The sequence below is a fragment of the Pseudomonas allii genome, assembly GCF_055380095.1.
In genome coordinates this window covers 2,061,598-2,118,081 of sequence record NZ_AP039450.1, presented here as the reverse complement: position 1 = coordinate 2,118,081, position 56,484 = coordinate 2,061,598, and the positions used below count along the sequence as shown (strand labels likewise).

The 56,484-nt window shown below is 60.5% G+C and carries 50 protein-coding genes, 4 tRNA genes and 2 rRNA genes (2 of these 56 cut by a window edge); 35 read left to right on the top strand and 21 right to left on the bottom strand.

From position 1 onward, the window contains the following. The 4 genes from ACZ445_RS09730 to ACZ445_RS09715 all read right to left on the bottom strand — a co-directional run. Positions 1 to 2,767, bottom strand: a 23S ribosomal RNA gene (locus ACZ445_RS09730); it reaches 125 nt to the left of the window's first position. A 249-nt stretch (positions 2,768 to 3,016) separates the two neighbouring features. Then, positions 3,017 to 3,092, bottom strand: a tRNA-Ala gene (locus ACZ445_RS09725). Positions 3,093 to 3,122: 30 nt separating this feature from the next. Next, a tRNA-Ile gene (locus ACZ445_RS09720) sits at positions 3,123 to 3,199 on the bottom strand. Positions 3,200 to 3,282: 83 nt separating this feature from the next. After that, a 16S ribosomal RNA gene (locus tag ACZ445_RS09715) occupies positions 3,283 to 4,819 on the bottom strand. The 16S and 23S rRNA genes sit together here with 2 tRNA genes alongside, the layout of an rRNA operon. 698 nt (positions 4,820 to 5,517) lie before the next feature. On the opposite strand from ACZ445_RS09715, the gene rhtA reads away from it, so the two are divergent. The 4 genes from rhtA (at position 5,518) to ACZ445_RS09695 (ending at position 8,307) form a co-directional block, all read left to right on the top strand. Next, on the top strand, positions 5,518 to 6,405 hold the full coding sequence (rhtA, locus tag ACZ445_RS09710) for a threonine/homoserine exporter RhtA (protein ID WP_058426919.1): 888 nt from the start codon (positions 5,518 to 5,520) through the stop codon (positions 6,403 to 6,405). A 164-nt stretch (positions 6,406 to 6,569) separates the two neighbouring features. Beyond that, positions 6,570 to 6,851 (top strand): hypothetical protein, encoded by a 282-nt coding sequence (locus ACZ445_RS09705; protein WP_058426920.1) that lies wholly within the window; start codon positions 6,570 to 6,572, stop codon positions 6,849 to 6,851. A gap of 97 nt (positions 6,852 to 6,948) precedes the next feature. Then, entirely contained in the window at positions 6,949 to 7,680 is a 732-nt protein-coding gene (locus tag ACZ445_RS09700; RefSeq protein ID WP_058426921.1) for an SDR family oxidoreductase, read from the top strand. Between the two features lie 36 nt (positions 7,681 to 7,716). Then, a complete protein-coding gene (locus ACZ445_RS09695) occupies positions 7,717 to 8,307 on the top strand; it encodes a DsbA family protein (RefSeq protein ID WP_464705083.1) in 591 nt (196 codons plus the stop codon). 155 nt (positions 8,308 to 8,462) lie between these two features. On the opposite strand, the gene ACZ445_RS09690 is transcribed toward ACZ445_RS09695, so the two are convergent. From ACZ445_RS09690 to ACZ445_RS09680, 3 genes are all read right to left on the bottom strand, one after another. After that, positions 8,463 to 10,271 carry an aminopeptidase P family protein gene (locus ACZ445_RS09690; RefSeq protein WP_464708235.1) on the bottom strand — a complete coding sequence of 603 codons (1,809 nt, stop codon included), beginning with the start codon at positions 10,269 to 10,271 and terminating at the stop codon, positions 8,463 to 8,465. 49 nt (positions 10,272 to 10,320) lie between these two features. Continuing rightward, positions 10,321 to 11,481, bottom strand: a complete 1,161-nt coding sequence (locus ACZ445_RS09685; RefSeq protein WP_058426924.1) for a cysteine desulfurase family protein — start codon at positions 11,479 to 11,481, stop codon at positions 10,321 to 10,323. A 233-nt stretch (positions 11,482 to 11,714) separates the two neighbouring features. Continuing rightward, positions 11,715 to 11,984 (bottom strand): hypothetical protein, encoded by a 270-nt coding sequence (locus ACZ445_RS09680; protein WP_058426925.1) that lies wholly within the window; start codon positions 11,982 to 11,984, stop codon positions 11,715 to 11,717. Between the two features lie 401 nt (positions 11,985 to 12,385). On the opposite strand from ACZ445_RS09680, the gene msuE reads away from it, so the two are divergent. The 4 genes from msuE to ACZ445_RS09660 all read left to right on the top strand — a co-directional run bounded on the left by msuE (position 12,386) and on the right by ACZ445_RS09660 (position 16,528). Beyond that, complete coding sequence (gene msuE, locus ACZ445_RS09675; RefSeq protein ID WP_058426944.1) at positions 12,386 to 12,949, top strand: FMN reductase; 564 nt, start codon at positions 12,386 to 12,388, stop codon at positions 12,947 to 12,949. A 9-nt stretch (positions 12,950 to 12,958) separates the two neighbouring features. Next, complete coding sequence (gene ssuD, locus ACZ445_RS09670) at positions 12,959 to 14,098, top strand: FMNH2-dependent alkanesulfonate monooxygenase (protein WP_058426926.1); 1,140 nt, start codon at positions 12,959 to 12,961, stop codon at positions 14,096 to 14,098. Positions 14,099 to 14,225: 127 nt separating this feature from the next. Then, positions 14,226 to 15,413, top strand: coding sequence for an acyl-CoA dehydrogenase family protein (locus tag ACZ445_RS09665; RefSeq protein ID WP_464708234.1), 1,188 nt, complete (start codon positions 14,226 to 14,228; stop codon positions 15,411 to 15,413). 11 nt (positions 15,414 to 15,424) lie between these two features. Further along, positions 15,425 to 16,528, top strand: coding sequence for a sigma-54 interaction domain-containing protein (locus tag ACZ445_RS09660; RefSeq protein WP_058426928.1), 1,104 nt, complete (start codon positions 15,425 to 15,427; stop codon positions 16,526 to 16,528). Here ACZ445_RS09660 and ACZ445_RS09655 read toward each other — a convergent pair. After that, positions 16,517 to 16,882 (bottom strand): antibiotic biosynthesis monooxygenase, encoded by a 366-nt coding sequence (locus ACZ445_RS09655; protein ID WP_058426929.1) that lies wholly within the window; start codon positions 16,880 to 16,882, stop codon positions 16,517 to 16,519. The two genes, ACZ445_RS09660 and ACZ445_RS09655, sit on opposite strands and share 12 nt — an antisense overlap. 99 nt (positions 16,883 to 16,981) lie before the next feature. On the opposite strand from ACZ445_RS09655, the gene soxR reads away from it, so the two are divergent. The 5 genes from soxR (at position 16,982) to ACZ445_RS09630 (ending at position 21,392) form a co-directional block, all read left to right on the top strand. Further along, a complete protein-coding gene (gene soxR / locus ACZ445_RS09650; RefSeq protein WP_058426930.1) occupies positions 16,982 to 17,431 on the top strand; it encodes a redox-sensitive transcriptional activator SoxR in 450 nt (149 codons plus the stop codon). A 99-nt stretch (positions 17,432 to 17,530) separates the two neighbouring features. Next, positions 17,531 to 17,992 carry a VOC family protein gene (locus tag ACZ445_RS09645; protein WP_058426931.1) on the top strand — a complete coding sequence of 154 codons (462 nt, stop codon included), beginning with the start codon at positions 17,531 to 17,533 and terminating at the stop codon, positions 17,990 to 17,992. A gap of 126 nt (positions 17,993 to 18,118) precedes the next feature. Continuing rightward, on the top strand, positions 18,119 to 18,994 hold the full coding sequence (locus tag ACZ445_RS09640) for an alpha/beta fold hydrolase (RefSeq protein WP_464708233.1): 876 nt from the start codon (positions 18,119 to 18,121) through the stop codon (positions 18,992 to 18,994). Positions 18,995 to 19,094: 100 nt separating this feature from the next. Next, a complete protein-coding gene (locus ACZ445_RS09635; protein WP_058426933.1) occupies positions 19,095 to 20,399 on the top strand; it encodes a dicarboxylate/amino acid:cation symporter in 1,305 nt (434 codons plus the stop codon). Between the two features lie 78 nt (positions 20,400 to 20,477). Next, positions 20,478 to 21,392, top strand: a complete 915-nt coding sequence (locus tag ACZ445_RS09630; RefSeq protein WP_205347691.1) for a LysR substrate-binding domain-containing protein — start codon at positions 20,478 to 20,480, stop codon at positions 21,390 to 21,392. Positions 21,393 to 21,533: 141 nt separating this feature from the next. Here the strand turns inward: ACZ445_RS09630 and leuD are convergent, their stop codons facing one another. Both leuD and leuC read right to left on the bottom strand, forming a co-directional pair. Further along, a complete protein-coding gene (gene leuD / locus ACZ445_RS09625; protein WP_058426935.1) occupies positions 21,534 to 22,148 on the bottom strand; it encodes a 3-isopropylmalate dehydratase small subunit in 615 nt (204 codons plus the stop codon). Further along, a complete protein-coding gene (leuC, locus tag ACZ445_RS09620; protein WP_058426936.1) occupies positions 22,145 to 23,563 on the bottom strand; it encodes a 3-isopropylmalate dehydratase large subunit in 1,419 nt (472 codons plus the stop codon). The genes leuD and leuC overlap by 4 nt, the downstream gene beginning before the upstream one ends. Positions 23,564 to 23,851: 288 nt before the next feature. On the opposite strand from leuC, the gene ACZ445_RS09615 reads away from it, so the two are divergent. The 8 genes from ACZ445_RS09615 to ACZ445_RS09580 are packed head-to-tail and all read left to right on the top strand — an operon-like array spanning position 23,852 to position 30,011. Then, complete coding sequence (locus tag ACZ445_RS09615; protein WP_058426937.1) at positions 23,852 to 25,054, top strand: PepSY-associated TM helix domain-containing protein; 1,203 nt, start codon at positions 23,852 to 23,854, stop codon at positions 25,052 to 25,054. Then, entirely contained in the window at positions 25,051 to 25,587 is a 537-nt protein-coding gene (locus tag ACZ445_RS09610) for a hypothetical protein (protein ID WP_058426938.1), read from the top strand. The genes ACZ445_RS09615 and ACZ445_RS09610 overlap by 4 nt, the downstream gene beginning before the upstream one ends. Beyond that, positions 25,584 to 25,913 carry a hypothetical protein gene (locus ACZ445_RS09605; RefSeq protein ID WP_058426939.1) on the top strand — a complete coding sequence of 110 codons (330 nt, stop codon included), beginning with the start codon at positions 25,584 to 25,586 and terminating at the stop codon, positions 25,911 to 25,913. The genes ACZ445_RS09610 and ACZ445_RS09605 overlap by 4 nt, the downstream gene beginning before the upstream one ends. Then, on the top strand, positions 25,910 to 26,470 hold the full coding sequence (locus ACZ445_RS09600) for a DUF6162 family protein (protein ID WP_058426940.1): 561 nt from the start codon (positions 25,910 to 25,912) through the stop codon (positions 26,468 to 26,470). Before ACZ445_RS09605 ends, ACZ445_RS09600 begins: the two co-directional genes overlap by 4 nt. Positions 26,471 to 26,489: 19 nt before the next feature. Further along, positions 26,490 to 27,410, top strand: coding sequence for a metal ABC transporter substrate-binding protein (locus tag ACZ445_RS09595; RefSeq protein WP_058426941.1), 921 nt, complete (start codon positions 26,490 to 26,492; stop codon positions 27,408 to 27,410). Then, positions 27,407 to 28,153 carry a metal ABC transporter ATP-binding protein gene (locus ACZ445_RS09590; RefSeq protein WP_058426942.1) on the top strand — a complete coding sequence of 249 codons (747 nt, stop codon included), beginning with the start codon at positions 27,407 to 27,409 and terminating at the stop codon, positions 28,151 to 28,153. Before ACZ445_RS09595 ends, ACZ445_RS09590 begins: the two co-directional genes overlap by 4 nt. Continuing rightward, positions 28,150 to 29,049 (top strand): metal ABC transporter permease, encoded by a 900-nt coding sequence (locus ACZ445_RS09585; protein ID WP_010211603.1) that lies wholly within the window; start codon positions 28,150 to 28,152, stop codon positions 29,047 to 29,049. The genes ACZ445_RS09590 and ACZ445_RS09585 overlap by 4 nt, the downstream gene beginning before the upstream one ends. Continuing rightward, entirely contained in the window at positions 29,049 to 30,011 is a 963-nt protein-coding gene (locus ACZ445_RS09580) for a metal ABC transporter substrate-binding protein (protein ID WP_058426943.1), read from the top strand. The genes ACZ445_RS09585 and ACZ445_RS09580 overlap by 1 nt, the downstream gene beginning before the upstream one ends. 192 nt (positions 30,012 to 30,203) lie before the next feature. Here ACZ445_RS09580 and ACZ445_RS09575 read toward each other — a convergent pair whose 3' ends face one another. Next, positions 30,204 to 30,917, bottom strand: coding sequence for a UTRA domain-containing protein (locus tag ACZ445_RS09575; RefSeq protein WP_058427295.1), 714 nt, complete (start codon positions 30,915 to 30,917; stop codon positions 30,204 to 30,206). A gap of 347 nt (positions 30,918 to 31,264) precedes the next feature. On the opposite strand from ACZ445_RS09575, the gene ACZ445_RS09570 reads away from it, so the two are divergent. The 6 genes from ACZ445_RS09570 to ACZ445_RS09545 all read left to right on the top strand — a co-directional run bounded on the left by ACZ445_RS09570 (position 31,265) and on the right by ACZ445_RS09545 (position 36,624). Beyond that, positions 31,265 to 32,341, top strand: coding sequence for an ABC transporter substrate-binding protein (locus ACZ445_RS09570; protein ID WP_058427296.1), 1,077 nt, complete (start codon positions 31,265 to 31,267; stop codon positions 32,339 to 32,341). A gap of 185 nt (positions 32,342 to 32,526) precedes the next feature. Next, positions 32,527 to 33,333 carry an alkaline phosphatase family protein gene (locus ACZ445_RS09565; protein WP_058427297.1) on the top strand — a complete coding sequence of 269 codons (807 nt, stop codon included), beginning with the start codon at positions 32,527 to 32,529 and terminating at the stop codon, positions 33,331 to 33,333. Next, entirely contained in the window at positions 33,330 to 34,166 is an 837-nt protein-coding gene (locus ACZ445_RS09560) for an ABC transporter permease (RefSeq protein ID WP_058427298.1), read from the top strand. The genes ACZ445_RS09565 and ACZ445_RS09560 overlap by 4 nt, the downstream gene beginning before the upstream one ends. Beyond that, on the top strand, positions 34,153 to 34,953 hold the full coding sequence (locus tag ACZ445_RS09555) for an ABC transporter permease (RefSeq protein WP_058427299.1): 801 nt from the start codon (positions 34,153 to 34,155) through the stop codon (positions 34,951 to 34,953). Before ACZ445_RS09560 ends, ACZ445_RS09555 begins: the two co-directional genes overlap by 14 nt. Further along, a complete protein-coding gene (locus tag ACZ445_RS09550) occupies positions 34,950 to 35,939 on the top strand; it encodes an ABC transporter ATP-binding protein (RefSeq protein WP_058427300.1) in 990 nt (329 codons plus the stop codon). Before ACZ445_RS09555 ends, ACZ445_RS09550 begins: the two co-directional genes overlap by 4 nt. A gap of 31 nt (positions 35,940 to 35,970) precedes the next feature. Further along, positions 35,971 to 36,624: an HAD family hydrolase gene (locus ACZ445_RS09545; protein WP_058427301.1), complete on the top strand. Its 654-nt coding sequence runs from the start codon at positions 35,971 to 35,973 to the stop codon at positions 36,622 to 36,624. 126 nt (positions 36,625 to 36,750) lie between these two features. On the opposite strand, the gene ACZ445_RS09540 is transcribed toward ACZ445_RS09545, so the two are convergent. Further along, positions 36,751 to 37,713 (bottom strand): zinc-binding dehydrogenase, encoded by a 963-nt coding sequence (locus ACZ445_RS09540; RefSeq protein ID WP_058427302.1) that lies wholly within the window; start codon positions 37,711 to 37,713, stop codon positions 36,751 to 36,753. Positions 37,714 to 37,851: 138 nt separating this feature from the next. Between ACZ445_RS09540 and ACZ445_RS09535 the strand changes: the two genes are divergently transcribed. Together ACZ445_RS09535 and ACZ445_RS09530 are read left to right on the top strand one after the other, a co-directional pair. Next, the gene (locus tag ACZ445_RS09535) at positions 37,852 to 39,933 is read left to right on the top strand and encodes a carboxy terminal-processing peptidase (RefSeq protein ID WP_310862808.1); all 2,082 of its coding nucleotides are present in this window, start codon (positions 37,852 to 37,854) and stop codon (positions 39,931 to 39,933) included. 118 nt (positions 39,934 to 40,051) lie between these two features. Next, positions 40,052 to 41,821 (top strand): bifunctional diguanylate cyclase/phosphodiesterase, encoded by a 1,770-nt coding sequence (locus ACZ445_RS09530; protein WP_310862807.1) that lies wholly within the window; start codon positions 40,052 to 40,054, stop codon positions 41,819 to 41,821. Here the strand turns inward: ACZ445_RS09530 and ACZ445_RS09525 are convergent. The 4 genes from ACZ445_RS09525 to ACZ445_RS09510 all read right to left on the bottom strand — a co-directional run bounded on the left by ACZ445_RS09525 (position 41,818) and on the right by ACZ445_RS09510 (position 44,157). After that, positions 41,818 to 42,189, bottom strand: coding sequence for a hypothetical protein (locus ACZ445_RS09525; RefSeq protein WP_005786715.1), 372 nt, complete (start codon positions 42,187 to 42,189; stop codon positions 41,818 to 41,820). The two genes, ACZ445_RS09530 and ACZ445_RS09525, sit on opposite strands and share 4 nt — an antisense overlap. Beyond that, positions 42,186 to 42,527 carry a helix-turn-helix domain-containing protein gene (locus tag ACZ445_RS09520; RefSeq protein WP_058427304.1) on the bottom strand — a complete coding sequence of 114 codons (342 nt, stop codon included), beginning with the start codon at positions 42,525 to 42,527 and terminating at the stop codon, positions 42,186 to 42,188. The genes ACZ445_RS09525 and ACZ445_RS09520 overlap by 4 nt, the downstream gene beginning before the upstream one ends. Positions 42,528 to 42,619: 92 nt before the next feature. After that, a complete protein-coding gene (locus tag ACZ445_RS09515) occupies positions 42,620 to 43,078 on the bottom strand; it encodes a YkvA family protein (protein WP_058427305.1) in 459 nt (152 codons plus the stop codon). Between the two features lie 347 nt (positions 43,079 to 43,425). After that, the gene (locus ACZ445_RS09510; protein WP_028615781.1) at positions 43,426 to 44,157 is read right to left on the bottom strand and encodes an FKBP-type peptidyl-prolyl cis-trans isomerase; all 732 of its coding nucleotides are present in this window, start codon (positions 44,155 to 44,157) and stop codon (positions 43,426 to 43,428) included. 258 nt (positions 44,158 to 44,415) lie between these two features. Between ACZ445_RS09510 and ACZ445_RS09505 the strand changes: the two genes are divergently transcribed. The 3 genes from ACZ445_RS09505 (at position 44,416) to ACZ445_RS09495 (ending at position 47,620) form a co-directional block, all read left to right on the top strand. Continuing rightward, complete coding sequence (locus ACZ445_RS09505; protein ID WP_310862806.1) at positions 44,416 to 46,224, top strand: di-heme-cytochrome C peroxidase; 1,809 nt, start codon at positions 44,416 to 44,418, stop codon at positions 46,222 to 46,224. Continuing rightward, entirely contained in the window at positions 46,221 to 47,387 is a 1,167-nt protein-coding gene (locus tag ACZ445_RS09500) for a catalase family protein (RefSeq protein WP_058427308.1), read from the top strand. The genes ACZ445_RS09505 and ACZ445_RS09500 overlap by 4 nt, the downstream gene beginning before the upstream one ends. Positions 47,388 to 47,497: 110 nt before the next feature. Continuing rightward, positions 47,498 to 47,620 carry a hypothetical protein gene (locus tag ACZ445_RS09495; RefSeq protein WP_256572963.1) on the top strand — a complete coding sequence of 41 codons (123 nt, stop codon included), beginning with the start codon at positions 47,498 to 47,500 and terminating at the stop codon, positions 47,618 to 47,620. A gap of 12 nt (positions 47,621 to 47,632) precedes the next feature. On the opposite strand, the gene ACZ445_RS09490 is transcribed toward ACZ445_RS09495, so the two are convergent. The 5 genes from ACZ445_RS09490 to ACZ445_RS09470 form a co-directional block, all read right to left on the bottom strand. Further along, positions 47,633 to 48,559 carry a LysR substrate-binding domain-containing protein gene (locus ACZ445_RS09490; protein WP_058427309.1) on the bottom strand — a complete coding sequence of 309 codons (927 nt, stop codon included), beginning with the start codon at positions 48,557 to 48,559 and terminating at the stop codon, positions 47,633 to 47,635. A gap of 331 nt (positions 48,560 to 48,890) precedes the next feature. Continuing rightward, on the bottom strand, positions 48,891 to 50,897 hold the full coding sequence (locus tag ACZ445_RS09485) for a CocE/NonD family hydrolase (protein ID WP_310862805.1): 2,007 nt from the start codon (positions 50,895 to 50,897) through the stop codon (positions 48,891 to 48,893). Positions 50,898 to 50,924: 27 nt separating this feature from the next. Then, on the bottom strand, positions 50,925 to 52,508 hold the full coding sequence (locus ACZ445_RS09480) for a BCCT family transporter (RefSeq protein WP_179030349.1): 1,584 nt from the start codon (positions 52,506 to 52,508) through the stop codon (positions 50,925 to 50,927). A 304-nt stretch (positions 52,509 to 52,812) separates the two neighbouring features. Next, a tRNA-Asp gene (locus ACZ445_RS09475) sits at positions 52,813 to 52,889 on the bottom strand. Between the two features lie 19 nt (positions 52,890 to 52,908). Further along, a tRNA-Val gene (locus ACZ445_RS09470) sits at positions 52,909 to 52,984 on the bottom strand. A 201-nt stretch (positions 52,985 to 53,185) separates the two neighbouring features. On the opposite strand from ACZ445_RS09470, the gene ACZ445_RS09465 reads away from it, so the two are divergent. The 3 genes from ACZ445_RS09465 to ACZ445_RS09455 form a co-directional block, all read left to right on the top strand. Beyond that, positions 53,186 to 53,704 carry a sigma-70 family RNA polymerase sigma factor gene (locus ACZ445_RS09465; RefSeq protein ID WP_179030350.1) on the top strand — a complete coding sequence of 173 codons (519 nt, stop codon included), beginning with the start codon at positions 53,186 to 53,188 and terminating at the stop codon, positions 53,702 to 53,704. A 6-nt stretch (positions 53,705 to 53,710) separates the two neighbouring features. After that, positions 53,711 to 54,694 (top strand): FecR family protein, encoded by a 984-nt coding sequence (locus ACZ445_RS09460; protein WP_179030351.1) that lies wholly within the window; start codon positions 53,711 to 53,713, stop codon positions 54,692 to 54,694. A 78-nt stretch (positions 54,695 to 54,772) separates the two neighbouring features. Further along, positions 54,773 to 56,484, top strand: partial view of a TonB-dependent siderophore receptor gene (locus tag ACZ445_RS09455; protein WP_179030352.1) — the 5' portion only. It continues 721 nt past the right edge of the window; only the first 1,712 of its 2,433 coding nucleotides appear in the window; its start codon is at positions 54,773 to 54,775; its stop codon lies beyond the right edge, outside the window.

Here is a 56,484-nt window from a genome sequence, read left to right as displayed (position 1 = left end):
ATCTTGAGGCTAGTTTCCCGCTTAGATGCTTTCAGCGGTTATCTATTCCGAACATAGCTACCCGGCAATGCCACTGGCGTGACAACCGGAACACCAGAGGTTCGTCCACTCCGGTCCTCTCGTACTAGGAGCAGCCCCTCTCAAATCTCAAACGTCCACGGCAGATAGGGACCGAACTGTCTCACGACGTTCTAAACCCAGCTCGCGTACCACTTTAAATGGCGAACAGCCATACCCTTGGGACCGGCTTCAGCCCCAGGATGTGATGAGCCGACATCGAGGTGCCAAACACCGCCGTCGATATGAACTCTTGGGCGGTATCAGCCTGTTATCCCCGGAGTACCTTTTATCCGTTGAGCGATGGCCCTTCCATACAGAACCACCGGATCACTAAGACCTACTTTCGTACCTGCTCGACGTGTCTGTCTCGCAGTCAAGCGCGCTTTTGCCTTTATACTCTACGACCGATTTCCGACCGGTCTGAGCGCACCTTCGTACTCCTCCGTTACTCTTTAGGAGGAGACCGCCCCAGTCAAACTACCCACCATACACTGTCCTCGATCCGGATAACGGACCTGAGTTAGAACCTCAAAGTTGCCAGGGTGGTATTTCAAGGATGGCTCCACGCGAACTGGCGTCCACGCTTCAAAGCCTCCCACCTATCCTACACAAGCAAATTCAAAGTCCAGTGCAAAGCTATAGTAAAGGTTCACGGGGTCTTTCCGTCTAGCCGCGGATACACTGCATCTTCACAGCGATTTCAATTTCACTGAGTCTCGGGTGGAGACAGCGCCGCCATCGTTACGCCATTCGTGCAGGTCGGAACTTACCCGACAAGGAATTTCGCTACCTTAGGACCGTTATAGTTACGGCCGCCGTTTACCGGGGCTTCGATCAAGAGCTTCGCGTTAGCTAACCCCATCAATTAACCTTCCGGCACCGGGCAGGCGTCACACCCTATACGTCCACTTTCGTGTTTGCAGAGTGCTGTGTTTTTAATAAACAGTCGCAGCGGCCTGGTATCTTCGACCGGCATGAGCTTACGGAGCAAGTCCTTCACCCTCACCGGCGCACCTTCTCCCGAAGTTACGGTGCCATTTTGCCTAGTTCCTTCACCCGAGTTCTCTCAAGCGCCTTGGTATTCTCTACCCAACCACCTGTGTCGGTTTGGGGTACGGTTCCTGGTTACCTGAAGCTTAGAAGCTTTTCTTGGAAGCATGGCATCAACCACTTCGTTAACTAAAAGTTAACTCGTCATCAGCTCTCGGCCTTAAGATCCCGGATTTACCTAAGATCTCAGCCTACCACCTTAAACTTGGACAACCAACGCCAAGCTGGCCTAGCCTTCTCCGTCCCTCCATCGCAATAACCAGAAGTACAGGAATATTAACCTGTTTTCCATCGACTACGCTTTTCAGCCTCGCCTTAGGGACCGACTAACCCTGCGTCGATTAACGTTGCGCAGGAAACCTTGGTCTTTCGGCGTGGGTGTTTTTCACACCCATTGTCGTTACTCATGTCAGCATTCGCACTTCTGATACCTCCAGCAAGCTTCTCAACTCACCTTCACAGGCTTACAGAACGCTCCTCTACCGCATCACTTACGTGATACCCGTAGCTTCGGTGTATGGTTTGAGCCCCGTTACATCTTCCGCGCAGGCCGACTCGACTAGTGAGCTATTACGCTTTCTTTAAAGGGTGGCTGCTTCTAAGCCAACCTCCTAGCTGTCTAAGCCTTCCCACATCGTTTCCCACTTAACCATAACTTTGGGACCTTAGCTGACGGTCTGGGTTGTTTCCCTTTTCACGACGGACGTTAGCACCCGCCGTGTGTCTCCCATGCTCGGCACTTGTAGGTATTCGGAGTTTGCATCGGTTTGGTAAGTCGGGATGACCCCCTAGCCGAAACAGTGCTCTACCCCCTACAGTGATACATGAGGCGCTACCTAAATAGCTTTCGAGGAGAACCAGCTATCTCCGAGCTTGATTAGCCTTTCACTCCGATCCACAGGTCATCCGCTAACTTTTCAACGGTAGTCGGTTCGGTCCTCCAGTTAGTGTTACCCAACCTTCAACCTGCCCATGGATAGATCGCCCGGTTTCGGGTCTATTCCCAGCGACTAGACGCCCTATTAAGACTCGCTTTCGCTACGCCTCCCCTATTCGGTTAAGCTCGCCACTGAAAATAAGTCGCTGACCCATTATACAAAAGGTACGCAGTCACAGAACAAAGTCTGCTCCCACTGCTTGTACGCATACGGTTTCAGGATCTATTTCACTCCCCTCTCCGGGGTTCTTTTCGCCTTTCCCTCACGGTACTAGTTCACTATCGGTCAGTCAGTAGTATTTAGCCTTGGAGGATGGTCCCCCCATATTCAGACAAAGTTTCTCGTGCTCCGTCCTACTCGATTTCATGACTAAGAGATTTTCGCGTACAGGGCTATCACCCACTATGGCCGCACTTTCCAGAGCGTTCCGCTAATCTCAAAGCCACTTAAGGGCTAGTCCCCGTTCGCTCGCCACTACTAAGGGAATCTCGGTTGATTTCTTTTCCTCAGGGTACTTAGATGTTTCAGTTCCCCTGGTTCGCCTCTTGCACCTATGTATTCAGTACAAGATAACCATCTTATGATGGCTGGGTTCCCCCATTCAGACATCTCCGGATCAAAGTCTGTTTGCCGACTCCCCGAAGCTTTTCGCAGGCTACCACGTCTTTCATCGCCTCTGACTGCCAAGGCATCCACCGTATGCGCTTCTTCACTTGACCATATAACCCCAAGCAATCTGGTTATACTGTGAAGACGACATTCGCCGAAAATTCGAATTTCTCAACTAAGAGAACTCACAAATTTTACCTTAGCCTGATCCGTTACCAGTGAAAGTAACGTTCAGTCTATCTTTCTATCACATACCCAAATTTTTAAAGAACGATCTAATCAAAGACTAGAAATCAACATTCACCATCGCCTTGATGGAATGCTCATTTCTAAGCTTTCAAAACTTTCAGAAGCAGTAGTGGTGGAGCCAAACGGGATCGAACCGTTGACCTCCTGCGTGCAAGGCAGGCGCTCTCCCAGCTGAGCTATGGCCCCGTATTTCTACAGGCGTTTCCCACACAAAATTGGTGGGTCTGGGCAGATTCGAACTGCCGACCTCACCCTTATCAGGGGTGCGCTCTAACCAACTGAGCTACAGACCCAATTTCGGGCTGCTTCTTTATCGTCTTCTTCAATGAATCAAGCAATTCGTGTGGGAACTTATGGAGCAGCTGATGTCGTCGATTAAGGAGGTGATCCAGCCGCAGGTTCCCCTACGGCTACCTTGTTACGACTTCACCCCAGTCATGAATCACACCGTGGTAACCGTCCTCCCGAAGGTTAGACTAGCTACTTCTGGTGCAACCCACTCCCATGGTGTGACGGGCGGTGTGTACAAGGCCCGGGAACGTATTCACCGCGACATTCTGATTCGCGATTACTAGCGATTCCGACTTCACGCAGTCGAGTTGCAGACTGCGATCCGGACTACGATCGGTTTTATGGGATTAGCTCCACCTCGCGGCTTGGCAACCCTCTGTACCGACCATTGTAGCACGTGTGTAGCCCAGGCCGTAAGGGCCATGATGACTTGACGTCATCCCCACCTTCCTCCGGTTTGTCACCGGCAGTCTCCTTAGAGTGCCCACCATTACGTGCTGGTAACTAAGGACAAGGGTTGCGCTCGTTACGGGACTTAACCCAACATCTCACGACACGAGCTGACGACAGCCATGCAGCACCTGTCTCAATGTTCCCGAAGGCACCAATCTATCTCTAGAAAGTTCATTGGATGTCAAGGCCTGGTAAGGTTCTTCGCGTTGCTTCGAATTAAACCACATGCTCCACCGCTTGTGCGGGCCCCCGTCAATTCATTTGAGTTTTAACCTTGCGGCCGTACTCCCCAGGCGGTCAACTTAATGCGTTAGCTGCGCCACTAAAAGCTCAAGGCTTCCAACGGCTAGTTGACATCGTTTACGGCGTGGACTACCAGGGTATCTAATCCTGTTTGCTCCCCACGCTTTCGCACCTCAGTGTCAGTATTAGTCCAGGTGGTCGCCTTCGCCACTGGTGTTCCTTCCTATATCTACGCATTTCACCGCTACACAGGAAATTCCACCACCCTCTACCATACTCTAGTCAGTCAGTTTTGAATGCAGTTCCCAGGTTGAGCCCGGGGATTTCACATCCAACTTAACAAACCACCTACGCGCGCTTTACGCCCAGTAATTCCGATTAACGCTTGCACCCTCTGTATTACCGCGGCTGCTGGCACAGAGTTAGCCGGTGCTTATTCTGTCGGTAACGTCAAAACAATCACGTATTAGGTAACTGCCCTTCCTCCCAACTTAAAGTGCTTTACAATCCGAAGACCTTCTTCACACACGCGGCATGGCTGGATCAGGCTTTCGCCCATTGTCCAATATTCCCCACTGCTGCCTCCCGTAGGAGTCTGGACCGTGTCTCAGTTCCAGTGTGACTGATCATCCTCTCAGACCAGTTACGGATCGTCGCCTTGGTGAGCCATTACCTCACCAACTAGCTAATCCGACCTAGGCTCATCTGATAGCGCAAGGCCCGAAGGTCCCCTGCTTTCTCCCGTAGGACGTATGCGGTATTAGCGTTCGTTTCCGAACGTTATCCCCCACTACCAGGCAGATTCCTAGGCATTACTCACCCGTCCGCCGCTCTCAAGAGAAGCAAGCTTCTCTCTACCGCTCGACTTGCATGTGTTAGGCCTGCCGCCAGCGTTCAATCTGAGCCATGATCAAACTCTTCAGTTCAAACATCTTTGGGTTTTTAAGAAACCCTAAACTTGGCTCAGCAATCGTTGGTTACATCTTTGATTTCTCGCGGAGTAACTTGTGATGCTGATAATCTTGCTGACTATCAGTCTGACTCCACAAGCACCCACACGAATTGCTTGATTCAGTTGTTAAAGAGCGGTTGGTTAAGATCTTTCGTCTCAACCGAGGCGCGCATTCTACAGCAGCCTCATTTGCTGTCAAGTGATTATTTTCAGAAGTTTTCGAAGATTTCTTCAACAACTTCAACCACTTGCGCTTCCGATCTCTCGTTAGCGGGAGGCGAATTCTACAGCGTTACACGCCGCTGTCAACACCTCTTTTTCTCCGCTTTCGACCGAGAGGATCGAAACGTTAATAGAGCCACACAACACTGCTCTACCAACTCCTTCTGGGCTTCGATGAACTGAAGCAAGTCGCTGTCGAATCGTGCGTAACTCTTTGTTTACCAAGGAGTTTTACGTTTCGACTGCGCCGGAAGTGGGGCGAATTATAGACTTCCAGAATCTGCCGTCAACCCTTAATTTGCTTTTTCTATCAAAGAACCTGAAACGCTCCAAATTCGCCTTGTATAACGCATTAAAAAAGGATAAATGAGCAATATATTGCTCATCACCAAACAGTTGAGCATCATAGCGCCCTTGCTTCTCTATATATGACTTCGGACGAATACCCCAATGACCACCTCCCCCCGCAGCCTGGCCTCGACGTTGTTCCCTGTCGGCCTGCTGTTGATCGCCATGGCCTCCATTCAGTCCGGCGCCTCGCTGGCCAAGAGCATGTTCCCTATCGTTGGCGCACAAGGCACCACGACCCTGCGCCTGATTTTCGCCAGCGTGATCATGCTGCTGCTGTTGCGCCCGTGGCGCGCCAAGCTGACCTCCAAGTCCTTACGCACCGTCATCGTCTACGGGATGGCGTTGGGTGGCATGAACTTTCTCTTCTATATGTCATTGCGCAGCGTGCCCCTGGGGATTGCGGTCGCCCTGGAGTTCACCGGCCCCCTCGCGGTGGCGATCTACGCCTCTCGGCGCGCGGTCGACTTCCTGTGGATTGCCCTCGCCATCATCGGCCTTCTCTTGTTGATCCCGATGGGCGAGGCCAGCAGCGGCATCGACTTGCTGGGGGCAGCCTACGCGCTGGGAGCAGGCGTGTGCTGGGCGCTCTACATTCTATATGGCCAGAAAGCAGGGAATGACAACGGGGTCCAGACCGCCGCCCTTGGGGTGATGATCGCCGCATTGTTTGTTGCGCCTATCGGCATCGTTCACGCAGGCAGCGCATTGCTGACTCCCGCACTGATCCCGATCGCCATCGGCGTCGCCATTCTGTCCACCGCCCTGCCCTACACCTTGGAAATGGTTGCACTGACGCGCCTCCCTGCCCGCACCTTCGGCACTCTTATGAGCATCGAGCCTGCTTTTGGCGCGCTCTCCGGCCTGTTATTCCTGCACGAGCACTTGTCATTCGCGCAGTGGCTGGCAATCACTTGCATCATTCTGGCCTCCGTAGGTGCCACGGTGACGATGCGCAGTGAGCCAAAGCCTTTGGTTGCCTCGGATTGAAGTCTGTTTGAATGTAGCTCTGGTATTTGCCGCACATTTAGGCCATGTTTAGGCCGCAAACGAATGTCATTCATGGAGAACTTCGACAAGGACAGCGCGAACGCTACACCCGAGAGCGAGTAGAGCCGGCCTCTGGCATTGCAAGGCGGCTATTAAGGATAGGAATGAAGCGAATTTTGATACTGTTAATGGTCATGGCCGTTGCTGGTTGTGCCGCGACCACCAAGACAGAAGTGAAACGTGGCAAAAAAGGGCTGCATATCAACTGTTCCGGCCTGTCCTCTTCCTGGGAGCAGTGCTACACCAGTGCGACCAACTCCTGTGGCGCCAAGGGCTACCGAGTAATCGCAAAGTCCGGTGACAATTCCGAGGAACCTGGGGACTACCCCTTCGGCCTCAACCCTGCCGGATACACCAGCCGCAGTATGATCGTCATCTGTAAGTAATCGAATGAGCAGTCATCTCTGACTGCTCCTATCAAATCCGGCCCTTCGCGATACGGCGTCTAAACTCCTGCTCGACCATCGAGCCAACGGAGTTGCCATGACACACAATAAAAAAATCGTATTGGTAGTGGGTGCCGGTGATGCAACCGGCGGCGCCATTGCCAGACGCTTCGCCCGCGAAGGCTACGTGGCCTGCGTCACCCGTCGCAGCGCCGATAAGTTGCAGCCGCTGGTGGACAGTATTCACGCAGCTGGCGGCGAAGCCCACGGGTTTGCCTGTGATGCGCGTAAAGAAGAAGACGTTATAGCGCTGATCGAACAGATCGAAACTGAGCTGGGCCCGATTGAAGCCTTTGTGTTCAATATCGGCGCCAATGTGCCGTGCAGTATCCTGGAAGAAACAGCGCGCAAGTATTTCAAGATCTGGGAGATGGCCTGCTTCTCCGGCTTCCTGAACGCACGCGAAGTAGCCAAGCGCATGGTTACGCGCAATCGAGGCACCATCCTGTTCACCGGCGCGACCGCCGGATTGCGCGGCGGCGCAGGTTTTGCCGCCTTCGCCGGGGCCAAGCATGGGATTCGGGCGCTCGCGCAAAGCATGGCGCGGGAACTAGGTCCCAGGAACATCCATGTCGCCCATGTCGTGATCGATGGCGCCATCGACACCGACTTCATTCGCGACAATTTCCCGCAAAAATACGCACTCAAGGACCAGGACGGCATACTCAACCCCGAGCATATCGCCGATAACTATTGGTACCTGCACAGCCAGCCACGCGACGCCTGGACGTTTGAACTGGACCTGCGCCCCTGGAATGAACCCTGGTAAACACGCCCCTATAACAATAAGCAGCGAGCAACGACCATGAGTAAAACCCTGGAATTCTTCTTTGACTTGGGCAGCCCCGCCACCTACCTGGCCTACACCCAACTACCCGCGTTATGCGCAGAAACGGCTACACAGCTGGTTTATAAGCCCATGCTATTGGGCGGTGTGTTCAAGGCCACCGGTAACGCCTCTCCAATCACCGTTCCCGCAAAAGGTCACTACATGTTTGATGACCTGGCGCGCTACGCTCGACGCTACAACGTACCGCTCCGGTTCAATCCGCACTTCCCCATCAATACGCTGATGTTGATGCGAACGGTCACTGGCATCCAATTGCACCAGCCTGAACGTTTCCTGGACTTCGTTGATTGCCTGTTCCAGGCCCTTTGGGTCGAAGGCCATCACCTGGGAGACCCCACCGTCGTGGCTGCCGTACTCACCGAAAACGGGTTTGCCCCCGATGAAGTCATGGCCCTGGCCAATGACGAAAGCGTAAAGGCTGCCCTGAGGGATACCACCGAACAGGCCGTGAAACGCGGCGTGTTCGGTGCCCCCAGTATGTTCGTAGGCAACCAGCTGTTCTTCGGCCAGGACCGTCTGGAGTTTGTACGCGAAGCACTGAGTTAGAGCTTGACGGCCAAAAGCGCTAATGCGCCGCTTGCAAACATAGCGCAAGCGGCAATCGACTCTACCAGTCGAGATGAAGGCTATACCCCGTCTTTCGATGAGGTGTACGTCGACTATAATAGCCGGCGCCCTGGCAAGCCCCGCCTTGCAGGTAATCAGATAGCGGCGGTGCGCACCTGCAACCACTCCAGCGCGGCACCATTGAGCAATGGGCTCAAACGCGTGCGCACCTCGGCGTGGTAAGCGTTGAACCACTCACGCTCGTCTGCCGTGAGCAACGATGGCTCCAGGCAGCGCGTGTCGATCGGGCATAACGTCAGGGTTTCGAACTTGAGAAACTCACCGAACTCGGTCTTGCCCGCTTCACGGTTCAACACCAGGTTCTCGATACGCACGCCCCAACGGCCCGGACGGTAAGTCCCCGGTTCAATGGAGGTGATCATCCCCGGTTGCATCGCTGTTTGCGGAGCCGTGGCAGCCTGATAGGCAATCACTTGCGGACCTTCATGCACATTGAGGAAATAACCTACACCGTGGCCAGTACCGTGACCGTAGTCCACGCTTTCCGCCCAGATCGGCGCGCGGGCAATCGCATCCAGCAGAGGCGACAGGATCCCTTTCGGAAAGTGGGCACGGGACAAGGCAATAACGCCCTTGAGCACCCGGGTACAGTCACGCTTCTGCTCGTCACTCGGCGTGCCGATCGGCACCATCCGCGTAATGTCCGTCGTGCCGCCCAGGTATTGGCCACCCGAATCGATCAGCAGCAGGCCATCGCCTTCGATCAATGCGTGTTCTTCTTCAGTGGCGTGGTAATGCGGCATCGCGCCATTGGCGTTGTAGGCCGCAATGGTGTTGAAACTCAACGACACATAACCAGGGCGGCGGGTGCGCGCAGCGGTCAGGTGTTCGTCGATGGTCAACTCGGTGATACGTTCACGGCCCAGCGCGCTGTCCAGCCAGGCGAAGAATTCACACAGCGCTGCGCCATCCTGTTCCATGGCTTGGCGGATATGTTCCGCGTCGGCCAGGCTCTTGCGGGACTTGGCCAATGTGGTCGGGTTGAGGCCTTCGACCAGCTTGACGCCGGCATCGAGATTCTCCAGCAAACCCGCGGTAACGCGCGCCGGGTCGACCTGCAAACTGGCGCCCGCCGGCACCGCGCGCAATGCATCCGCCACCTCGCTGTAGTCGCGCAGGGTCACGCCATCCTGCTCCAGCACAGCCCGCAACTCGGCGTCGACTTTGCTCAGCGCCACAAACAGCGTGGCCTGTTGTTGATTGATCAACGCGAAGGACACAAACACCGGGTTGAACGAAACGTCACCACCACGCAGGTTGAACAGCCAGGCAATGTCATCCAGGGTCGCGATGAAATGCCAGTCGGCGCCCTTCTCTTGCAAGGCAGCACGCAGCGAAGCGAGTTTTTCAGTACGGCTGACAGTCGCCTGCGGTGGCAGGTGTTGATAGATCGGCTGGTTCGGCAATGCCGGACGGTCTTGCCAGACTTCATCGAGCAGGTCGATATCGGTACGCAAGCTCGCGCCGCGCTCCGCCAGCTTACCGCCCAGGGTACGCGCCGAAGCCACGGCCATGACCGCACCATCCACCGCCACCACGCCACCTTCCGGCGTTTGTTCGGCCAACCACTCCAGCGGGCCGGGTTGGCCCGGCTGCAGCTTCACCAATTCGATGCCACTGCCCTTGAGTTCCTTGGTCGCCTGTTCCCAGTAACGGCTATCGGCCCACACACCGGCGAAATCCGCAGTGACAATCAGCGTTCCCACGGAGCCATGAAACCCCGACAGCCATTGCCGCCCCTGCCAGTAACCCGGCAAATACTCGGACAAGTGCGGGTCGGCCGACGGCACCAGCAGGGCGTGAATGCCCTCGCGGCTCATCAGTTCACGGGTATGCGCCAGGCGCTGGGGAACCGTTCCATGGGTCAAGGGCTGCGTACTCATTGTGTCTCCTGCTAACCACGAATAATTATTATGTGTTGCGATAGATGAATCAGACCGCCCAGAACGCCGGTGCACTGGCGAGGGCCGCCTTGATCAGTTGTACCGCCTGGTCGATATCCTGCTCGGTGGTAAACCGGCCGAGGCTCAAGCGGATGGTGCGGCTGGCGCTGCGTGCATCATGGCCCAGGGCGAGCAGCACATGGGACGGTGCATTGCTCGCCGAATTGCAGGCCGAGGTCGCAGAAAACGCGATCCCCGCACTCAACGCAGCGGCGTTGAATTCGCCTTCACTGAACGTGAGGCTCAGGGTATGTGGAATACGCTGTGTAGCGCTGCCATTGAGGCGCACACCAGCCACCGAATCCAACTGGTCAAGCAGGCGCTGGCGCAGAGCCACGATCACCGCCTTTTCTTCAGCGAAAGACGCCGCCGCCAAGGCGAACGCGGTGCCCATGCCGGCAATCTGATGGGTCGCCAGGGTACCGGAACGCAAGCCACCTTCGTGGCCGCCGCCGTGAATCTGCGCCAGGACTTTCTGCTGTGCCCGAGGCCCGACATACAAAGCACCGATACCTTTGGGGCCATACAGTTTGTGCGCGGAAAACGACATCAGATCCACAGGCCACTGTGCCAGGTCGATCGCCACCTTGCCCGCCCCTTGCGCCGCATCCACATGTAACAACGCGCCGTGTTCACGCACGCGGGCACCGATGGCGGGGATATCGTTGAGGGTGCCCAGCTCGTTGTTCACCAGCATCAACGACACCAGGAAGGTGTCTTCACGCAAGGCTTCGCTGACGGCCTCGGCGCTGATCAAGCCATCGGCGTCCGGCACCAGGTAGGTCACGGCCACGCCGGCTTCCTGCAATTGTCGCGCGGTATCCAGGGTGGCCTTGTGTTCGATCTGGCTGGTAATGATATGCCCACCCGCCACGCCCCGCGCCTGGGCCACGCCTTTGATCGCAAGGTTGTTGGATTCGGTGGCGCCGGAGGTCCAGACGATTTGGTCCGGGTTGGCCCCGACCAGCTCGGCCACCTGGCGACGCGCCTGTTCGACCGTTTGCCGGGCCGCCTGGCCGAACGCATGGGAACTGGACGCGGGGTTACCGAAATTGGCGTTGAAGCCCAGACACTCGACCATCACCTGGATGACCCGTTCATCCACGGGGGTGGTGGCGGCGTAGTCGAAATACAACGGACGTTTATTCATGACGTTAGAAACTCGCAGAGCAGGTTCCCGAGAGCAGCGTCTCAGGGGCACGGACCGGGACAGAGGTCGTCAGGTTTAACCGATCACATGCCATTAAAGAAGGACCACTTTATGCAAATGTGCGTAGGAACGCTCCTGAAATTCAGCTTAACAGGCTGAAGTCGCCCGATGGAAAACAAAAAGCCCGAGGATCCTTGTGGATAACCTCGGGCTTTTTGCCGCTGGGCGCGGGTTCAACTGGGGCGACCATGCAGGGTCACGCTGCGTTCGGCGTTCATTTCGCCTTGGAGATCAAAGCCGAAGGGTTTCTGCGGCTGGCCGGTCAGCGCGGCGCGCTGCTGTTGGTATTCGTCAAACGACAAACCACGACGGCTCAATGCTTCCAGGGCCAACTGTTTGGTTTCTTCCGCAGTGTAGGGACGCAATTCAGGCGAAGGATGGGTCGCACATCCGGCAAGGACTGAGCTGACAATCAATAAGGAAACAACGAGGAATCGGTTCATGGCGGTGGCCCTGCAAAGGAGGTTTCGAGTCAATGAACACAGGCTACTCCCGCCCTTTCACGGTGAAAAATCACCTGCCTTGATAGTTGCTATCAACCGCCAAGGCACCTTCGATAGCAGTGCCTTTTATATTTCTTTATGATCTATAAATATGGAAATACGTTCATTTACGGAATAAATACAACCCTCTATAACGGGTCCTACATCGCCCTGGCACTGTTGCCCACGCAACTGTTGCCCTGGCAACAGCCAATCAACAAATCACCAGGCAGCCAACACCGGCATTTTTCAGCAGTGAGCCTGCAACCCACGTTAATCAAGGCCTGCACCCGTTGGTACAGCTCTTGCTCAAGCGGTTGCACTCCACCTGCTATGAACCACTGTTGAAAAAGGAACTGTTCATGACCCGTCCCCTGAATGTCGTTGCCCTCTCCGGCGGAACCTGGCGCCCGTCCCGTACCCTGGTGTTGACCCAGGCGGTGCTGGCTGAGTTGGCAACCTTGCTGCCGATCCAGGCCACCTTGATCGAGCTGGGGGATATCGCCCGGCCGCTGGGCGGTGCGCTGTCCCGTGATGAACTGCCGGCAGAAGTCGAAGCGCAGCTGTTGGCCATCGAACAGGCCGACCTGCTGATCGTCGCCGCGCCGGTCTATCGCGGCTCCTACCCGGGCCTGCTCAAGCACCTGTTCGATCTGGTCGGCCTCAATGCATTGATCAATACCCCCGTGCTTCTGGCGGCAACCGGCGGCAGTGAACGCCACGCACTGGTCCTCGACCACCAGCTGCGTCCGCTGTTCAGCTTCTTCCAGGCACTGACCCTGCCGATCGGTGTGTACGCCACCGAAGCCGACTTCACCGACTACCAGATAACCAGCGAATTGCTGAAAGCCCGTATTCAACTGGCGGCAGAACGCGCAGCGCCTTTGTTCGCCGCGCACTCCCCCTCTCTGCTGAAAATCGCTTAAGGATTGGTCATGGATGTTTTCTGGTTTCTGCCCACACACGGCGACGGTCACTACCTGGGCACCACCCAAGGTGCACGGCCGGTCACCCTCAATTATCTGAAACAAGTCGCCCAGGCGGCTGACAGCCTGGGCTACCACGGCGTGCTGATTCCTACCGGACGCTCGTGCGAAGACTCCTGGGTCATCGCCTCAGCGCTGGTGCCGCTGACCGAACGCCTGCGTTACCTGGTGGCAATTCGCCCGGGCATCATTTCGCCGACTGTCTCGGCGCGCATGGCGGCGACCCTCGATCGCCTGTCCAATGGCCGCCTGCTGATCAACGTGGTGACCGGCGGCGACCCCGACGAAAACCGTGGCGACGGTAGCTTTCTCGACCACGCCGAACGCTACGAAGTCTCCGACGAATTCCTACGCATCTGGCGTCGCGTGTTGCAGGGCGAATCGGTAGATTTCGAAGGCAAACACCTGCGCGTGCAGAACGCCAAGGCCCTTTACCCGCCGGTGCAGAAGCCTTACCCGCCGCTGTACTTCGGTGGATCCTCCGACGCCGCCCACGACCTCGCCGCCGAGCAGGTGGACGTATACCTGACCTGGGGCGAACCTCCCGCCGCCGTTGCGGAAAAACTCGCGGATGTACGTGAGCGCGCCGCACGCCACGGGCGCACCGTGAAGTTCGGCATCCGCCTGCATGTGATCGTGCGCGAGACCGAAGAAGACGCCTGGAAAGCCGCGGACACGTTGATCGAGCACATCAGCGACGAAACCATCGCGGCCGCGCAAAAATCCTTTTCGCGCTTTGATTCCGAAGGCCAGCGCCGCATGGCCGCCCTGCACGACGGGCGCCGTGACAACCTGGAAATCGCCCCCAACCTGTGGGCCGGCGTCGGCCTGGTGCGTGGCGGGGCCGGTACCGCGCTGGTGGGCAACCCGCAACAAGTGGCCGAACGCATCAAGGAATACGCGGACCTGGGGATCGAGAGTTTCATTTTCTCCGGCTACCCGCACCTGGAAGAAGCCTATCGCTTCGCCGAGCTGGTGTTCCCGTTGCTGCCGGAACCCTACGCCAGCCTTGCCGGGCACGGCATCACCAACCTCACGGGACCGTTTGGCGAAATGATTGCCAACGATGTGTTGCCGACCAGAGCTTGAGATCAATGAAGTCCGCCTTGGGTGGGAGGGGCTGCTTCGCAGCCCAACGCAGGACAAGCCTGCTCACCACAGCAAGCCCCCTCCCACATTTAACCTTCATTGCCAAACAGACATTGAGGAACACCGTGTGACCGCCAAACCCCGCAGCGTCCTGCCGTCCCCCTTGCAGACCGCCAGACTGCTGGCCGCCGAATTCGCCCTCACCGCCGTCGAACGCGACGAACGCGGTGGCACGCCCAAGGCCGAACGCGACGCCCTGCGCCAGAGCGGCCTGCTGGCCCTGAGCATTCCCACCCAATACGGTGGCCTCGGCGCACGCTGGAGCGACACCCTGGGTATCGTGCGCGAATTCGCCAAAGTCGACAGTTCCATCGCCCATGTCTTCGGCTTTCACCACCTGATGCTCGCCACCGTGCGCCTGTTTTCGCGCCCGGACCAATGGCAACCCTGGTTCGAACAGACCGCGCGCAAAAACTGGTTCTGGGGCAACGCTCTCAACCCGCTGGACACACGCACCGTGGTCAAGGATTTCGGCGGCTGGCGCGAGTTCTCCGGCAAAAAGAGCTTCTGCTCCGGCGCCAGCGACTCGGAAATGCTGATCGCCTCGGCGGTGGACGAAACCGCCGGTGGCAAACTGCTGATCGCCGCGATCCCCAGCGGGCGCAGCGGCATCACGTTGCACAACGATTGGAACAATATCGGCCAGCGCCAGACCGACAGCGGCAGCGCCAGCTTCGAACGAGTGCGCGTCGAGGAGTCGGAACTGCTGCTCGACCCAGGCCCGCTGAGCACGCCCTTCGCCTGCCTGCGCCCGTTGATTGCCCAACTGACTTTCACGCACATGTTTCTCGGCATTGCCGAAGGCGCCTTCGAGGAAGCGCGCAATTACACCCTCACCGAAACCCGCGCGTGGCATAAATCCTCAGCCGAAGACGTGCGCCAGGACCCTTACGTACTGCATCACTATGGCGAATTCTGGGTCGCCCTGGAAGGCGTACGCCTGCTGGTGGAGCGCGCTGCCGACCTGCTCGACCAAGCCTGGACCAAGGGTCCGAACCTCAGCGAACCCGAACGCGGCCAACTGGCGATTGCCATCGCCACCGCCAAAGTCGCCGCTACCCGCCAGGGCCTGGACCTGTGCAGCCGCCTGTTCGAAGTCACTGGTGCGCGCTCCACCCATGCGTCGCTGCGCCTGGACCGTCACTGGCGCAACCTGCGCACGCAAACCCTGCACGACCCGGTGGACTACAAGCTCCACGAACTGGGGGACTGGGCGTTGAACCAATCCCTGCCGACTCCGACGTTCTATTCCTAAGAGAGGTGCCCATGCAGCTTTTGACCCTACCGCCCTCGCCCGCCCTCGCGACGTCGATCCGTGCCACGGCCCAGGTCTTTGAAGACCCGAAATCCCAGGCACTGCTCGACCACATCCAGCAAGTGGCGCCCAGCGAAGCCAGCGTGCTGATCATCGGCGAGACCGGGACCGGTAAAGAGCTGGTGGCACGCCATATTCATAACCTCAGCGCACGGCGCAACCGGCCGTTCGTGGCAGTCAACTGCGGGGCGTTCTCCGAGTCCCTGGTGGAGGCCGAACTGTTCGGCCATGAGAAAGGCGCCTTTACCGGTGCCCTCAGCGCCAAGGCCGGATGGTTCGAGGAGGCCGACGGCGGCACCTTGTTCCTTGATGAGATCGGCGATTTGCCGATGGCGATCCAGGTCAAGCTACTGCGCGTCCTGCAGGAACGCGAAGTCGTACGCCTGGGTTCGCGCAAGAGTATTCCGATTGATGTGCGTGTATTGGCCGCGACCAACGTGCAGCTGGAAAAGGCCATCAACGCCGGACACTTCCGCGAAGACCTCTACTACCGCCTCGACGTGGTTAGCCTGGAACTCAGCCCACTGCGCGAGCGCCCCGGCGATATCCTGCCGCTGACCCGGCACTTTATCGAAGCCTACAGCCAGCGCCTGGGTTACGGCCCGATCACCATCAGCCGCGAGGCCGAGCACAAGCTTAAAAGCTACAGTTGGCCGGGCAACATCCGCGAGCTGGAAAACGTGATCCATCACACCCTGTTGATCTGCCGTAACGGCGTGATCGAGCGCGACGATCTGCGCCTGTCGAACATGCGCATCGAGCGTCAGGACGACAGCCAGCACGGCACCGACAACAGCGCCGACGCGTTGCTGGCGCGGGCCTTCCAGAAGCTGTTCGAAGAACAGGCCGGCGCCCTGCATGAAAAAGTCGAAGATGCCCTGCTGCGCGCCGCCTACCGTTTCAGCCATTACAACCAGGTGCACACCGCCAACCTGCTGGGCCTGAGCCGCAACGTCACCCGTACGCGCCTGATCAAGATCGGCGAGCTGGCGGTGAACAAACGCCGGCCCGGAGAAAACGTGCAAGGCGAGCGCATGTTGCACCTATCCATTTAGGCGGCAGTGCAACGCGTTGTCGTGGCTGCGCTCGAAACTGCGCAGCACCTGGAACGAACCGAAGGTCACGGCCGTGGCCTGATGAGCGCGAATCAATGTCCAGAAATCTTCCTCGCCATGCTCAAAACACTGGAAGGCCGCCTCGCCGTCTTCACGCGAGTGCCATTGCAGGTAATTGAGCACCCGCCGTCCGTCATCGCTGACCTGCACACTGGCATTGATAAAGCCGCCATGGCCTTGGGCCAGGCGTTCGCTTTGGGTGGTCAACGCCGCCACCAGGGCAGATTGCTGCCGGGGCTCGATCTGAAACTCGATCAATTGAGTGAAGCCGCGATTCTTCTCTGATACCTGCATGAACACTCCCCTTTCTCTGTAGGCAGAATCTTGCGATTCGATGCCACGCAGGGTAAAACCTCGAGTTAAGTCAAGGTCAAGCGCTTATCTGGAGTTTTTATGCTCAATAAGGAACTCACCGTCGGCCAACTGGCCACGCGCAGTGGCGTAGCGGTCACCGCGCTGCACTTCTACGAGACCAAGGGGCTGATCAAGAGCAATCGCAATGCCGGTAACCAGCGGCGTTACCCACGGGACGTGCTGCGGCGCGTGGTGGTGATCAAGATCGCCCAGCGCCTGGGCATTCCGCTGGCAACGATTGGCGAAGCCTTGCAGACATTGCCGGAGGGGCGCACGCCCAACGCCCAGGATTGGGAGCGTCTGTCGGCGCTGTGGCGGCAAGACCTGGATGAGCGCATCAACAAGCTGATGTTGCTGCGCGACAAGCTCAATGGCTGTATTGGTTGTGGGTGTTTATCGCTGGAAGCGTGCCCGTTGCGTAATCAGGATGATCAACTGGGTGAGCGTGGGCCGGGGGCGCAATTGTTAGAACCGACACCCCATGCATGACCGGCGAACCCGACACCTCGTCGGCGACCCACAGGCCACGCGATACGTGGCCTATAGTGAAAAGGCCGTCCCTCCACAACCACAATCAAGGAGAACGATATGAGTGTTAAACCTGTTCCAGAGGGCTTCCACAACATCACGCCCTACCTGGGCGTCGAAAAAGCCGCCGAAGCCATCGAGTTCTACAAGAAAGCCTTCAATGCCACGCAAGTCATGCGCCTGGACATGCCCGGCGGCAAAGTTGGCCACGCCGAACTGCGCATCGGCGATTCACCGATCATGCTCGGTTCACCCTGCGATGAAAGCGCGTTCGGCAGCCCACGCGATGGGCACACCAGCGTCGGTATACATCTGTACGTAATTGACGTCGACGCCCAGTACAAACAAGCCATCGCCGCTGGGGGGACTGCGATTTCCGAACCAAAGGACCAGTTTTACGGCGACCGCTCCGGCACGCTGAAGGATCCATTCGGCCATGTGTGGTTCCTGGCCACCCACAAGGAAGACCTGACCGAAGCACAGATCCGCGAACGCGCCGAGGCCATGTTCAAACAGGGCTAACCCTTTGCAGGAGCGAGCCCGGCCGCTCCTGCATCACACTTCATGAACACCCCCTCCACGTTTTTGCCCTTGCCCCGAACACGGCGTGATTACAGGATGCAAGCAATTACAAAGAGGAGTCACTCCATGTTCGCCGGTTTCCATAAAGACCAGTGCCACGTCAACGGCGTGGACATCAGCTACCGCAAGGGCGGTACAGGTCCCGGTCTGCTCCTGTTGCACGGGCATCCGCAAACCCACGTCATCTGGCACAAAATCGCCGAGCAACTGGCTGAACACTTCACCGTGGTGGCCGCCGACCTGCGCGGCTATGGCGACAGTAGCAAGCCGCCGGCCAATGACCACCACACGAACTACTCGAAACGCGAAATGGCCCGGGACGGCGTCGAGCTGATGCAGGCGCTGGGCTTCGGCACGTTCTCGCTGCTGGCCCACGACCGTGGCGCGCGCGTGGCCCACCGCCTGGCGCTGGACCACCCGGCCGCCGTACAACGCATGGTGCTGCTGGACATCGCCCCGACCCTGTCGATGTACGCGCAGACCGACGAAGCCTTCGCCCGCGCCTACTGGCACTGGTTCTTCCTGATCCGTCCGGCACCGTTGCCGGAAGCCTTGATCGAAAGCAACCCGGAACTGTACCTGCGCAGCGTGATGGGCAGTCGCAGCGCCGGGCTCAAGCCGTTCACCGACGAGGCCTTCGCCGAATACCTGCGTTGCCTGAAACTGCCGGGCGCCGCTACCGGCATCTGCGAGGACTACCGGGCTGCCGCCGGCATCGACCTGGAGCACGACCAGGCAGACATCGACGCCGGCAATCACCTGAACCTGCCGTTGCTGGTGATGTGGGGCGCCGAAGGCACCGTCGGACGCTGTTTCGAGCCGCTCAAGGAGTGGCAGAAAGTCGCCACCGACGTGCGCGGCAAGGCCCTGCCGGCCGGCCACTACATCGCCGAAGAAGCGCCTGAATTGTTGCTGGGCGAGGTCCTGTCCTTCCTTCGCTGAGCAGCGCTGTAACCCCGTGACCTGATCCACCCGCCTCGCAGGCTGCCAACGGCCTGCGACGGGTTCGCTTTGCCCAAAACAACGTCTCGAGATAATAACAATGACAATCAGAAAACTGCTGGGAACCCTGTATATCCAGGTGCTGATCGCTATCGCATTGGGCGTGTTGATCGGCCATCAATGGCCGCAGATCGGCGTCGACCTCAAGCCCCTTGGCGACGGTTTTATCAAGCTGATCAAGATGATCATCGGCCCGATCATCTTCTGCACGGTGGTGTCCGGCATCACCAGCATGCACGACGTGAAACAGGTGGGCCGGGTCGGCGGCAAGGCACTGCTGTACTTTGAGATAGTCTCGACCATCGCCCTGCTGATCGGCATGCTCGCCGCGCACCTGCTGCATCCGGGCGTGGGCTTCAATATCGATGTGAAGACCCTCGACAGTTCGGCCATCGCCAGTTTCGTCGGCCAGGCTGAACATGGCGAAGGCATCACCGGGTTCCTGTTGCACGTGATCCCCGCAACCTTCTTTGATGCGTTCTCCAAGGGTGAAATCCTGCCGGTGCTGTTCGTCTCCGTGCTGTTTGGCGTGGGCCTGGTGATGGTCGGTGAAAAAGGTCGGCCGCTGGTGGCTGTGGTCAACCAGGCCAGCGAAGTGTTCTTCCGCATCGTCGGCATCATCAGTCGGGTTGCACCGATCGGGGCCTTCGGTGCCATCGCGTTCACCATCGGTAAATACGGAGTGGGTTCGTTGCTGCCGCTGCTCAAGCTGGTGGGCACCTTCTATATCACCGCGTTTTTCTTTGTCGCGGTGGTGCTGGGCAGCATTGCCCGCTACGCCGGGTTCAGCATTTTCAAGTTGATGGGCTACATCAAGTCGGAACTGTTGATCGTGCTAGGCACCAGTTCGTCGGAATCGGCGTTGCCGCAGTTGATCCAGAAACTCGAAAGCCTGGGTGCGTCCAAGGGCGTGGTGGGCATCGTGGTGCCGACCGGCTACACCTTCAACCTCGACGGCACCAACATCTATATGACCTTGGCGGTGCTGTTCCTGGCCCAGGCCACCAACATCGATCTGCCGCTGGAGCAGCAGTTGACCTTGCTGGCGGTGGCCATGCTCACGTCCAAGGGTGCGGGCGCGGTGGTTGGCGCAGGGTTTGTGGCACTGGCCGCCAGCCTGGCGGTGGTGCCGACGGTGCCGGTGGCGGCGATGGTGCTGATCCTCGGCATCGACCGCTTCATGGCCGAATGCCGGTCGCTGACCAATATCATCGGCAATGCCGTGGCTGCGCTGGTGGTTGCCGCCTGGGAAGGTGAACTGGACCGCGAAAAAATGGCGCCCATCGCACTCAAGCGCGGCCGCCATGCTCGGGCGGCGGCTCAAGCCAAGGTCGCCGCCGAATAATCGACAACACCTGAGCGTGCCGGAAGGCGCGCCCAACCGGTGCTATTCTGGCGGCTCATGCCGCCAGCCCTGTTTGTGATGACTAACAAGAAAGATACCGTGCCCCTACCCGAAGACCTGCGGGTGTTCCTGACCGTGATCCGCAAGGCCGGCTTCGCCGCGGCCGCCGATGAGCTGGGCTTGTCGCCGGCGTATGTCAGCAAGCGCATCCAGATCCTCGAAACCACCCTGGCCACCCGCCTGTTGCATCGCACCAGTCGGCGCATCGCCCTGACCGAAGACGGTGAACGGGTGCAGCGCTGGGCGGTGCGCATCCTCGAAGACTTCCAGCATCTCTGCGACGAACTCTCCGACGCCCATGACAGCCCGCGTGGCCACCTGCATTTGTGCAGCAGCTTCGGCTTCGGTCGCAACCATGTGGCACCGGCCCTGTCGTTACTGGCAGAACAGTACCCGGACCTGGAGATCCGCCTGGACCTGTTCGACCGCGTGGTGGATATCGTCAGCGAAGGCTTCGACCTGGAGATCCGCGTGGGCGACGACATCCCCGGCCAGCACATCGGCCGCCGCCTGGTGAGCAACCGCCGCGTACTGTGCGCCGCCCCGGCTTATCTGGAGCGACGCGGCACACCGCAACAGTTGAGCGACCTGGAGCAGCACGACTGCCTGGTGCTCAAGGAGCGTGATAACGCGTTTGGCATCTGGAACCTGGAGCGCGACGGCACCCAGGAAAGCGTGCGCGTGCGTGGGCCGCTGTCGTCGAACAATGGCGAGATTGTGTTGCAGTGGGCATTGGATGGGCGCGGGGTGCTGCTGCGCTCTATGTGGGATGTGAAGCCGCTGCTGGAGCAAGGCAAGCTCGTGCAGATACTGCACGGTTATACCCAGAGCGCCAACGTGTGGGCGGTGTACCCGACACGGTTGGCGTATTCCGGAAAGCTGCGGGCCTGTGTGGAGTTTTTGCAGGAGCACTTCAAGGGATTGTCGATCTAGGCGGTATGATCCGGATAAAAATGTGGGAGGGGCGGTGCGACGGTTCGACTTGCCCCCGATGGCGATGGGTCAGTCAACTTTTGAGTGACTGACACTCTGCAATCGGGGGCAAGCCCCCTCCCACATTTGGATTCAAGTGGGTCAGTTGAGCCAGGGGTTGGCTTGCAGATGCCGGCGTTCGAAGGCCTTGATCTCGTCACTGCGTTGCAAGGTGCTGCCGATGGCATCCAGGCCCAGCAACAACGCAGTCTTGCGCAGGGTATCGATCTGGAACGGGATCACCTGGCCATCCGCCAAATGGATCTGCTGGGCTTCAAGGTCGACACTGATCTGCGCCTGGTCCGCCTGGCTGACGGTCTTGCCCAGTTGCTGCAACACCGCCTCGTCCAAGGTGATCAACAACACCCCGTTGCGTAGGCAATTGTCATAGAAAATCCCGGCAAAGCTGCTGCCGATCAATGCGCGGATGCCCATCTGCTTCAAGCCCCATACCGCGTGCTCCCGGCTGGAACCGCAGCCGAAGTTCGGCCCGACCATCATGAAACTCGCGCCCTGCCAGGCCGGCTGGTTCAGCACGAACTCGGGGTTGGGCTCGCCGGACGCCAAGAAGCGCAGGTCGAAGAACAGCCCGCGGTCCAGGCCGCTGCGGTCGATGCCCTTGAGAAACTGTTTGGGCATGATCACGTCGGTATCGATGTTGGCCGCCAGCATCGGCGCGGCCTTGCCGGTGACCAGGGTGAAGGGTTGCAGGCTCATGGGCGCGCTCCAAAGTGGCGGATATCAGTGAGGCGGCCGGTAATGGCAGCGGCGGCGACCATCGCCGGGCTCATCAGGTGGGTGCGGGCGCCCGCGCCCTGGCGGCCTTCGAAGTTGCGGTTGGTGCTGGACGCGCAGCGGTCGCCGGGGGCGAGCACGTCGTCGTTCATCGCCAGGCACATCGAGCAACCCGACTGGCGCCATTCAAAGCCGGCATCGATAAAGATCGCCGCCAGGCCTTCGGCTTCAGCCTGGTCACGCACCTCGGTGGAGCCCGGCACGATCATCGCCCGCACGTGTTCGGCCACGCGCTTACCGCGCACGACACTGGCGGCGTCGCGCAGGTCTTCGATGCGGGCGTTGGTGCAGGAGCCGATGAAGGCATGGCTGATGACGATCTCGCTCAGCGGCATACCAGCCTCCAGGCCCATGTAGTCGAGGGCGCGGCGCATGTCCTGGCGCAGGATCAGGTCGCTGACGTCCTGCGGGTCGGGCACGCGGGCGCCGATGGGCGCGGCCTGGTCGGGGCTGGTGCCCCAGGTGACCATGGGTTCCAGGGTGCTGGCGTCGAGGTGCACTTCCTGGTCGAACACCGCATCGGCGTCCGAATGCAGTTGGCGCCAGCCCACCAGCGCCTGGTCCCACAGCGCGCCTTTCGGCGCGCGCGGCTTGCCCTTGAGGTAGGCGAAGACTTTTTCGTCCGGCGCCATGAACGCACCCCGCGCGCCCGCCTCCACCGCCATGTTGCAGATGGTCATGCGTGCCTCGACGCTCAGCGCATCGATGGTGGAACCACGAAACTCAATGGCATAGCCGGTGGCACCGGAGGCGCCGATCTTGCCGATCAGCGCCATGATCACATCCTTGGACGTCAGGCCGGGTGCCAGATCGCCCTCAACCGTGACCCGCAGGGTCTTCAGGCGCTTGTAGACCAACGTCTGCGACGCCAGCAGGTGTTCGATCTCCGAGGTGCCGATGCCAAAGCCGAAGGCACCGAGGGCACCGTAGGTGGTGGTGTGGCTGTCACCGGCGGCGATCACCATGCCCGGCAGGATAAAGCCCTGCTCCGGGGCGATCACATGTTCGATGCCCTGGCGCTTGTCGAGGATGTCCAGCAGCTCGATGCCGAAGTCCCGGCAGTTCTCCGCCAGATAGGACACTTGCCGCGACCCGCCTGCGTCAGCCATCGCCGCGATGCGCTTGGGCGTGGTGGGGTTCACATGGTCGACCACAGCCAGCGCCGTGCCTGGGCGCCACACGTTGCGCCCGGCCTCGCGCAAGCCGCTGAAGGCCTGGGGGCTGGTGTATTCGTTGATCACCTGGCGGTCGATATAAAGCAGCACATGGCCCTGGTCATCCAGGGGGCACACCGTGTGGGAATCGATGTGTTTGTCGTAGAGGGTTCGGGCAGTCATTTTTCTGGACTCACTTTTGTAGGCGCTCGCTCAACGGTATGCGCCCATCCTACGCAGCCGCCCCGCCCCATCAATGGCGCCTGGGTGATGGCTTGGAACATGTTTCGTGTTCGATCGAGGCAATAAAACGCTATGAATGTGAACCTGAAACATTTTCTTTCATATCCGCCTTAGGGATTTCTCATTCTCATCCGTCTTAACTTAGATACAGCCTGTCGCGTCAGCAAAAGCTACGACTGGCCTTTTCCGGGCCTGCATTGCCCCTCTCCGATCAAGACCCTCATTCACATGTCGAAGAAGTCACGCTCCAAACTCTGGTTTCTCGTACATAGCTGGCTGGCATTGCCTATCTGGTTCTTTGTACTGATCGTCTGCGTCACCGGCACCCTGGCGGTGGTCAGCCAGGAGATCGTCTGGCTGGCCAACCCGGATATCCGCGCGAGCAAGCCCTCGGACGATGCCGAACCGCTGAGTTACGACCAGGTGATCGCCGCCATCAAGCGCGATGAACCCAAGGTATATGTGCAGTCGATCAGCCGGCCCGACGAGTCGCACTTTGCCTTGAGCGTCGACCTCAGCTACCCCGACGGACGTTCGGTGGAGGTCTACGTCAACCCGTACACCGGGGCGATCCAGGGCATCAGCCCGTCCTTCAACTTCCAGCAATTCACTCGCGCCCTGCATGGCTGGTGGCTGGTGCCGTTCACCAACGGCTACAGCTGGGGCTGGTACCTGGTGTCGGCACTCGGCATCCCGCTGCTGGCGTCGCTGGTCACCGGGCTTGTGGTGTACAAACGCTTCTGGAAGGGCTTCCTCCGTCCGACCCTGCGTATCCGCCACGGCGCGCGGATTTTCTGGGGTGACTTCCACCGCTTGAGCGGTATCTGGTCGATCTGGTTCATTGCGGTGATCTCGGTCACCGGCATCTGGTTCCTGATCCGCGCGATTTTGGGCGACAACCAGATTTCGATTTCCACCGAACCGGTCATCCCGGTGATTGCCCGGGAGAAGGTGCCGATGTCCGCGCCTGGCGTGCCGGCCCCCATGATTCCGGTGGACGAAGCGATCAAGATCGCCACCCAGCGCATTCCTGGCCTGGAGGCGAGTTTCATCAGCCTGCCGCTGAATGCCTACAGCCACCTGCTGATCGGCGGGCGCGGCTGGTACCCGTTGATGTTCCAGACCGCGCAGATCAACCCCTATGACGGCGAAGTCGCTGCGGCGCACCTGCTGTCCGACCGCTCGAAGCTGGAGTTCGTCACCGAATCCATGCGCCCGCTGCACACCGGCGATTTCGGCGGGATCTGGATCAAGCTGATCTGGGCCTTCTTCGGCCTGATCATGAGCATGATGGTGTTGAGCGGCCTGCTGATCTGGACCAAGCGCACCGCCCTGGCCACCCTCAATGCCTTCAAGCGTGAAGCCAAGGCTCAACACAAACCGGCTTCCCCCCCCGCCCGGCAGGCGCAAACCTCGGAGGCCAACTCATGAGCAAGGTCGCTGCGGCAAAACCATCGCCACTGCGGGCGTTCTGGCTGAAATGGCGTTTCCATATCAATGTGCTGCTTTTGCTGGTGCCACTGGGCTTCATGCCCAAGTACTTTGCCGATGCGGCACTGTTTCGCGGCGACACCGGCATCGGTGAACGAGTGGCTGGCGATGTGCAGGTCGGCCCCTGGAGCCTGAAGCTTGCCGAGTTTCGCAATGAAGGCCCGCGCCCCAACCCGGCCGGCCCGATGAAGTTCTTCAACGCAGCCCTGTGCGACAGCTGTACCGACCAGGTCAAGGCCACCTACCTGCGTATCGGCAAGCCGCGCAGCCTGCGGGCTGCCGGGGTGATCTTCTTCGGCACGCCGTACCGCATGGGCGCCGGCCTGCCGATCCCGGAACGTACGCCCGTCGACGCCGAACTGTGGGTGACCATGGAAGGCTGGGACGGCAGCATGCACCAGGGTTCCATCCCGTTGAGCCAGGCCTCGCCTGCCACGATTGCCTGGCTGAACAAGCAAGGAGTTAAACCATGACTTTGATGCGATTGACCCGCGCCTGTGGCGTCCTGTTGATAGGTGCCGGCTTCAGCACCGTCGCCCTCGCACACAACCCGATGTGCGAGTGCAAGGAAATCCCCGGCGAGCAGATCCAGTGCAAAGGCGGCTTCTCCGACGGCAGTGGTGCACCCGGCGTGACCCTGGACGTGATCGGCTATGACGAAACCATCCTGGTGCCCGGCAAACTCGGCCAGGACTCGACCCTGACCTTCAAGAAACCGTCCGCCGAGTTCTACGTGCTGTTTGATGCCGGTCCCGGCCATGTGGTGGAAATCGACCAAGCGGATATCCAGCCGCAATGAGTACCACACAGGTTGTACGCCCCGCCGGTGCCGGTCACGAAACCCTCTACGTGCTGCTGTTGTGCCTGATCATCCTCGCGGTGGCCGGCTCGGTGGTCGCGCTGCACGGTGAATCCCAGGAGGTGGCGGCAATACCGAGCCACCAATTGGACGCCCGCCGCGACCTGAGCGCCGCCGAGCAAGGCATTTATGCCGACCTGCGGGTGACCCTGGATGAGATCCAACTGCTGCAGCAGGAGCAAAGCGCGCTGCCCAGCCCGGCGCAACTGGCCGAAGAAGGCTTCGCGCCGTTTGCCCAGGATGCCAGTTCGGTCAGCCGTGGCGATCACCGCTGGCAGTTGCTGGAGCCCTCGGCCTACCTGGGTTTGAGCCAGGCGCCGGCGACCAGCGGTTCGCTGCTGATGCGCGTGCACGGTGCCGAGCCAGACATCTGGCTCAATCGCCAGGCCAACCTCGCCGCTCCCTCCGACCTCTCTGACCAGGCGCTGATCGCAGCCGGCTGGCAGCAGGTGGTTGCGCAATTCGATGCCGGCGTCACCCGCCAACACCGTCACTGAACGAGAAGACCGATTGCCCATGTCTATTTCATCGCCCCTGTTGCGCCTGTTGCTGGTTGGCCTGTTCAGCCTGATGCTCGCCCCTCTGGCCAATGCCGAGGCCGCCAAACGCCTGCGAATCGGCATCACCCTGCACCCTTATTACAGCTACGTGGCCAATATTGTCGGCGACAAGGCCGAGGTGGTGCCGCTGATTCCGGCCGGCTTCAACCCGCATGCCTACGAGCCACGCGCCGAAGACATCAAGCGCATCGGCACCCTGGACGTGATCGTGCTCAACGGCGTCGGCCATGACGACTTCGCCGACCGCATGATCGCTACCAGCGAGCGCCCGGACATTCCGGTGATCGAAGCCAATGCCAATGTGCCTTTGCTGGCCGCCACCGGCAACGCCGCACGCGGCGCGGGCAAGGTGGTCAACCCGCATACCTTCCTGTCGATCAGCGCATCGATTGCCCAGGTCAACAACATCGCCCGCGAACTGGGCAAGCTCGACCCGGACAACGCCAAGACCTACACCCAGAACGCCCGCGCCTACGGCAAGCGCCTGCGCCAGATGCGCGCCGATGCCCTGGCCAAGTTGACCAGCGCGCCCAACCCGGACCTGCGCGTGGCCACCGTGCACGCGGCCTACGACTACCTGTTGCGCGAGTTCGGCCTGGAAGTCACCGCCGTGGTCGAACCAGCCCACGGCATCGAGCCCAGCCCCAGCCAGTTGAAGAAAACCATCGACGAACTGCGCGCCCTGGACGTGAAGGTGATCTTCTCGGAGATGGACTTCCCCTCCACCTACGTCGACACCATCCAGCGTGAGTCCGGGGTCAAGTTGTACCCGCTGTCGCATATTTCCTACGGCGAATACAGCGCCGAGAAATACGAAGTGGAGATGACCGGCAACCTCAACACCGTGGTCCGGGCGATCCAGGAGTCCGGGGCATGACGGCGGCGCAACAGCTGAAGGCGGTCAGCGTCGGCCCGACGCTCGAGTTCGACAAGGTATCGCTGACCCTGGGTCGCACCGTGATCCTCGATACCGTGAGTTTCCAGGTACAGCCGGGCAGCATCCATGCGCTGGTCGGCCCCAACGGCGGCGGTAAAAGCTCGCTGATCAAGACCCTGCTCGGGCAAACGCCTCATCAGGGTCGGCTGAGCCTGCATTGGCCGGCCGCGCCCGGCACCATCGGCTATGTGCCCCAGGCCCTGGAGTTCGACCGGGGCTTGCCGATGACCGTGGATGATTTCATGGCCGCCATGTGCCAACGGCGCCCGGCGTTCCTGGGTTTGTCCAAGCATTACGCCGGTGCGATCGGGGATGCGCTGGAGCGCGTCGGCATGCAGGACAAACGCAAGCGACGCATGGGCGCGCTGTCCGGCGGTGAACGCCAGCGTGTTCTGCTGGCCCAGGGGCTGATCCCGGCGCCGCACCTGCTGGTGTTGGATGAGCCGATGTCGGCCCTCGACGAAGCCGGTATCCAGGTGTTCGAACGCCTGCTGAATGACTGGCGCCTGGCCGGGATCACCGTGCTGTGGATCGAGCATGACCTGGAAGCCGTGGGCCGCCTGGCCGACCGCGTCACCGGCCTGAACCGCCGCGTGCTGTTCGACGCCACGCCCAAGGAGGCGTTGACCCCGGAGCGCCTGCTGACCCTGTTCTCCACCCACCCGCGGAGCCCGGCACAATGAGTTATGAAGCCTTTCGCTTGATGGTCCAGGGCTGGGCCTCTTCAGGTTATCTGCCGGAGGCGCTGGCCTACGGTTTTGTGGTCAACGCCCTGCTCGCCGGTTTGCTGATCGGGCCGGTACTGGGCGGCCTGGGCACACTGGTGGTGGTCAAGCGCTTCGCGTTTTTCTCCGAAGCCGTCGGCCACGCCGCGTTGACCGGCGTGGCGGTCGGGATTCTGCTCGGTGAACCCTACACCGGGCCGTATGGCGCGCTGTTCGGCTACTGCCTGCTGTTCGGCATCCTGCTCAACTACCTGCGCAACCGTACGGGCCTGGCGCCGGATACCTTGATCGGGGTGTTCCTGTCGGTGTCCCTGGCATTGGGGGCGAGCCTGTTGCTGATCCTGGCCGGCAAGATCAACGTGCACATCCTCGAGAACGTGCTGTTTGGTTCGGTATTGACGGTCAACGGCAACGACCTGCTGGTGCTGGCGGTTGTCGGTTCGCTGGTGATGGCCCTGGCGCTGCCGCTTTACAACCGCATCATGCTGGCCAGTTTCAACCCGCAGTTGGCCGCTGTGCGCGGCGTTGCCGTGAAAACCCTGGACTACCTGTTCGTGATCCTGGTGACGCTGATCACCGTCGCGGCGGTCAAGGTCATCGGCGCAATCCTCGTGGGGGCGCTGCTGGTGATTCCGGCGGCGGCGGCGCGCCTGTTGAGCCAGTCGCTCAAGGGCTTCTTCTGGGTCTCGGTGGCGATTGCCACGGTCAGCACCCTGTGCGGGATCCTGCTGCCGATCATCTTCGACCTGCCCGTGCCGTCCGGTGCCGCCATCATCCTGGTCGCCGGTATCGCCTTCGCCCTGGCCGCCATCGCGCGCGGCACAGTGCCCAGCCTCAAAGGGAATCTTGGATAATGCGTCCTGTACTTCGCCCATTGGCTCTGGCCATCACGTGTTTCATCAGCACTTCGGCCCTGGCCGTCGACGGGGTAGAGCCCAAGCCTCTCAAGATCCATCAGGGATTGGGCCACGCCGCACTGAGCAAGGCCACGTCGGTAAAACCGGTGACGGTCATCGCCTCGCTGCCTATCACGTATGGCCTGGCCGAGGTGCTGCTCAAAGGCACCGCTGTGCAGCTTGAACGCGCCGCCCCGGCCAACTTGCCGGGTTCACGCCAGGTGTCCTACTTCACCGGGCGTGGCGCGCCGGCCCTGAGCAAGTTGGCGCTGGACGCCGACGCCGCCATCGGCCTGCGCTCACTGTGGGCCGATGACCCGCTGTACCCGGTGGCGCGACGCAGCAATATCCGTATCGTCGAAGTCGACGCCGCCCGCCCGGTAGATGGTGGCTTGCCCGGCATCGCCGTACAGCCGGGCGTTGCCGATGGCCTGAACAGCCAGCCGTGGCAGTCGAGCAACAATATGGGGCGCATGGCCGATGTACTGGCAGCCGATCTAAGCCGCCTGGCCCCGGATGCCAAGCCGAAAATCGACGCCAACCTTGCCGCCCTCAAGCAGCGCCTGCTCAAACTCACCGCCGACAGCGAAGCGCGCCTGGCCAAGGCGGACAACCTGAGCGTGGTCAGCCTGAGTGATCACTTTGCTTATCTGATTAGCAGTTTGAACCTGGAAGCGCTCAGCACCGATGCACGGCCAGATGCCGACTGGACGCCCGAGGCGTTACAGAAACTCACGGCCGAGCTGAAGGACAACGATGTGGCGGTGGTGCTGCATCATCGCCAGCCGAGTGAGGCGGTGACGGTAGCGGTGACATCAGCGGGCGCCAAGCTGCTGGTGCTGAATGTGGACGGTGCGGAACCGGTGACGGAGCTGGAGACCAACACAGATCAGCTTATAGACGTGCTCACACGGCCCTAGCTGACTGGCTGAACCCTTGTGGCGAGCGGGCTTCCCCCGCGTTGGGCTGCGAAGCAGCCCCATAAAGATCACCGCAGCGCATCAGGTAACCTGCAGCGACAGGTTTTGGGGCTGCTACGCAGCCCAACGCGGGGCAAGCCCGCTCGCCACAACAAGCTCGCTCACCACAGGAAACTGGCTCAATCACCCCTTTCACAGCACATCCACGCCAACATGAATCGCATCATGCCGCCAGAACTCCAGGTCGCAGTCGATCAACCGCTGGTGCTGGTCATAATTGACCCGGGCGATACGCAAGCCCGGGCTGCCCACCGACACGCGCAACGCTGCGGCGGCCTCCACCGGCAGTGACGTCGGCACGATCTCGAAACGCACCCGCCCGTAGTGCAGGTCGTACTTGCGCGCATACAACTCGGTCATCGACTGATTCAGGTCACACCCCAGGATCCCCGGAAAATACTGCGGGTTCAGGTAGTGCTCCACATACAACACCAGTCGCCCATCGATGCGCCGCCCCCGGCAGATCTGGATCACGCTCGACAGTGCCGGCAACTGCAACCACGCACACACCGCCGCCGACGCCGGTTGCAACCGCGCGGAGATGACCTCGGTGGAAGCCACCCGCCCCTGGTCGCTGACCATCGCGTGGAAGTGACTGCGTTGCATCAGGTTGTAGGCCAGCCGTGGCGGCGAGACAAACCAGCCGCGCCGCTCCTCGCGATAAATCTGCCCCTGGGCTTCCAGTTGTAACAAGGCTTCCCGCACCGTAATCCGGGTGGTACCGAACAACTCGCTGAGCTTGCGCTCGGCGGGCAGTTTGCTGGCAGGCGGCAACAGGCCGTGGTCGATCTGCTCTTGCAGCGCCAGGCCGATGGATGTCACCGCCTTGATTGCCTCATCACGCATCAACGTTACCTATCTGGACTAGACCAGCACCGACAAGGTGCACAAACCGCTGCGTAAATGGGCTTGCACGGTTGAGTGCCAGCCTAGGTAGTACAGATGACCGACAGATGACAGCCCGTGTGCAGTCGTCGCAGCACACCCTGCAATACATCGGCCAAGTCCAATCCCTGCGGGCGCTTGAGCATGGTCTACGCTCACTCTGCGACAAGCGACATCAACGATTTAAAAACGACATCGACATGAAACTGTCATCCATCGAGCCTAGATTGGCTCAGGTATTGCTCTGACCTAGACCAACAACACCGCAGAAACAACCGCCGCGTTGAAAACGCCCAAAGGAGCTTCGGATGAAACAGCTTTTCCTGGCATCACTGTTAGGCTCGACCATTGCCATGTGCACCGCCGCCATGGCCGCTGATACCGATCTAAAAACCCTGGAAGCTGCCGCCAAGGCAGAAGGCGCAGTCAACAGCGTCGGCATGCCCGATGACTGGGCCAACTGGAAAGGCACCTGGGAGGACCTGACCAAGACCTACGGCCTCAAGCACATCGACACCGACATGAGCTCGGCCCAGGAAATCGCCAAGTTCAAGGCTGAAAAAGACAACGCCAGCGCCGACATCGGCGACGTGGGCGCGGCGTTCGGTCCGATTGCGGTGAAGCAGGAAGTCACCCAGCCGTACAAACCTTCCACTTGGGCCCAGGTCCCGGATTGGGCCAAGGACAAAGACGGTCACTGGGCCCTGGCCTACACCGGCACCATCGCGTTTATCGTCAACAAAAAGCTGCTGCACGGCTCTGAAGTGCCGACCAGCTGGGCTGACCTGCAGAAAGGCAAATACAAGGTTTCCATCGGTGACGTAAGCACCGCAGCGCAAGCGGCCAACGGCGTGCTGGCGGCCGCCATTGCCAATAAAGGTGACGAAAAGAACATCGCCCCCGGCCTGCAATTCTTCACCAAGATCGCCCAGCAAGGCCGTCTCTCGCTGTCCAACCCGACCATCGCCACCATGGAAAAAGGCGAAGTCGAAGTGGGCGTGGTCTGGGACTTCAACGGCCTGAGCTACAAGGCCAAGATGGCCAACCCGGATGACTACGTGGTGCTGATCCCATCGGATGGCTCGGTGAAATCCGGCTACACCACCCTCATCAACAAATACGCCAAGCACCCGAACGCCGCCAAGCTGACCCGCGAATACATCTTCAGCGACGCCGGCCAACTCAACCTGGCAAAGGGCAATGCGCGTCCGATCCGCGCTGAAACCGACCTGAAACTGCCGGCCGATATCGCCAAGAACCTGATCCCGGGGGAGCAGTACACCAAGGCCAACCCGCAGCCGATCAAGGATGCCGATGCCTGGGAAGCCACGTCCAAGAAGCTGCCTCAGCTGTGGAACGAGCAGGTCATCGTAGAGATGAAATAAATCTGCCACCCCACATTGGACTCCACTGGAGATCCAATGTGGGAGGGGGCTTGCCCCCGATGGCGGTGGATCAGTGACAGGTATTCAAACTGACACGCCGCTATCGGGGGCAAGCCCCCTCCCACAGTTGACCCAGCCCCAAGTTCATACCGAGTCGAACCATCTGTTGCGGAGCCCCAGCCCCCATGAAGCACAATGTCATCCTTGTCGTGCTCGACGGCCTCAACTTCGAGGTTGCGCGGCACGCCATGGGGCACTTGCAGGCCTATGTAGGCGCAGGACGCGCAGCCCTGTACAAACTGGAATGTGAACTGCCCGCCCTGTCCCGCCCGCTGTATGAATGCATCCTCACCGGCGTACCACCAATCCAGAGCGGTATCGTCCACAACAACGTCTCGCGCCTGTCCAACCAGCGCAGCATTTTCCATTACGCCACCGACGCCGACCTGACCACGGCAGCGGCGGCTTACCACTGGGTCAGCGAGTTGTATAACCGCACGCCCTTCGTCGCCGCCCGCGACCGTCATACCGACGACAAGACGCTGGCGATCCAGCACGGGCATTTCTATTGGAATGACCACTACCCGGACTCCCATCTGTTCGCCGACGCCGAAAGCCTGCGCCTCAAGCACGCGCCGAACTTCCTGGTGGTGCACCCGATGAATATCGACGACGCCGGCCACAAGCACGGCCTCGACACCCCGCAGTACCGCAACAGCACACGCTCGGCCGACATCATCCTGGCCGATTACCTGCAAGCCTGGCTCGACGCCGGTTACCAGGTACTGGTGACCGCCGACCACGGCATGAACAACGACCGCTCCCACAACGGCCTGCTGCCCGAGGAACGGGAAGTGCCGCTGTTTGTGCTGGGCGATGCGTTCAGCCTGGACACCCGCGCCGCTCCGAAACAGACCGACCTGTGCGGCACCGTCTGCGAACTGCTGGGCGTTCCCCACGACAAACCTGTATGCCGGGAGTTGCTGAAATGACCCGTGGCAAATGGCTGGCGCTGCTGTGCCTGGTGCCTTTCGCGCTGTTCTTTATCGTGTTCGAAATCGCCCCGCTGGTATGGGTGTTGATCAACAGCCTGCAAACCGAAGAAGCCGGTTGGGGCCTGGAAAACTTCACGCGGATCTTCAGCTCGAAGTTCTACCTGCAAGCCATCCAGTTCAGTTTGGAGATCAGCTTCTACTCCAGCGTGTTCGGCATCATCATCGCCACCCTCGGCAGTTATTCCCTGCGCCGGGTGGATTCGCCGCTGCGCAACTTCGTCACCGCCTTTGCCAACATGACCAGCAACTTTGCCGGCGTGCCCCTGGCCTTCGCCTTCATCATCCTGTTGGGCTTCAACGGCAGCATCACCCTCATGCTCAAGCAGGCGGGGCTCATTCAGGACTTCAACCTGTATTCGAAGACCGGCTTGATCATTCTCTACACCTACTTCCAGATTCCCCTCGGTGTACTGCTGCTGTACCCGGCCTTCGATGCGCTGCGCGAAGACTGGCGCGAGTCGGCGTCGCTGCTGGGCGCGAACGGCTGGCAGTTCTGGCGGCATATCGGCCTGCCGGTGCTCACCCCGGCCCTGCTCGGTACATTCGTGATTCTGCTGGCCAACGCCTTGGGCGCCTACGCCACGGTCTACGCCTTGACCACCGGCAACTTCAACGTGCTGCCGATCCGTATCGCGGGGCTGGTGTCCGGTGACGTGTCCCTTGACCCGAACCTGGCCAGCGCCCTGGCCGTGGTGCTGGTGGCACTGATGACCGTGGTTACCGTGGTCCATCAACTGCTGCTCAAGAGGAGCTACCATGTCTCGCGCTGAAGCCGGCCCGGCCTCCCTCTACCACCGCGTGGTGGTGTACCTGTTATTTGCAATCCTGGTACTGCCGTTGGTGGGCACCTTCGTCTACTCCATCGCCAGCAGTTGGTCGGCGACCATCCTGCCCGCCGGTTTCACGGTGAAATGGTACGTGCAGCTGTGGAGCGACCCGCGCTTCCTGATGGCCTTCGGGCAGTCGCTGCTGGTGTGCGTCGGCGCGCTGGTGCTGTCGGTTGTGCTGATTTTGCCGCTGCTGTTCGTGGTGCATTACCACTTTCCCAAGCTCGATGCGCTGATGAACATCCTGATCCTGCTGCCCTTCGCGGTGCCGCCGGTGGTGTCGTCGGTGGGCCTGCTGCAACTGTATGGCTCCGGGCCCTTTGCGATGGTGGGCACGCCGTGGATTCTGATCGGCTGCTACTTCACCGTCGCGCTGCCGTTCATGTACCGGGCGATCACCAACAACTTGCAAGCGATCAACCTGCGCGACCTGATGGACGCCTCCCAACTACTCGGCGCCAGCACCTGGCAGGCGGCGATCCTGGTGGTGCTGCCGAACTTGCGCAAAGGCTTGATGGTGGCGCTGTTGCTGTCGTTCTCGTTCCTGTTCGGTGAGTTCGTGTTCGCCAACATCCTCGTGGGTACGCGCTACGAAACCCTGCAGGTGTACCTGAACAACATGCGCAATAGCAGCGGCCACTTCACCAGTGCCGTCGTGATTTCCTACTTCTTCTTTGTGCTGGTGCTGACCTGGGCCGCCAATATCTTGAACAAGGACAAAAGCCAATGAGCTTCGTCAGCGTCCAACACCTGCAAAAAGGCTACGCCGGCACCCCGGTGTTCAGCGATATCAACTGCGAAATCGCCAAGGGTGAGTTCGTCACCTTGCTCGGCCCTTCCGGTTGCGGCAAGTCCACGCTGCTGCGTTGCATCGCCGGGCTGACCTCGGTGGACAGTGGGAAAATCCTGCTGGATGGGCAAGACATCGTCCCGCTGAGCCCGCAGAAACGTCATATCGGCATGGTGTTCCAGAGCTATGCACTGTTCCCCAACATGACCGTGGAACAGAACGTCGCCTTTGGCCTGCGCATGCAGAAGGTCAACCCCGACGACAGCCACAAGCGCGTGCAGGACGTGCTGCAACTGGTGGAACTCAAGGAGCTCGCCGGCCGCTACCCGCACCAGATGTCCGGCGGCCAGTGCCAGCGCGTGGCCCTCGCCCGCTCCCTGGTCACGCGCCCGCGCCTGCTGCTGCTGGATGAGCCGCTGTCGGCACTGGATGCGCGAATCCGTAAGCACCTGCGCGAGCAGATCCGCCAGATCCAGCGCGAGCTGGGGTTGACCACGATCTTCGTGACCCATGACCAGGAAGAAGCCCTGACCATGTCCGACCGGATCTTCCTGATGAACCAGGGCAAGATCGTGCAGAGCGGCGATGCCGAGACGCTCTACACCGCGCCGGTGGACGTGTTCGCCGCCGGGTTCATCGGTAACTACAACCTGCTGGACGCCGACAAGGCCACCCAATTGCTGCAACGCCCGATCAACAGCCGTATCGCCATTCGCCCGGAGGCCATCGAGCTGAGCCGCAATGGCGAGTTGGACGCCTTGGTACGCAGCCACAGTCTGCTGGGCAACGTGATCCGCTACCGCATCGAAGCGCGTGGCGTGGAACTGGTGGTGGACGTACTCAACCGCTCGGCCGACGACCTGCACCCGGACGGGCAACGCCTGGCACTTTCCATCGACCCAAGCGCCCTGTGTGAAGTAGCCTGAGCAGCGACGATTTATTGAGAGAGCGTGACGGATGGCATTGGTAATTTTTGATCTGGACGACACCCTGATCCACGGCGACTGCGCCACCCTGTGGAGCGAGCAGATGGGCCGCCTGGGCTGGGTCGACCCTGAGTCGTTCATGCGCCGGAACGACGAGCTGATGGCAGCCTACAGCCAGGGCCAGTTGAAGATGGAAGACTTCATGGACTTCAGCCTGGAGCCGATGATCGGCCGCACGCCCGAGGAAATCGAGCATCTGGTGGAGCCCTGGGTCGAGGACGTGATCGAGCCGCTGATCTACAGCGACGCCACCAAGACCATCGCCCGCCACCGTGCGAATGGCGACCGGATCCTGGTGATCTCCGCTTCGGGCACGCACTTGGTCACCCCGATTGCGGCGCGGATCGGTATTGATGAGGTGCTGGGGATCAACCTTGAAGTGAAGCACGGCGTGTACAGCGGCCATACCGAGGGTGTATTGACCTACCGTGAAGGCAAGATCACCCGCCTGCTGGAGTGGCTGGAGCAGGAAGGTGAAACGCTGGACGGCGCGTATTTCTACTCGGATTCGCGCAATGATTTGCCGTTGTTGCTGAAGGTGGAGCATCCACAGGTAGTGAACCCGGATCCGGTGTTGCGCGAGCATGCCGAAAAAGCCGGCTGGCCGATCCATCACTGGGTCTGATTGAGCCGAGATCAAAAATGTGGGAGGGGGCTTGCCCCCGATGACAGTGTGTCAGATGAAGAATTCTTCACTGTCCCACTGTCATCGGGGGCAAGCCCCCTCCCACATTATTAAACGCATTACAATTCAGCTCAGGCTTTCGTCAATCACCAACACCAGCTTCCCGGAAATCCGGTTGGTCGCCAACTCGGCAAACGCTGCTTCGGCATCCTTGATCGCAAAGGTCCTGGCCAACTGCGGGCTCAGCCGCCCTTCAACAAACAGCGGCCACACCTGCTGGCTCAAGTCGCTGAACAGGTCGGCCTTGAACTGGTCACTGCGGCTGCGCAAGGTCGAGCCCAGCAATTGAATGCGCTTGCCCAGCACCTGGGCCAGGTCCAGTTGCGCGTCACGCCCGCCCATCAAGCCGATCAACACCCAACGACCATCGAGGGCCAGCAGCTTGAGGTCCAGCGCTGCATAGTTGCCGCCGACCGGGTCGAGGATCACGTCAAACGGCCCGAAATCCCGCAGCCCTTCGATGCCGTCGGTGCGCACCACGCCGCCCTGGGCGCCGAGTTCCTCACAATAGGTCAGGCGCTGCGCCGAGCCGACGCTGACCCAGCACGGGCTGCCAAACGCCTTGCACAGCTGGATCGCCGCCGAGCCCACGCCACTGGCGCCGGCATGCAGCAGCACTTTTTCGCCAGGCTTGAGGCCCGCCAACTGGAACAGATTGAGCCACGCCGTGCTGTACACCTCAGGCAGCGCCGCCGCTCCGACCAGCGACAGGCCTTCCGGCACCGGCAGCACATGCCGCGCATCCACCACCACTTCTTCGGCCATGCCGCCACCGGCGAGCAGTGCGCAAACCCGGTCACCGACTTGCCAGGACGAGCCGGCGCCCACTTCGCTGATCACCCCGGAACACTCCAGGCCCAGCACGTGGCTGGCACCCGGTGGCGGCGGATAGAGCCCGGCACGCTGCAATAAATCGGCGCGATTGAGGCCCGCTGCCGCCACACGAATACGGACTTGCCCTACATCGCAAGTAGGACTGGGTTCTTCCAACCACTCCACATGACCGTCAACGCCTTGCAATGCTTTCACAGTGCCTCCATAGTGAGTCTGGACTGAGCCCGTAGCTGTATCGCCGGGCTTTTTGCATTATGCGACCGGACCATATGGAACCGGCTCCCTCAAAGACGGCCTAATATGCGTTATCAATTGCCCCCGCGTCGAATCAGCATGAAGCATCTGTTCCCCAGCACCGCCCTCGCTCTATTCATTGGTCTCGGCTTCGCGTCGATGTCGACCAATACGTTCGCAGCCAACAGCTGGGACAATCTTCAACCTGATCGCGATGAGGTGATTGCCAGCCTTAACGTCGTCGAGTTGCTCAAGCGTCATCACTACAGCAAGCCGCCGCTGGACGACGCTCGCTCGGTGATCATCTACGACAGCTACCTCAAGCTGCTGGATCCGTCGCGCAGCTACTTCCTGGCCAGCGATATCGCTGAGTTCGACAAGTGGAAGACCCAGTTCGACGACTTCCTCAAGAGCGGCGACCTGCAGCCTGCGTTCACCATCTACAAGCGTTACCTGGACCGCGTCAAAGCGCGTCTGGACTTCGCCCTGGGTGAGCTGGGCAAAGGCGTCGACAAGCTCGACTTCACCCAGAAGGAAAACCTTCTGGTGGACCGCAAGGACGCGCCCTGGCTGACCAACACCGCCGCGCTTGACGACCTGTGGCGCAAACGCGTCAAGGACGAAGTGCTGCGCCTGAAGATCGCCGGCAAAGAGCCCAAGGCCATCCAGGAGCTGTTGACCAAGCGCTACAAGAACCAACTGGCGCGCCTGGACCAGACCCGTGCCGAAGATATTTTCCAGGCCTACATCAACACCTTCGCGATGTCCTACGACCCGCACACCAATTATCTGTCACCAGATAACGCAGAAAACTTTGATATCAACATGAGTCTGTCACTGGAAGGCATCGGTGCCGTCCTGCAAAGCGACAATGACCAGGTCAAGATCGTGCGCCTGGTACCGGCAGGTCCGGCCGACAAGACCAAGCAGGTCGCTCCGGCCGACAAGATCATCGGCGTGGCCCAGGGCGACAAAGAGATGGTTGACGTGGTCGGCTGGCGCCTGGACGAAGTGGTCAAGCTGATCCGTGGGCCGAAAGGCAGCGTGGTGCGCCTGGAAGTGATTCCGCACACCAATGCACCGAACGACCAGACCAGCAAGATCGTGTCCATCACCCGTGAAGCGGTGAAGCTCGAAGACCAGGCCGTGCAGAAGAAAGTCCTCAACCTCAAGCAGGATGGCAAGGACTACAAGCTGGGCGTGATTGAAATCCCGGCCTTCTACCTGGACTTCAAGGCCTTCCGTGCCGGCGACCCGGACTACAAGTCCACCACCCGCGACGTGAAGAAAATCCTCACCGAACTGCAGAAGGAAAAAGTCGACGGTGTGGTCATCGACCTGCGCAACAACGGCGGCGGCTCCCTGCAGGAAGCTACCGAACTGACCAGCCTGTTTATCGACAAAGGCCCGACCGTGCTGGTCCGCAACGCCGATGGCCGTGTCGACGTGCTGGAAGACGAGAACCCGGGCGCCTTCTACAAAGGCCCGATGGCCTTGCTGGTCAACCGCCTCTCGGCCTCGGCTTCGGAGATTTTTGCCGGTGCCATGCAGGACTACCACCGCGCCTTGATCATCGGCGGCCAGACCTTCGGCAAGGGCACCGTGCAGACCATCCAGCCGCTGAACCATGGTGAGCTGAAACTGACCCTGGCCAAGTTCTACCGGGTTTCCGGGCAGAGCACCCAGCACCAGGGTGTACTGCCGGACATCGATTTCCCGTCGATCATCGACACCAAGGAAATCGGCGAAAGCGCCCTGCCGGAAGCCATGCCGTGGGACACCATCCGCCCGGCGATCAAGCCGGCGTCGGATCCGTTCAAGCCGTTCCTGACGCAGTTGAAAGCTGACCACGACACCCGCTCCGCCAAGGATGCCGAGTTCGTGTTCATCCGCGACAAGCTGGCCCTGGCCAAGAAGCTGATGGAAGAAAAAACCGTCAGCCTCAACGAAGTGGACCGCCGCGCGCAGCACGCCGACATCGAAAACAAGCAACTCGTACTGGAAAACATCCGCCGCAAGGCCAAGGGTGAGGATCCACTCAAGGAGCTGAAGAAAGAAGACGAGGACGCGCTGCCGGCCGAAGCGGAAAAAACCAAGCCGGAAGACGACGCTTACCTGGCCGAGACCGGCCGGATCCTGCTGGACTACCTGAAGATCAGCAAGCAGGTGGCCAAGCAGTAAATGATGGCGATTTAATGTGATCGCTCCCTGGAGTGTCATCATATAGACATCATTCTGTCGTGAAATGAAGGACCGCAGGTTTCAAGCCTGCGGTCCTTTTTTTTCGATCGAGATCGCCATGACCATGACCGAACAGCTGAATGCACTGGGCTCTATCCTGGCTCAAGGCAGTTTGCACAGCCTGTTCCAACCGATCATTTGCCTGTCTGAACGGCGTATTCTCGGCTACGAAGCCCTCAGCCGCGGCCCGTCCAACAGCCCGCTGCACTCCCCCGTCGCCCTGTTCTCCGTGGCTAGCCAGGCAGGACGCCTGAGTGAACTGGAGATCGCCTGCCGCGAAAGCGCGTGTCGACGCTTCAGCGAGCAGAAGCTGCCGGGCAAGCTGTTCCTCAACGTCTCGCCGCAATCGCTGATGGAAACCGCGCACCAACCGGGGCGCACCCTGCAACTGCTGCACGACTACGGCATTCCACCGAGCCAGGTGGTGATCGAGCTCACCGAGCAAACCCCCACCAACGATATCGACCTGTTGCAAACCGCCCTGCACCACTACCGCAACATGGGGTTCTCGATTGCCTTGGATGACCTCGGTGCCGGCTATTCCAGCCTGCGCTTGTGGTCGGAGCTGCGCCCGGATTACGTGAAGATCGACCGGCACTTTATCGACGGCATCCATCAGGATGCACTCAAGCGCGAGTTTGTCGGCTCCATCCTGCAGATCGCCAAGGCGTCACGCGCCCAGGTGATCGCCGAGGGCATCGAATTGCCCGAAGAGTTGGCGGTGCTCACCGAGATGGGCGTAGACCTGGTCCAGGGCTACCTGCTCTGCCGTCCCCAGGAGCAACCGCCGCAGGAAGCACGCCTGATGCTGCCCAAGCCCGACAGCGCCAACGTGGCGCTGAACGACGAAGGCAGCGACCTCAGCGCCCTGCTGAGCGAACAGCCGGCCGTGGATCAAGACACCGCCACCGCCCAGGTACTCGAAGCGTTCCGCCGCCAGGCCAACCTCAATTCCCTGGCAGTGCTGGACGGCCGTGGCCACCCAGTCGGTATCGTGCACCGGCATTCGCTGTCGGATGCGCTGCTCAAGCCGTTCGCCACCGACCTGTTTGCGCGCAAGCCCATCAGCCGCTTGATGAGCACCGATTTCCTCGCGGTGGAGTTGAGCCAGTCGCTGCAACAGGTGAGCCGCCTGCTCACCAGCCGTGCGCGGCAACGCATCGAAGAAGATTTCATCATCACCCTCAATGGCGATTACCTGGGCCTGGGCCGGGTGATCGATGTGCTCAAGCTGATCACCGAGCTGAAGATCCAGCAGGCGCGCTACGCCAATCCACTGACCCTGCTGCCCGGCAACGTGCCGATCCAGCAGTGCCTCACACGCCTGCTGCAACAGCAGCGCGAATCGGTGATCTGCTACGTGGATATCGACAGCTTCAAGCCGTTCAACGATATCTACGGCTATGGGCGTGGGGATGAGGTGTTGCTGTGCCTGGCGCAGTGCCTGAACGACCGTGTCGATCCCAGCCGCGACTTTGTCGGGCATATCGGCGGCGATGACTTTTTGCTGGTGCTCGGCCCACAGGATTGGCGCAAGCGGCTCAACCAACTGCTGGATGACTTCCATACCCAATGCCGGCGCTTCTACCGCGCCGAGCATCTGGAGGCCGGCTGTTTCGTGGCGTTGAACCGACAGGGCGTGCGCCAGGAGTTTGCACTGCTGTCGCTGTCCATCGGGGTGGTGCATTTATATCCACAGGCCTGTGGACAACTCGATGCCAGCCAGTTGGCGGAGTTGGCGTCGCAGGCCAAGCACCATGCCAAGGATATGGCCGGCTACAGCATCCACGTGATCGACAGCATGGACGCACTCTCCCAGGCGCTTTAGGCCTCGGCGGACTCGGGATACTCGTATTCAAACACCCGCACCACTTCCGACGCGTGCCAGGAGGCGGCGGCCACACCATCGGACGGCCCGCTGAAACGCCCCAGGCGCTCCACGCACTCGAAGAAACCGGTACGCGGCAAACGGCTGGCACCCTGGCTGATCACCAGCGAACTGCGCAATGGCTGCTCGGCCTTGGCGTCCAGCGCCGCCAGGTGTTCCAGGGCGGCGGCCAGGGTCTGCATGGCCGGGGTGGGAAATTGCAGGCGCTCCAGCAGCGCACGGTAAGTCAGCAAATGGCGTTGGCGGCGCGCCTGGTCCAGTTCGTTGAGTAACCCATCCCAGTGTTGACGGCTGATACGTAGGCTCAAGATTCATCCCTCCAACCTGCAACGCCCAATTCCCAGGCCAGGCTGCGGCGGATCGCGGCATCCGGCTGGCGTTCACCACTTTCAATCAATCCAAGATATGAGGGGCTGATGCCCACGGTGCGGGCCAGGGTCTCGATCGCCAGGCCCTTGGCTTCGCGCAAGCCGCGCAGGTCGGCGAGCGGGCGCAGGTCCTGTGCAGGGGCGGCTTGGGCAGTCGATGAGGAAGGAGGTAGCGTAGGCTGTTGCTGACCGGCAGCTTTTAGCAGCGCCTGGTACTGATCCCATGGCAACACCGCGTATTCGGGTTCGCCATTACGTGAAATTATCTGAATATCCATGACTGCCCCGTAGGATAACTGCACTTACTAAGTAAGCTCTTTCCTTAGGAGTGTAATCCTAACAGCCACAAAGGTCGCAGGGGATAGCCATGTCATGGGTTTTTTTGCGGGTTTTCCTGGGCCAGCAGCGCGGGCGTCGCAGGCAGGCGCTCAACCACGGCGAGCTTTTCCGGGCGCTGCGCCTCGCGCCAGGCGCGAAACGCGCTCAGTTCACCGTCCAGGGTCTTCATGACCCATGCCAGCACGGCAATGTCATCGAGCATGCCGAACACCGGGATAAAGTCCGGGATCGCGTCAATCGGGCTGAGGAAATACATCAGCCCCGCCACCACCGAGATCAGCGCCTTGGGGCTGATCGCCCGGTACTCACCGCGCCAGTAAGCCAGGCACAGGGCCTGGAGCAACTTGAGATCATCCTTGAGCTTGCCCAGGCGGTTGCCTTGGCTCGAGCCTTTGGCGGCGACCGCAAACAACAGCGTCGGCAAGCGCCCGCGCCCCAGGAGACGTGCGGCCATAGGCAGGAAACGGGTGAAATTGAAGGGTGGTTTCATTCGTCACTCCAGTTCCAGGCGACATAAAAGGTTATCCACACAAATTGTGGATAACCTTGTGAACAGAGCCTATTTTCCGGGCTGAAAGCCACGTAGTACAAGGCTTGCAGTCAGATCGGGCGTTTTTTGCGCACTGAAAAAAAACCCAAGATTTCATTGACTTGGCGTTGATGAGCGGCTACCCGTACTCGAGTCTTATATCAGACTGTTACCGGCTGCAGACGTTCGTTTGAATTCGCCAGGCTCTAATGTGGGAGGGGGCAAGCCCCCTCCCACATTCAGGTGCCTGCTGCCCCCAGAAACAACAACGCCCCGTCGAGACGGGGCGTTGTATGTTCAGGCGCCGATTACTTCTTGGCGGCTGGTGCAGCAGGCGCGTCAGCCTTGGCTGGGTCCTTGATGGCCAGCAGCTCCAGGTCGAAGACCAGCACGGAGTTGGCTGGAATCGCCGGGCTCGGGCTCTGTGCGCCGTAGGCCAGGTCGGAAGGAATGTACAACTCGACCTTCTCGCCCACGTGCATCAGTTGCAGGCCTTCGACCCAACCCGGGATCACACCGCTGACCGGCAGGTCAATCGGGCTGCCGCGATCCACGGAGCTGTCAAAGGTGGTGCCGTTGGTGAGCTTGCCGGTGTAGTGAACAGTCACCACGTCGGTTGGCTTGGGCTGGGCGCCATCGGCCTTCTTCACGATCTTGTACTGCAGACCGGAAGCGGTGGTGACGACGCCGTCTTTCTTGGCGTTGTCTTCGAGGAATTTCTTGCCGGCGGCTGCCGACTCTTCGCTCATCTTGGTCATGCGTTCTTCAGCACGCTTCTGCAGTGCGGCAAACGCTTCAACCAGTTCGTCGTCTTTGAGCTTCTGCTCTTTTTTGCCGACGGCATCTTCGATGCCCTGGGCTACAGCTTTGGAGTCCAGGTCATCCATGCCTTCTTGGGCAAGGCTCTTGCCCATGTTCAGGCCGATACCGTAGGAAGCTTTCTGCGCCGGGGTTTTCAGCTCTACGCTGGTCTGCGAATCACAACCCGCAAGTACCAGGCTAACCAGGGCCACCGCCGCCGCCAACCGATGCTGTTTCATGCTATTTCCTTGTTCATGCGCCAAAAGGGCATTCGAATAAAGTCGCGAGCTTATCAGGCGGCCACGACCAATGGCTACCGGCATGTGAGCAGGAAACTTCCGATAAGTTCACGTGTTTAAAAGCATTTTCATTCATGATGGGGCCCCGCGAAGGATCGCGGGACCGCCTACTACCAGGCTCATGGCCACTTGCCGCACTTGTGGCGTAGTGGCATAACAACGCGACCACTCGACAAGGCCGAGACAAGGATAGCCATCTTGCGCATTTTTTCCCGTGTTTTACTGCTGATATTCGCCCTACTCTGCATCGTCTTGGCCGTGGTGCTCTATTACACCGCCAACCCCAAGCTGCCGGACTACGTGCCCGTGGAGCAGGTGCACTACCAGGATCAATGGAGTGCCGCCGACCGCCAGACCTATTACTTCACGCCCCAGGGCACGCAAGTAAAAGGCCTGCACTACGACTGGTTCACCGCCCTGGAGTTGCCGTTCTCCGAGCGACGTTTTGCCACGCCCGACTATCTGGCGCGCTTCGGCTTCCTGGTCGACCCCAAGCAGGTGCCCACCGCGCAAAACCCCGGCAACTTGCCCGTGGGTTTCGCCCGGCATAAAAACACCGGCAGCAACGTCGAATACCTGGATATCACCTGCGCCGCCTGCCATACCGGCGAGCTGCATTTCAAGGGCCAGGCCCTGCGCATCGACGGCGGTTCGGCCCAGCATGTACTGCCCTCCAGCGTTCCGACCCTGCGCGGCGGCAGTTTCGGCCAGGCGTTGGTCGCCAGCCTCGCCGCCACCTACTACAACCCGTGGAAGTTCGAGCGTTTCGCCCGCCAAGTGCTCGGCGATCGCTACGACGCCGAGCACAAACAACTGCGCCAGGACTTCAAACAGTCGCTGAACCAGTTCCTCAAGGTGGCCTGGAACGACACCCATCGCGGCCTCTACCCCACCGAAGAAGGCCCGGGCCGTACCGACGCCTTTGGCCGTATCGCCAACGCCAGCTTTGGCGATGCGATTTCCCCCGACAATTATCGCGTCGCCAACGCGCCGGTGGACTACCCGCAGTTGTGGGATATCTGGACCTTCGACTGGGTGCAATGGAACGGTTCGGCCCAGCAACCCATGGCCCGCAATATCGGTGAGGCCCTGGGTGTCGGCGCCACACTGAGCTTTTTCGACGCCGCCGGCCAGCCGCTCCAGGGCGATGCGCGTTACCCGTCCAGTGTGCGCGTGCGTGACCTCAACCTGATCGAAGAAACCTTGCAGCGCCTCAAGCCGCCGACCTGGCCCGAGGACCTGTTCGGCGCCATCGACAAGCCCCTCGCCGCCCAAGGCCGTGCACTGTTCGCGGAAAACTGCGCCGGCTGCCATGTGCCCAGCGTCACCCAGGAAAATGGCCGCCCGGTGCAGGCGCTCAAAATGCTGGCGGTGGACTACATCGGCACTGACCCTGGCACCGCCAGCAACATTGCCGACCAGCGCTACGACCTCAGTGCCCTGCAATGGGACCCGGCGGAACTGGCCAAGCTCAATGTCGAGCTGCACCCGACGCCGACCGAACCGCTGGACCTGAAGAAAATGTCCGTGGCCAAGGGCCTCGCCTACGTCACCGCCTTTGTCGAAGAGCACGCCTACCGCGCCGCCGGCGTGACCCCGGCCGAGCGTCCGCGCCTGGATGGCTACGGCTTGCCCATCGGCGTGCGCGAGCTGCGCGCCTACAAGGCACGGCCGCTGGCCGGCGTGTGGGCCACACCGCCGTTCCTGCACAACGGCTCGGTGCCGACGATCTACCAGTTGCTCTCGCCCCAGGACGAGCGCAGCACCACCTTCTATAAAGGCACCTTCAACTACGACCCGCGCCATCTCGGCTTCGAAACGGCGGCCTTTAAGAATGCGTTCCTGTTCGATACCAAAATCACCGGCAACCACAACAGCGGCCACGAATTCCGTGCCGGGCAACGTGGCAATGGCGTGATCGGCCGTGGCCTGCAACCGCAGGAACGCTGGGCGCTGCTGGAATACCTCAAAGTGCTGGGCGGCCCGCTGGAGCAACAACTGCCATGATGATTCGATCCCCCTACGACCGACCTTCCCTGCTCGCCCGCCTGTGGCTGCGCATCGGTGCGTTTCTCGGCAAGACCCTGCTGTGGCTGGTGGGCCTCGGCCTGCTCGGCTGGCTGGCCGCCACCGCCTGGTATGCCTGGCAGCACAGCGGGCCGGTGTCGCCGAATGAGCAGGTTCCGCCCGGCGAAGCCGCGATGACCCAAGGCATCATCCAGACGGCGGTACGCATCGTCGACCAACACCGCGAAGGCACGCGCTACCTGCGCGATGCCCACGCCAAGGCCCATGGCTGCGTGAAAGCCGAAGTCAGCGTAATGGCCGACCTTGATCCGGCGCTGCGCCAGGGCGTGTTCGCCGAACCGGGCAAGACCTGGCAGGCGCTGATGCGGTTGTCCAACGGCAACGCCTACCCGCAATTCGACAGCATCCGCGATGCCCGGGGCATGGCCCTCAAGTTGTTGAACGTGCCGGGCAAGCAACTGTTGGCCGACCAGCAGACCCGCACTGAACAGGACTTCGTGATGTTCAGCCACCCGAACTTCTTTGTCAGTGATGTGGCGGAGTACGCACAGAACATCGGCGCCCAGGCGGATGGCAAGAAAGTCCTGGCGTTCTTCCCCAAGGTCGACCCGCGCACCTGGCAGGTCCGTCACCTGTTTATCGCCCTGGCGACTCTGGCGCCAGCACCGGCGAGCCCGACACAGACCACCTACTTTTCGGTCTCGCCCTACAAGTTCGGCACGGCCAACGCCAAGTTCCGCGTGGCCCCCGACCCACAGAGTTGCCCGGAATACGCACTGCCCAAACAGAATCAAGACCTGCCGAATTTCCTGCGCAGCGCCTTGAGCCAGCAGTTGTCTACGGATCGCGTGCCGGCGTGTTTCGTGCTGCAGATCCAGCGGCAGAACCCGCAGAAATTCATGCCCATCGAAGACACCAGCATCGAGTGGAAGGAAAGCGACGCGCCGTATGAGACGGTGGCCAAGGTGCGGATCCCGGCGCAGGACTTCGATACCCCCGAGCAGAACCTCGCGTGCGACAACCAGTCGTTCAACCCCTGGTTCGGTGTAGCGGAACATCGCCCCATCGGCGGCATCAACCGCTTGCGCAAGGCGGTGTATGAAGCAGTCAGCGATTACCGCCACAGCCGCAACGCCCCGTAAAAAGTGCGTAACAATAGGCCCGCCCGCATAAGGATTGCGTCGGGTCTATTGAGCCGCTTTCGCCCCGCCTCTACCGTGAAGACCTACTCCATCACCTGTAGGAAACCACCGTGGAAAGCTCAACCCTCGGCATGCTCGTACTCACCCTGATTGCAGTGTTCGGCACCGCGTCTTTTTGTTTCGAGCACTTGGCGACGCGTCAGACGCGCAAGAAAAAAACCGGCCAACGTTGACCTTCAGCCAGATCACTCGACCTCGGCAGCCTTGGCCAGTAACCATTGACGAAAACTGCGCGCAGCCGACGGCGGGTTGCGGTGGTGGGGTTGCATCAGATGCAGGCGGCCCCGGCTGTGCATGGTATGAGGCAAGGCCATTTGCAGGCGCCCGGACGCCAGATCGTCTTCCAGCAGACTCTTCCAGCCCAGTGCGACGCCGTGGCCCATCACCGCCGACTGCATCAGCAGTTGATAGCTGTTGGTCCGCAACGCGTGGCGCGGGGTGTAATAGTCGGCACCGGCATCGGTGAACCAATCGGCCCAGGTCAGCCAATCGTGGTAGTGGTCCTCCACGATCAGCAAGGTGTGGGCATGCAGCAAATGGTGTATATCGCGAATCGGGCCGTGGTGTTCGAGGTAGACCGGGCTGCACACGGTAATGACCTGCTCGCTGTCGAACACCGGCGATAGCTCGAGGCCATGGGGCGCGGCCAGTTCATCCAGGTGATAGAACAGGCCCAGGTCATATTCACTGACGTCCAGATGGCTGGGGCTTTCGCTGCACAGGATGCGAATGTCCAGGTCCGGGTGTTCGCGCTGGAATTGCGGTAACAGGCCGGCGAGCCAGATCGTACTGATGGTGGGGGTGCTGGCCAGGGTCAACTGGCGGTCGGCGCCACGCCGACGCAACTCGGCGGACTCGCGATCCAGCTCGCGCAACAGACGCTGGATGGTACGGAAGTAACGCACACCGGCGGGCGTCAGGCTCAGGCCCTGGGCCAGTCGATAAAACAGCGGGCGGGCCAGGTCCTCTTCAAGGCGCTTGACCTGACGGCTGACCGCGCTCTGGGTCAGGTTCAGTTCATGGGCGGCCTGGGTAAAGCTCAAATGGCGGGCAGCCGCTTCGAACGTCTGCAGGCAGTTGAGCGGTGGAAGATCGACGTTTCGGCGCGACATGAGCAGTTCCATTGGCAATGATGAGCCCCGGGTTGTCCCAGGCCCGCAGCGATCACGATGGCAAGCATCCTGCCAGTTGCCCGCTTACAGCCAGCCCTTTCAAGGTCGTTGAAAAACCGGCCATATCGGGCTGATACCCCTCCATTAAGGGCGAACACTGTAGCTGTGGCGAGCGGGCTTGTCCCGCGTTGGGTTGCGAAGCGACCCTGGAAGGCGCAATGCGCTGAGCCGTGCAGTCTTCGGCTCTGGTTTTGGGGCTGCTTTGCAGCCCAACGCGGGACAAGCCCGCTCGCCACAGGGTACTGATCGCCTGACCGTGAAAGAACAGCGCTTACAGCGCGACCCTCGCCACGCGTTTGCTCCATTGCCGACGATGTTCCAACTGGCCGTTTTCCCAGGCTGTCTGCTCCGCTTCGATGTAGAACCACTCGGCATCGGCGTGCACGCTCAAATGGCTCTCCACCTCCACGGTCCACTGGTCACGACCGACACGGTAGTGCCATTGAATATCGGCCCGCGTCGACAGCGGGTCCCAAGGCAAGGTGCGGTATTGCTCGGTGCAACGTTGGTCGACCGACAAGCCGTGATCAGTAAAACGCACTGCGCCCAGGTCGTCTTCGATCTTCACGCAGACTTCGCCACTGCCCACATCTTCGATCAGGGTGCGTTTCGGCGCGGCGGCGCGCAGCACTTCCATCGCCACTGGCGTCGCCGATTGCGGCGCCTCAAACGGACAGTCAACCGCAGCGCCGTTGAACACCGGCAATTGCAGGCTTTGCAGGGTCGGCAGCAAGGTCAACGTTGTCAGCTCGCGGCTCGGCCACAGCAACGGGAAACTGGCGGTGCTCAGGGCCAGCCGCAGACGGTAGCCCGCCGGCAGGCGCATGCCGATGTGATCGAGGTTTAGATGCACGTCCATCGCTTCCCCCGGGACTACAGCTGTTACGCGGGAGAAGTCTTCACGCAGCGTGAGATTGAGCACGCCATAACTGATCTGCGTCACCTGCCCGTCCGGTGCCACGGCATTCAGCCGGGCGACCAATTGGCCGCAGGCCGTGTCACTCGCCAGGCGCAGCTTGAGGCGAGCATCGCCCAGCAACGCCAATGGCTCGGTCAGCGGTTGGGAATCGAAGCACAGCGAGTTCGCGTCATCGCGGCGCTGATCCGTCGGGCCATCGGGGCCAAACCAGATGGCGCAGTATTCGCCCTGGTGCAGGCCCGTGGTCAGCGGCGAGAAAATGCTGCGCGGCGTGACCAAAGGCTGTGCCCCAGGAGTCAGGCCATGTTCGCCAAGGCTGAAATCGGTCCATTGCACCTGAGGGTCCGGCCAGCCGGCAGTCTGTACCCAGACGCCCGGCCGTTCGGCATAACTGCCCTTCGGCGGCAGAATATCCTGTAGGTAAAAGGTGCACGCTGCGTCATCCATCACGCCGTTATCCACACCTTTGAGCCAGTGATCCCACCAGCGTTTGGCCTCCTGCAGAAAGCCGATGGCCGGATTGGGCACGGCGAAATGCGGGTATTTATGAATCCACGGGCCGATCATGGCCTTCTTCGGCCCTGGCAGGTTTTCCATCAGGCGCGATACGGTATTGCGGTAGGCATCGCCCCAGCCGCCCACCGCATACACCGCAGCCTTGATTTGCGCATAGTCCTCGCACACTGAGCCATGGCGCCAATAGTCATCGCGGGTCTGGTGCTGCAGCCAGGTTTCGGCGAGCAACGGCATGGCGTCCAGGCGTTGGTGCCAGAGGCTTTTCCAGTCCTCGACCAACAGCGGATCGGGCACCGCCGCGCTGAAGTTGAGCATGGTGGCGGCCCAACCGAAGTTCTCCATCAGCAGGTTACCGCCCTTGTAGTGGATGTCGTCGGCAAAGCGGTCATCGGTGGAACACAGTGTGATGATTGCCTTCAGCGCCTCGGGTTGGCGCGCCGCGACTTGCAGGCCGTTGAAGCCGCCCCAGGAGATGCCCATCATGCCGACGTTGCCGTCGCACCAAGGCTGCCGGCACAGCCAATCGATCACTTCGAGGGCGTCCTCCTGTTCCTGTAACAGGTATTCATCGGCCATCAGGCCCTGGGACTCACCATTGCCGCGCATATCGACGCGTACGCACACATAGCCCTGCCCCGCCATCCACGGGTGGGTCAGCGCATCACGCACCGCCGTGCCATCGCGCTTGCGGTACGGCAGGTATTCCAGGATCGCCGGGAAGGTCTGCGGGTCGGCGACTTGCGGCAGCCAGATGCGGGCGGCCAGTTGGGTGCCATCCTTCAAAGGGATCAGGCAGTGCTCGATCTCGCGCACGGTGTAAGTAAACTCAGTGACGATTTCCATCAGTAACTCCAACAGCGGTTCAATCGATCAGCGGGCGAATTCCGGCAGCGGGCTGGCGCCACGCAGTTCCGTTTCAGGTGTCCGCTGAAGGCGTTTCACATCCAGCAATGCGGGGTTTTTCAACCAGAAGATCAGTGAGGTACTGGCCAGCAACACCAGGATCATGCCCGGCAAACCGCCGAGGTTAGAGAGCATCTTCACCCCGTCCACGCCGACAAACGCGACCATCACCCACGACACCGTACCGATGATCAGGCCCCAGACAATCTTCAACAGCGGGTTGCCGTCGAGGTCGGAATCGGCGGTCACGCCCTTGCTGCACAGGTTGGCGATCACATCGGTGCTGGAGTCTGCCGCGGTGACAAAGGAGATGAACGCCACGAACAGCAGGAACGCGATCATCAGGCCGCTGGCCGGCAACTGCTGGAACATCTGGTACAGCACGTGCTCCACACCCTGCTCGTTGAGCACACGGTTTAGGCTGCCGTCGCCCAGCGCATCGAAATACAGGCTGGTGCCGGAGAAGATGCAGATCCACACCGCCGTGAACAACGCCGGGTAGAGCATGTTGATGTGGATGAATTCGCGCACGGTATAGCCACGGCCGATCTTGCCGAGGAACAGCGCACTCACCGGCGCCCAGGCAAACCACACCGACCAGTAGAACACCGTCCAACTGTGCGGCCAGGTGTCACCACTGGCAGCGCCGGTGAACAGGCTGCGGCTGAAGAAGGTGTCGAGGTAGACGCCGAGGGATTCGACGCCGAGGCTGAACATGTACAGGGTCGGCCCGCACAACAGCACGAACAACCCCAGGGCCAGCATGATCCAGGTATTGAACGAAGACAGCATCACAATGCCTTTTTGCAGGCCACTGGCGGCCGAGGCGACAAAGGTGACGACGATGATTGCAATAATGATAGCCAGGCGGAACGGCGTGGTTTCACCGCCGATGTACTGGGCCAGGCCACCAGCCAGGGTCAGCGCGCCGGTGCCCAGGGATGAGGCCATACCGGCGACCAAAGCGAACATCGCCAGGGTGTCGATCAGCCCGGCATAGCGCCGGACCCGCGCTTCACCGAGCAACGGTTCAAGCATGGCGCCGATGGAAAAATTGCTGCGACGGTTGTAGAACACCAGCGCAAACACCAGCGAGGGCACCAGGTAGATCGCGTAGGGCGTGATGGTCCAGTGCAGGAACATCGTCGACATGGCAAAGCTCTTCGCCGCTGCGCTGCCAGCCTCGATTGGCAAGCTGGTGGGCGGGCCGTACAGGTGGTAGAGCGGTTCGGCGGTGGTCCAGAACAGCACGCCCACCGCCAGCGTGGTGCACAGCGCCACCATGAACCAGCGCCATTTGCTCAGCAGCGGTTGCGCGTCTTCACCGCCGATACGCACCTTGCCCAGCGCGGAGAAGTAGACGATGGCGGTCAGCACGACCATGGCAAACGAGCCGGCGCTGAACAGCCAGGAAAAGTTTTTCAGGATCAGGTTGTTGAGCTGTTTGCTGATCGCCAGGAACGCATTCAGGTCAACGTAGCTGGCGATCACCGCCGCCAGCAGGATCAGGAAAGTTGGCCAGAACACCAACGGACGCAGTGGATATTTCATCTAGAGCCATTCCCCTTGCAGACTATTTTTTGTGTTGGAGAGCGGGCACCGCAGCGTCCTGCTGCCGATGACTCGCCTGGAAGTCTTCGCGTGGCTATAGATAAACGTTTAAGCGGCAAGGGGTGCAATCGACCAATGTGCATGGGGGTATTCCCTCACGTCATGACGCACCAGCACAGTTCAGGGCGAAGAGGCAGTGCACAACGTCAAGGCAAGGGAGGTCAAATCGCGGACGAAAAAAAGCCCGCTCAATGAGCGGGCTTCTTAGGGGTACCTGGCGTTCAGCGTTCCAGGTGACCGAATATGGCGCAGCGGACGGGACTCGAACCCGCGACCCCCGGCGTGACAGGCCGGTATTCTAACCGACTGAACTACCGCTGCGCGTAACACTTGAAGCGAATGGTGGGTGATGACGGGATCGAACCGCCGACATTCTGCTTGTAAGGCAGACGCTCTCCCAGCTGAGCTAATCACCCTTCACTTTCGGTGTGGGCGGCATCATACACCAAAAATCCGCAATGTCTTGATTTAAATGCACTTTATTTGAAATATTTTCTCGCTAATGACAAAACCCAGCAAAAACGGGGTTCTGTGCCCCCAAACGCGAGTCTATTGCATTTACCGGCGACTAGACCGCACAATTAAAAACTATTCTCAATAACGCCTGAGTCACGCCTATGTCTGTGGGTGAACCGCCATTCCAACGGGAAATTACCCAGCTCTACAGCGAGCATCATGGCTGGCTGCTCACCTGGCTGCGACGCAAACTGGGCTGCCGCCAGAATGCCGCCGACCTGGCGCAGGATACCTTTGCGCGCATCCTGAACGCGCGCGAATCGGTGGCCGGCATCCGCGAACCCCGGGCTTACTTGAGCACCACGGCCAGGCGCCTGATCATCGACCAGGCACGGCGCAAGCAGATTGAGCAGGCCTACTTGCATGAACTGGCCCTCACCATGGATGCGCTTGAGGGATTCCAATCACCGGAGCAGATCCACACCACCCTCGAAGCCCTCGAACAGATCGCGTTTATCCTCGAAGGCATGCACGAGTACTCGCGTCAGGCATTCGTGCTGTATTACCTCGAAGAACTGACCCAGCAGCAAATCGCCCGACAGCTCAAATTATCGGAACGCACAGTGCGCAAATACCTGATCCAGGCGCTCATGCACTGCAGCCACAGCATGGACACTTGATCGAGCATGTCGCACGCCCACCCACATATCGAAGAACAAGCCGCCGAATGGCTGCTGCGCCTGCACGACGGCGAACTGAGCGAAGCCCAGCGACTGGCGTTCGAATGCTGGAAACAGCAAAGCCCACAGCACGCCGCGGCCGCCGCCCGCATGGAGGCCGTCATCTGCCGCATGCAGGCCCTGCGCGGCAAAAAAGCCCCGGCCCGGGCGGCGTTGAACGCTGCGTTTGCACAGCCCAAAAACCGTCGCGGCAAGCGCGCCGTACGCGCGCTGGTGTTGGCGTGCAGCCTGGCGATACCTGCTGCGGCGCTGCTGCTCAGCCCTTATCCCCAACAGTGGATGGCCGATGTGCGCAACGGTCCGGGCCAGTGGCAAACCCTGCAACTGGCGGATGGTTCCACACTGCGACTCAATGGTATCAGCGCGGCAAACCTGCATTTCGATGGCCAACAGCGCCGTATCGAATTGCTGCAAGGCGAGATTCTGGTGGAGGTCGCCCACGACGCCACGCGGCCGTTTGTGGTGCAGACGCCTCAAGGCACATTGCGGGCGCTGGGCACGCGGTTTGTGGTCACGCGTAAAGGGGATGTCACGGTGCTGAGCATGCTCGAATCCCGCGTGGCAGCACGCAGCGCCAATGGCGAGCAAGCGCTGGAAGTCGACGCGGGCTCGCAGGCCGTCATGCACTCGAACGAGGTACGCCTGGCCGGCACTGTCGACCCGGGCAGCATCAACGAGGCCTGGCGCCGCCACCAATTGGTGGTAGAGAACCGGCCCCTGCCCGAGGTACTGGATGAGATCGCCCGGCATCGCTCTGGTCGCGTGCAATTCGATCGCCATGCGCTGCAAGGCTTGCGCGTGTCTGCAGTGATCCCGCTGGACAACAGCGATCAGGCCCTGCAGTTGCTGGCGCAAACATTGCCGATCCAGGTGCAGGCCTACACCCCTTGGCTGATCATGGTCAGCCCCCAGACACAGCCCAATAAATAATTATTCGCATTTGCTTCCGGTTTTTTCGAGACTGCCCGTCAAGGAAGGTAATTCGACACATAAAGGACTGCCTTCACCATGCACACCCCTTCCTACCCACGCGGGCGCTTTCGGCTACTGAAGAGCGCGCCGCTGTCCCTGGCCATGCTCACCGCCACCACGCTGCACATCGGCCTGGCCCAGGCCGATGCCGTCAGCGTCGCCGCCCGCACCTATGACATTCCAGCCGGGCCGCTGGGCAGTTCGCTCAACCGCTTTGCCCAACAGGCCGGCGTGGCCATTGTGTTCCAGTCCCATGAGCTGGAAGGCCTCAAGGGCCCAGGCCTGAAAGGCAACTACGACATCCAGGGCGGGTTTGACCGGCTGCTGCAAGGCAGCGGCTATCGCGCGGTGAAAGGTGCCCAGGGTTACGCGCTGCAGCCCGCGCCCGTTGCCGACAGCGGCCCCCTGGAACTGAGCCCCACCGCCGTCACCGTCAACCAATTGGGGAACGTCACTGAAGGCACCGGTTCCTACACCCCCGGCACTATCGCGACCTCGACCCGCCTGGTGCTGACGCCGAAGGAAACGCCGCAGTCGGTCAGCGTGGTGACCCGCCAGCACATGGATGATTTCGGCCTGAACAACGTCGATGACGTGATGCGCCACACACCCGGCATCACCGTTTCTGCCTTCGACTCCGAGCGCTCCAACTACTATGCCCGGGGCTTTTCCATTAACAACTTCCAGTACGACGGCATTCCGTCCACGGCGCGCAACGTCGCCTACTCGGCGGGCAATACCCTGAGCGACATGGCCATCTACGACCGTGTCGAAGTGCTCAAGGGTGCTACCGGCCTGCTCACCGGCGCAGGCTCGCTGGGCGCGACGATCAACCTGGTACGTAAGAAGCCCACCGCCGACTTCCAGGGCCACGCGACCGTCGGCGCCGGTTCGTGGGACAACTACCGCAGCGAGCTGGATGTCAGCGGCCCGATGACCGAAAGCGGCAATGTACGTGGCCGGGCGGTGGCGGCGTATCAGGACAAGCATTCGTTCATGGATCACTACTCGCGCCAGAGCCCGGTGTACTACGGCATCATGGAGTTCGATCTGTCACCCGACACCCTGCTGACCGTAGGCGGCGACTACCAGGACACCTTGCCAAAAGGCTCCTCCTGGTCGGGCAGCTTCCCGCTGATCAACTCCAAAGGCGAGCGCAACAGCGTCAAGCGCTCGTTCAACAACGCCGCCGACTGGAGCAGTTGGGAACAGTACACCCGCACCGTGTTTGCCATGCTTGAACACGACCTGGGCAATGGCTGGGTCACCAAGCTGCAACTGGACCACAAGATCAACGGCTACCACGCGTTGATGGGCTCGATCCAGGGCGACCAGCCGCAGCCGGACGGCACCGCGCAACTCACGTCGGGCAAGTACACCGGGGAAACCGTCAGCGATTCCGCCGACCTGTATGTGAGCGGCCCGTTCAGCCTGGGCGGTCGCGAGCATGAATTGGTGCTGGGCGGCTCCATCAGCGCTTCGGAATGGAAAGGCAAAGGCTACTGGAACCTCTCCCCGAATATCGTCGACTTCAATAACTGGCGCGGCCACGCCGCAATACCGGACTGGGGCAAGGCACAATCGCTGACCGACGACACCGTGCGCCAGACCGGCGCCTATGTGACCACACGCCTGAATTTGGCCGACGACCTCAAACTGCTGCTGGGCGGACGCGTGGTCAATTACCAGGTTACGGGCTACAACCCTAACTACCGTGAATCGGGGCGTTTCGTACCGTACATCGGCGC

Excerpts from the sequence above, each read along its gene's own strand:
- leuD (WP_058426935.1), bottom strand. The coding sequence starts at position 22,148 with ATGAGCCTGCAACCCTTCACCCTGGTCACCGGCAAGGCCGCGCCGATG.
- soxR (WP_058426930.1), top strand. The coding sequence starts at position 16,982 with ATGCTCAATAAGGAACTCACCGTCGGCCAACTGGCCACGCGCAGTGGC.
- ACZ445_RS09520 (WP_058427304.1), bottom strand. The coding sequence starts at position 42,527 with ATGGATATTCAGATAATTTCACGTAATGGCGAACCCGAATACGCGGTG.
- ACZ445_RS09635 (WP_058426933.1), top strand. The coding sequence starts at position 19,095 with ATGACAATCAGAAAACTGCTGGGAACCCTGTATATCCAGGTGCTGATC.
- ACZ445_RS09575 (WP_058427295.1), bottom strand. The coding sequence starts at position 30,917 with ATGCGTGATGAGGCAATCAAGGCGGTGACATCCATCGGCCTGGCGCTG.
- ACZ445_RS09580 (WP_058426943.1), top strand. The coding sequence starts at position 29,049 with ATGCGTCCTGTACTTCGCCCATTGGCTCTGGCCATCACGTGTTTCATC.
- ACZ445_RS09570 (WP_058427296.1), top strand. The coding sequence starts at position 31,265 with ATGAAACAGCTTTTCCTGGCATCACTGTTAGGCTCGACCATTGCCATG.
- ACZ445_RS09545 (WP_058427301.1), top strand. The coding sequence starts at position 35,971 with ATGGCATTGGTAATTTTTGATCTGGACGACACCCTGATCCACGGCGAC.
- ACZ445_RS09550 (WP_058427300.1), top strand. The coding sequence starts at position 34,950 with ATGAGCTTCGTCAGCGTCCAACACCTGCAAAAAGGCTACGCCGGCACC.
- ACZ445_RS09565 (WP_058427297.1), top strand. The coding sequence starts at position 32,527 with ATGAAGCACAATGTCATCCTTGTCGTGCTCGACGGCCTCAACTTCGAG.
- ACZ445_RS09615 (WP_058426937.1), top strand. The coding sequence starts at position 23,852 with ATGTCGAAGAAGTCACGCTCCAAACTCTGGTTTCTCGTACATAGCTGG.
- ACZ445_RS09610 (WP_058426938.1), top strand. The coding sequence starts at position 25,051 with ATGAGCAAGGTCGCTGCGGCAAAACCATCGCCACTGCGGGCGTTCTGG.
- ACZ445_RS09640 (WP_464708233.1), top strand. The coding sequence starts at position 18,119 with ATGTTCGCCGGTTTCCATAAAGACCAGTGCCACGTCAACGGCGTGGAC.
- ACZ445_RS09465 (WP_179030350.1), top strand. The coding sequence starts at position 53,186 with ATGTCTGTGGGTGAACCGCCATTCCAACGGGAAATTACCCAGCTCTAC.
- leuC (WP_058426936.1), bottom strand. The coding sequence starts at position 23,563 with ATGACTGCCCGAACCCTCTACGACAAACACATCGATTCCCACACGGTG.
- ACZ445_RS09485 (WP_310862805.1), bottom strand. The coding sequence starts at position 50,897 with ATGGAAATCGTCACTGAGTTTACTTACACCGTGCGCGAGATCGAGCAC.
- ACZ445_RS09605 (WP_058426939.1), top strand. The coding sequence starts at position 25,584 with ATGACTTTGATGCGATTGACCCGCGCCTGTGGCGTCCTGTTGATAGGT.
- ACZ445_RS09695 (WP_464705083.1), top strand. The coding sequence starts at position 7,717 with ATGAGTAAAACCCTGGAATTCTTCTTTGACTTGGGCAGCCCCGCCACC.
- ACZ445_RS09515 (WP_058427305.1), bottom strand. The coding sequence starts at position 43,078 with ATGAAACCACCCTTCAATTTCACCCGTTTCCTGCCTATGGCCGCACGT.
- ACZ445_RS09645 (WP_058426931.1), top strand. The coding sequence starts at position 17,531 with ATGAGTGTTAAACCTGTTCCAGAGGGCTTCCACAACATCACGCCCTAC.
- msuE (WP_058426944.1), top strand. The coding sequence starts at position 12,386 with ATGACCCGTCCCCTGAATGTCGTTGCCCTCTCCGGCGGAACCTGGCGC.
- ACZ445_RS09690 (WP_464708235.1), bottom strand. The coding sequence starts at position 10,271 with ATGAGTACGCAGCCCTTGACCCATGGAACGGTTCCCCAGCGCCTGGCG.
- ACZ445_RS09660 (WP_058426928.1), top strand. The coding sequence starts at position 15,425 with ATGCAGCTTTTGACCCTACCGCCCTCGCCCGCCCTCGCGACGTCGATC.
- ssuD (WP_058426926.1), top strand. The coding sequence starts at position 12,959 with ATGGATGTTTTCTGGTTTCTGCCCACACACGGCGACGGTCACTACCTG.
- ACZ445_RS09500 (WP_058427308.1), top strand. The coding sequence starts at position 46,221 with ATGATGATTCGATCCCCCTACGACCGACCTTCCCTGCTCGCCCGCCTG.
- ACZ445_RS09560 (WP_058427298.1), top strand. The coding sequence starts at position 33,330 with ATGACCCGTGGCAAATGGCTGGCGCTGCTGTGCCTGGTGCCTTTCGCG.
- ACZ445_RS09680 (WP_058426925.1), bottom strand. The coding sequence starts at position 11,984 with ATGAACCGATTCCTCGTTGTTTCCTTATTGATTGTCAGCTCAGTCCTT.
- ACZ445_RS09460 (WP_179030351.1), top strand. The coding sequence starts at position 53,711 with ATGTCGCACGCCCACCCACATATCGAAGAACAAGCCGCCGAATGGCTG.
- ACZ445_RS09685 (WP_058426924.1), bottom strand. The coding sequence starts at position 11,481 with ATGAATAAACGTCCGTTGTATTTCGACTACGCCGCCACCACCCCCGTG.
- ACZ445_RS09595 (WP_058426941.1), top strand. The coding sequence starts at position 26,490 with ATGTCTATTTCATCGCCCCTGTTGCGCCTGTTGCTGGTTGGCCTGTTC.
- rhtA (WP_058426919.1), top strand. The coding sequence starts at position 5,518 with ATGACCACCTCCCCCCGCAGCCTGGCCTCGACGTTGTTCCCTGTCGGC.
- ACZ445_RS09700 (WP_058426921.1), top strand. The coding sequence starts at position 6,949 with ATGACACACAATAAAAAAATCGTATTGGTAGTGGGTGCCGGTGATGCA.
- ACZ445_RS09655 (WP_058426929.1), bottom strand. The coding sequence starts at position 16,882 with ATGCAGGTATCAGAGAAGAATCGCGGCTTCACTCAATTGATCGAGTTT.
- ACZ445_RS09490 (WP_058427309.1), bottom strand. The coding sequence starts at position 48,559 with ATGTCGCGCCGAAACGTCGATCTTCCACCGCTCAACTGCCTGCAGACG.
- ACZ445_RS09510 (WP_028615781.1), bottom strand. The coding sequence starts at position 44,157 with ATGAAACAGCATCGGTTGGCGGCGGCGGTGGCCCTGGTTAGCCTGGTA.
- ACZ445_RS09630 (WP_205347691.1), top strand. The coding sequence starts at position 20,478 with ATGACTAACAAGAAAGATACCGTGCCCCTACCCGAAGACCTGCGGGTG.
- ACZ445_RS09590 (WP_058426942.1), top strand. The coding sequence starts at position 27,407 with ATGACGGCGGCGCAACAGCTGAAGGCGGTCAGCGTCGGCCCGACGCTC.
- ACZ445_RS09535 (WP_310862808.1), top strand. The coding sequence starts at position 37,852 with ATGAAGCATCTGTTCCCCAGCACCGCCCTCGCTCTATTCATTGGTCTC.
- ACZ445_RS09480 (WP_179030349.1), bottom strand. The coding sequence starts at position 52,508 with ATGAAATATCCACTGCGTCCGTTGGTGTTCTGGCCAACTTTCCTGATC.
- ACZ445_RS09530 (WP_310862807.1), top strand. The coding sequence starts at position 40,052 with ATGACCATGACCGAACAGCTGAATGCACTGGGCTCTATCCTGGCTCAA.
- ACZ445_RS09600 (WP_058426940.1), top strand. The coding sequence starts at position 25,910 with ATGAGTACCACACAGGTTGTACGCCCCGCCGGTGCCGGTCACGAAACC.
- ACZ445_RS09705 (WP_058426920.1), top strand. The coding sequence starts at position 6,570 with ATGAAGCGAATTTTGATACTGTTAATGGTCATGGCCGTTGCTGGTTGT.
- ACZ445_RS09555 (WP_058427299.1), top strand. The coding sequence starts at position 34,153 with ATGTCTCGCGCTGAAGCCGGCCCGGCCTCCCTCTACCACCGCGTGGTG.
- ACZ445_RS09585 (WP_010211603.1), top strand. The coding sequence starts at position 28,150 with ATGAGTTATGAAGCCTTTCGCTTGATGGTCCAGGGCTGGGCCTCTTCA.